Annotated in this window: 46 protein-coding genes and 1 tRNA gene (1 of these 47 running past the window's edge); 26 read left to right on the top strand and 21 right to left on the bottom strand. The window is 62.3% G+C overall.

Going from position 1 to position 57,671, the window contains the following annotated elements:
* A protein-coding gene (gene porU2, locus ABD833_RS13670; protein WP_345073726.1) for a putative type IX secretion system sortase PorU2 crosses the window boundary here: on the top strand, positions 1-107 show its end. Its footprint begins 5,095 nt before the window's first position; only the last 107 of its 5,202 coding nucleotides appear in the window; its start codon lies beyond the left edge, outside the window; its stop codon occupies positions 105-107.
* A 154-nt stretch (positions 108-261) separates the two neighbouring features.
* On the opposite strand, the gene ABD833_RS13665 is transcribed toward porU2, so the two are convergent.
* From ABD833_RS13665 to ABD833_RS13655, 3 genes are all read right to left on the bottom strand, one after another.
* Entirely contained in the window at positions 262-747 is a 486-nt protein-coding gene (locus ABD833_RS13665) for a dihydrofolate reductase (protein ID WP_345073724.1), read from the bottom strand.
* A 406-nt stretch (positions 748-1,153) separates the two neighbouring features.
* A complete protein-coding gene (gene fmt, locus ABD833_RS13660) occupies positions 1,154-2,095 on the bottom strand; it encodes a methionyl-tRNA formyltransferase (protein WP_345073722.1) in 942 nt (313 codons plus the stop codon).
* 105 nt (positions 2,096-2,200) lie between these two features.
* Entirely contained in the window at positions 2,201-3,454 is a 1,254-nt protein-coding gene (locus ABD833_RS13655; RefSeq protein ID WP_345073720.1) for an exo-beta-N-acetylmuramidase NamZ family protein, read from the bottom strand.
* Between the two features lie 51 nt (positions 3,455-3,505).
* Between ABD833_RS13655 and ABD833_RS13650 the strand changes: the two genes are divergently transcribed.
* A complete protein-coding gene (locus tag ABD833_RS13650; protein ID WP_345073719.1) occupies positions 3,506-4,720 on the top strand; it encodes an ABC transporter permease in 1,215 nt (404 codons plus the stop codon).
* A 180-nt stretch (positions 4,721-4,900) separates the two neighbouring features.
* Here the strand turns inward: ABD833_RS13650 and ABD833_RS13645 are convergent, their stop codons facing one another.
* On the bottom strand, positions 4,901-5,596 hold the full coding sequence (locus ABD833_RS13645; RefSeq protein ID WP_345073718.1) for a peptidoglycan DD-metalloendopeptidase family protein: 696 nt from the start codon (positions 5,594-5,596) through the stop codon (positions 4,901-4,903).
* Positions 5,597-5,880: 284 nt separating this feature from the next.
* Here ABD833_RS13645 and ABD833_RS13640 point away from each other — a divergent pair, with 284 nt between their 5' ends.
* Together ABD833_RS13640 and ABD833_RS13635 are read left to right on the top strand one after the other, a co-directional pair.
* A complete protein-coding gene (locus tag ABD833_RS13640) occupies positions 5,881-6,987 on the top strand; it encodes a 2Fe-2S iron-sulfur cluster-binding protein (protein WP_345073717.1) in 1,107 nt (368 codons plus the stop codon).
* A 139-nt stretch (positions 6,988-7,126) separates the two neighbouring features.
* Entirely contained in the window at positions 7,127-8,872 is a 1,746-nt protein-coding gene (locus tag ABD833_RS13635) for a M3 family oligoendopeptidase (protein WP_345073716.1), read from the top strand.
* Between the two features lie 202 nt (positions 8,873-9,074).
* On the opposite strand, the gene ABD833_RS13630 is transcribed toward ABD833_RS13635, so the two are convergent.
* Positions 9,075-9,662, bottom strand: a complete 588-nt coding sequence (locus ABD833_RS13630; RefSeq protein ID WP_345073715.1) for a hypothetical protein — start codon at positions 9,660-9,662, stop codon at positions 9,075-9,077.
* A 284-nt stretch (positions 9,663-9,946) separates the two neighbouring features.
* On the opposite strand from ABD833_RS13630, the gene ABD833_RS13625 reads away from it, so the two are divergent.
* Positions 9,947-11,032, top strand: a complete 1,086-nt coding sequence (locus ABD833_RS13625; RefSeq protein ID WP_345073714.1) for a T9SS type A sorting domain-containing protein — start codon at positions 9,947-9,949, stop codon at positions 11,030-11,032.
* 112 nt (positions 11,033-11,144) lie between these two features.
* Positions 11,145-12,173 (top strand): thiamine-phosphate kinase, encoded by a 1,029-nt coding sequence (gene thiL, locus ABD833_RS13620; protein WP_345073713.1) that lies wholly within the window; start codon positions 11,145-11,147, stop codon positions 12,171-12,173.
* A gap of 177 nt (positions 12,174-12,350) precedes the next feature.
* On the opposite strand, the gene ABD833_RS13615 is transcribed toward thiL, so the two are convergent.
* From ABD833_RS13615 to ABD833_RS13595, 5 genes are all read right to left on the bottom strand, one after another.
* Positions 12,351-12,725 carry a hypothetical protein gene (locus tag ABD833_RS13615; RefSeq protein WP_345073712.1) on the bottom strand — a complete coding sequence of 125 codons (375 nt, stop codon included), beginning with the start codon at positions 12,723-12,725 and terminating at the stop codon, positions 12,351-12,353.
* A 69-nt stretch (positions 12,726-12,794) separates the two neighbouring features.
* Positions 12,795-13,064, bottom strand: a complete 270-nt coding sequence (locus tag ABD833_RS13610; RefSeq protein ID WP_345073711.1) for a GIY-YIG nuclease family protein — start codon at positions 13,062-13,064, stop codon at positions 12,795-12,797.
* Between the two features lie 146 nt (positions 13,065-13,210).
* Positions 13,211-14,620, bottom strand: coding sequence for a 23S rRNA (uracil(1939)-C(5))-methyltransferase RlmD (rlmD, locus tag ABD833_RS13605; protein WP_345073709.1), 1,410 nt, complete (start codon positions 14,618-14,620; stop codon positions 13,211-13,213).
* A 276-nt stretch (positions 14,621-14,896) separates the two neighbouring features.
* Complete coding sequence (locus tag ABD833_RS13600) at positions 14,897-21,052, bottom strand: T9SS type B sorting domain-containing protein (RefSeq protein WP_345073708.1); 6,156 nt, start codon at positions 21,050-21,052, stop codon at positions 14,897-14,899.
* 75 nt (positions 21,053-21,127) lie between these two features.
* On the bottom strand, positions 21,128-23,350 hold the full coding sequence (locus tag ABD833_RS13595; protein WP_345073706.1) for a GEVED domain-containing protein: 2,223 nt from the start codon (positions 23,348-23,350) through the stop codon (positions 21,128-21,130).
* 193 nt (positions 23,351-23,543) lie between these two features.
* Between ABD833_RS13595 and ABD833_RS13590 the strand changes: the two genes are divergently transcribed.
* Positions 23,544-24,347, top strand: a complete 804-nt coding sequence (locus ABD833_RS13590; RefSeq protein WP_345073704.1) for an SDR family oxidoreductase — start codon at positions 23,544-23,546, stop codon at positions 24,345-24,347.
* Between the two features lie 134 nt (positions 24,348-24,481).
* Here ABD833_RS13590 and ABD833_RS13585 read toward each other — a convergent pair whose 3' ends face one another.
* Positions 24,482-25,114, bottom strand: a complete 633-nt coding sequence (locus ABD833_RS13585; RefSeq protein ID WP_345073702.1) for an SH3 domain-containing protein — start codon at positions 25,112-25,114, stop codon at positions 24,482-24,484.
* 158 nt (positions 25,115-25,272) lie between these two features.
* Between ABD833_RS13585 and ABD833_RS13580 the strand changes: the two genes are divergently transcribed.
* The 9 genes from ABD833_RS13580 (at position 25,273) to ABD833_RS13540 (ending at position 32,749) form a co-directional block, all read left to right on the top strand.
* A tRNA-Lys gene (locus ABD833_RS13580) sits at positions 25,273-25,348 on the top strand.
* A gap of 212 nt (positions 25,349-25,560) precedes the next feature.
* On the top strand, positions 25,561-26,370 hold the full coding sequence (locus tag ABD833_RS13575; protein WP_345073700.1) for a hypothetical protein: 810 nt from the start codon (positions 25,561-25,563) through the stop codon (positions 26,368-26,370).
* A gap of 140 nt (positions 26,371-26,510) precedes the next feature.
* Entirely contained in the window at positions 26,511-26,807 is a 297-nt protein-coding gene (locus ABD833_RS13570; RefSeq protein ID WP_345073698.1) for a helix-turn-helix domain-containing protein, read from the top strand.
* Complete coding sequence (locus ABD833_RS13565) at positions 26,794-27,180, top strand: hypothetical protein (protein WP_345073697.1); 387 nt, start codon at positions 26,794-26,796, stop codon at positions 27,178-27,180. Before ABD833_RS13570 ends, ABD833_RS13565 begins: the two co-directional genes overlap by 14 nt.
* A gap of 56 nt (positions 27,181-27,236) precedes the next feature.
* The gene (locus tag ABD833_RS13560) at positions 27,237-28,400 is read left to right on the top strand and encodes a VapE domain-containing protein (protein WP_345073695.1); all 1,164 of its coding nucleotides are present in this window, start codon (positions 27,237-27,239) and stop codon (positions 28,398-28,400) included.
* 231 nt (positions 28,401-28,631) lie between these two features.
* Positions 28,632-29,267, top strand: coding sequence for a hypothetical protein (locus ABD833_RS13555; RefSeq protein WP_345073694.1), 636 nt, complete (start codon positions 28,632-28,634; stop codon positions 29,265-29,267).
* Positions 29,268-30,121: 854 nt separating this feature from the next.
* Positions 30,122-30,457, top strand: a complete 336-nt coding sequence (locus ABD833_RS13550) for a hypothetical protein (RefSeq protein ID WP_345073692.1) — start codon at positions 30,122-30,124, stop codon at positions 30,455-30,457.
* Between the two features lie 1,138 nt (positions 30,458-31,595).
* Positions 31,596-31,883: a transposase gene (locus tag ABD833_RS13545; protein ID WP_345073691.1), complete on the top strand. Its 288-nt coding sequence runs from the start codon at positions 31,596-31,598 to the stop codon at positions 31,881-31,883.
* On the top strand, positions 31,877-32,749 hold the full coding sequence (locus ABD833_RS13540; protein ID WP_345073689.1) for an IS3 family transposase: 873 nt from the start codon (positions 31,877-31,879) through the stop codon (positions 32,747-32,749). The genes ABD833_RS13545 and ABD833_RS13540 overlap by 7 nt, the downstream gene beginning before the upstream one ends.
* Before the next feature lie 41 nt (positions 32,750-32,790).
* Here ABD833_RS13540 and ABD833_RS13535 read toward each other — a convergent pair whose 3' ends face one another.
* The 3 genes from ABD833_RS13535 to ABD833_RS13525 all read right to left on the bottom strand — a co-directional run bounded on the left by ABD833_RS13535 (position 32,791) and on the right by ABD833_RS13525 (position 37,140).
* Positions 32,791-34,029: a site-specific integrase gene (locus ABD833_RS13535; RefSeq protein ID WP_345073688.1), complete on the bottom strand. Its 1,239-nt coding sequence runs from the start codon at positions 34,027-34,029 to the stop codon at positions 32,791-32,793.
* A 285-nt stretch (positions 34,030-34,314) separates the two neighbouring features.
* A complete protein-coding gene (locus tag ABD833_RS13530; RefSeq protein ID WP_345073687.1) occupies positions 34,315-36,342 on the bottom strand; it encodes an OmpA family protein in 2,028 nt (675 codons plus the stop codon).
* An 87-nt stretch (positions 36,343-36,429) separates the two neighbouring features.
* Positions 36,430-37,140, bottom strand: a complete 711-nt coding sequence (locus ABD833_RS13525; protein ID WP_345073685.1) for a M48 family metallopeptidase — start codon at positions 37,138-37,140, stop codon at positions 36,430-36,432.
* A gap of 208 nt (positions 37,141-37,348) precedes the next feature.
* Between ABD833_RS13525 and ABD833_RS13520 the strand changes: the two genes are divergently transcribed.
* The 4 genes from ABD833_RS13520 (at position 37,349) to ABD833_RS13505 (ending at position 40,677) form a co-directional block, all read left to right on the top strand.
* Positions 37,349-38,059, top strand: a complete 711-nt coding sequence (locus ABD833_RS13520; protein WP_345073683.1) for a PD-(D/E)XK nuclease-like domain-containing protein — start codon at positions 37,349-37,351, stop codon at positions 38,057-38,059.
* Between the two features lie 462 nt (positions 38,060-38,521).
* Positions 38,522-39,529, top strand: a complete 1,008-nt coding sequence (gene asnA, locus ABD833_RS13515) for an aspartate--ammonia ligase (RefSeq protein ID WP_345073682.1) — start codon at positions 38,522-38,524, stop codon at positions 39,527-39,529.
* Positions 39,530-39,828: 299 nt separating this feature from the next.
* A complete protein-coding gene (locus ABD833_RS13510; RefSeq protein WP_345073680.1) occupies positions 39,829-40,146 on the top strand; it encodes a hypothetical protein in 318 nt (105 codons plus the stop codon).
* 153 nt (positions 40,147-40,299) lie between these two features.
* Entirely contained in the window at positions 40,300-40,677 is a 378-nt protein-coding gene (locus ABD833_RS13505) for a cupin domain-containing protein (protein ID WP_345073678.1), read from the top strand.
* A gap of 78 nt (positions 40,678-40,755) precedes the next feature.
* Here the strand turns inward: ABD833_RS13505 and ABD833_RS13500 are convergent, their stop codons facing one another.
* The gene (locus ABD833_RS13500; RefSeq protein WP_345073677.1) at positions 40,756-44,094 is read right to left on the bottom strand and encodes an AsmA-like C-terminal region-containing protein; all 3,339 of its coding nucleotides are present in this window, start codon (positions 44,092-44,094) and stop codon (positions 40,756-40,758) included.
* 481 nt (positions 44,095-44,575) lie between these two features.
* Between ABD833_RS13500 and ABD833_RS13495 the strand changes: the two genes are divergently transcribed.
* Both ABD833_RS13495 and ABD833_RS13490 read left to right on the top strand, forming a co-directional pair.
* Positions 44,576-45,163, top strand: a complete 588-nt coding sequence (locus ABD833_RS13495) for a hypothetical protein (RefSeq protein WP_345073676.1) — start codon at positions 44,576-44,578, stop codon at positions 45,161-45,163.
* A 245-nt stretch (positions 45,164-45,408) separates the two neighbouring features.
* Positions 45,409-47,010 (top strand): protein adenylyltransferase SelO, encoded by a 1,602-nt coding sequence (locus ABD833_RS13490; RefSeq protein ID WP_345073674.1) that lies wholly within the window; start codon positions 45,409-45,411, stop codon positions 47,008-47,010.
* A 274-nt stretch (positions 47,011-47,284) separates the two neighbouring features.
* On the opposite strand, the gene ABD833_RS13485 is transcribed toward ABD833_RS13490, so the two are convergent.
* A complete protein-coding gene (locus ABD833_RS13485; RefSeq protein WP_345073672.1) occupies positions 47,285-48,148 on the bottom strand; it encodes a universal stress protein in 864 nt (287 codons plus the stop codon).
* Between the two features lie 232 nt (positions 48,149-48,380).
* On the bottom strand, positions 48,381-49,175 hold the full coding sequence (locus ABD833_RS13480) for an oxygenase MpaB family protein (RefSeq protein WP_345073671.1): 795 nt from the start codon (positions 49,173-49,175) through the stop codon (positions 48,381-48,383).
* 779 nt (positions 49,176-49,954) lie between these two features.
* On the opposite strand from ABD833_RS13480, the gene ABD833_RS13475 reads away from it, so the two are divergent.
* A complete protein-coding gene (locus ABD833_RS13475) occupies positions 49,955-50,224 on the top strand; it encodes a hypothetical protein (protein WP_345073670.1) in 270 nt (89 codons plus the stop codon).
* Positions 50,225-50,466: 242 nt separating this feature from the next.
* Here ABD833_RS13475 and ABD833_RS13470 read toward each other — a convergent pair whose 3' ends face one another.
* Together ABD833_RS13470 and ABD833_RS13465 are read right to left on the bottom strand one after the other, a co-directional pair.
* On the bottom strand, positions 50,467-51,120 hold the full coding sequence (locus tag ABD833_RS13470) for a beta/alpha barrel domain-containing protein (protein ID WP_345073669.1): 654 nt from the start codon (positions 51,118-51,120) through the stop codon (positions 50,467-50,469).
* Positions 51,121-51,351: 231 nt separating this feature from the next.
* Positions 51,352-52,980: an OmpA family protein gene (locus ABD833_RS13465; protein ID WP_345073666.1), complete on the bottom strand. Its 1,629-nt coding sequence runs from the start codon at positions 52,978-52,980 to the stop codon at positions 51,352-51,354.
* Between the two features lie 364 nt (positions 52,981-53,344).
* On the opposite strand from ABD833_RS13465, the gene ABD833_RS13460 reads away from it, so the two are divergent.
* The 3 genes from ABD833_RS13460 to ABD833_RS13450 all read left to right on the top strand — a co-directional run bounded on the left by ABD833_RS13460 (position 53,345) and on the right by ABD833_RS13450 (position 55,338).
* Complete coding sequence (locus ABD833_RS13460) at positions 53,345-53,923, top strand: TetR/AcrR family transcriptional regulator (RefSeq protein WP_345073665.1); 579 nt, start codon at positions 53,345-53,347, stop codon at positions 53,921-53,923.
* 90 nt (positions 53,924-54,013) lie between these two features.
* Positions 54,014-54,946 carry an alpha/beta hydrolase gene (locus ABD833_RS13455; RefSeq protein ID WP_345073663.1) on the top strand — a complete coding sequence of 311 codons (933 nt, stop codon included), beginning with the start codon at positions 54,014-54,016 and terminating at the stop codon, positions 54,944-54,946.
* Between the two features lie 92 nt (positions 54,947-55,038).
* Positions 55,039-55,338: a putative quinol monooxygenase gene (locus tag ABD833_RS13450; protein WP_345073662.1), complete on the top strand. Its 300-nt coding sequence runs from the start codon at positions 55,039-55,041 to the stop codon at positions 55,336-55,338.
* Between the two features lie 123 nt (positions 55,339-55,461).
* On the opposite strand, the gene ABD833_RS13445 is transcribed toward ABD833_RS13450, so the two are convergent.
* Both ABD833_RS13445 and ABD833_RS13440 read right to left on the bottom strand, forming a co-directional pair.
* Positions 55,462-56,448: a hypothetical protein gene (locus ABD833_RS13445; protein ID WP_345073660.1), complete on the bottom strand. Its 987-nt coding sequence runs from the start codon at positions 56,446-56,448 to the stop codon at positions 55,462-55,464.
* Between the two features lie 39 nt (positions 56,449-56,487).
* A complete protein-coding gene (locus ABD833_RS13440) occupies positions 56,488-57,390 on the bottom strand; it encodes a histone deacetylase family protein (protein ID WP_345073658.1) in 903 nt (300 codons plus the stop codon).
* Positions 57,391-57,671 lie beyond the last annotated feature (281 nt).

Below are 57,671 nucleotides of genomic sequence, written 5' to 3'. Positions count from 1 at the left end.
TCTACCGCGTGGTGATGGATGACCCTACCAACCAGTTTGAGCGCCGCAAGACCGATGGCGACAAGTCCTTCAAGAAAGAATGGGGCAAGCTGGTGCTGCTGCGCTAAGCTTGCTGCTTGTTTATATCCGGGTAAAGAAAAAGAGGCAGCCTGGTCCGGGTGCCTCTTTTTCTTTACCCGGATACTTATCTGACCGGGGAGGATGAACAGGGCTTCCCCGAAGCGCTGACTCCCCGGAATTACGAATCTCCCCGTCCCTCAACTACCGGCGGCGCAGCGTCACGAAGCTGAAGGCGTAAGCGTGTTTGGCGTCGGGCTCGTGCCGCTCCCGGTTTTCCTCGCGCCATTCCACCGGCGAGAGTTCCGGAAACGTGGCGTCGCCCTCGAAATCGTGGTGAACTTCGGTCAGGTAGACTACGTCGGCGGCGGGCAGGGCCTGGCGGTAGATTTCGCCCCCGCCAATCACGAAGACGTCTTCGCCGAAGGTGTGGGCCATTTCCAGGGCTACCGGTACCGAATAGGCTACTGCGCACCCCGGCATCTGCCAGTCCGCCTGCCGCGTCACCACGATGTTGGTCCGGTTGGGCAGGGGCTTGCCGATGGCATCAAACGTGCGCCGGCCCATCACGATGGGGTGACCGGTGGTGAGCTGTTTGAAGTGCTTTAAGTCGGCGGGCAGGTGCCAGATCAGCTGGTTGTCGCGGCCGATAACCCCGTTCTGCGCGGCGGCTACTACGAGTGCAATCATGTTTTCAATTAACAATTAACAATGAGCAATGAGTAATTACAGCGGATCCATGATCGGGATACGCTCCGGTCCGGCGGCTTTTTCAGCCGTCGGGCCGGTCGCCGCCAGAACAACCCGCCAGGATGAACCAATATCCGCGACCTTCGACCGGCCCGACGGCTGAAAAAGCCGCCGGACCGGAGCCAATGACCGGTACCCCGATTCCGAAACCGCTATAACAATGATCAATTATACTCCTGGCGCAGTGGTTCGCGAAAAGGAAGCAGGGGGCAAGCCCCGCCCCTACCTCGCCACGGGTATAACCCCGGGCAAGGAATACCGGGCAGGCATCCGCTGATGACAAGTACTCCTTGGGCCTTATGGTTCTTGCAGCAGGCCCCGCCGGTAGGGTTGAGTGTAGAATTGCTCATTGCTCATTGCTCATTGCTAATTGACCAGCGTTGAAGCCGCGCAGGAAGTCGGCCAGCGGCATGCGCTTTTTGCCTTCGAGCTGCACGTCGAGCAGGTCGAGCTGGCCGGTGGCGGTCTGCAGATGCAAGTACGTTTTACCGTCGGTGTGCCAGGTGCCGGCGGGGCCGGCGTTTTCGGCCAGGGGACGGGCGCGAAACACTTTCAGCGTCCGGCCGTCGGGCAGTTGGGTGAAGGCCGTGGGAATGGGGGAGAGGCCCCGCACCCGGTTGGCCAGGGCCGTAGCCGGCTGGTGCACGTCGAGGCGGCCGGTTTCCTTCTGAATCTTGGGGGCTGACTGCAGCTCCCGGCTCTGGACCTGGGGGATGCTGGGCGCGGTGCCGGCCGCAATGGCCTGCACGCTGCGCAGGGCCAGGGCCGCGCCGGCCGCTTTCATTTTCTCGTAGAGCGAGCCAAAATCATCGTCTTCGGCAATAGCCACCACGTCCTGAAAAATCAAGTTGCCGGTATCGATTTCGTGCTGCAGGAAAAAGGAGGTGACGCCGGTCTGGGTTTCGCCCTGAATCAGCGCCCAGTTGATGGGCGCGGCCCCGCGGTACTGGGGCAGCAGGGAGGCGTGCACGTTGATGGAACCCAGGCGCGGCATGGCCCACACCGCCTCGGGCAGCATCCGGAACGCCACCACCACCTGCAGGTCGGCCGCGTAGCTCCGCAGCTCCGCCTGAAACTCCGGCGACTTTAGGTTGGTGGGCTGCAATACGGGTACGCCATGGGCCACGGCCGCCTTTTTCACCGCCGATTCAGCCAGCTGCTGCCCCCGGCCCGCGGGCTTATCCGGGGCCGTGATGACGGCCACCACCTCGCAGCCGGACCAGCTGAGCAGGGATTCGAGGGTGGGCACCGCGAATTCGGGGGTACCCATGAAGATGATGTTTAGCATATATTTTACGCAGTGGTTCGCGGTGTAAAACCGCAGGGTTTCGCAGTGGCCCGTTGAACGACACTGCGAGACACCGCGCCATCCACTGCGAACCACTGCGCGAAATTACTTTTCCGGATACAGCAGGTATTTCTTCCGCAAGGCCTTGAACCTGCTCAGCCCCGGCTCCCACGACTGCCGGATTTCGGCCTCCGACCGGCCCGCTATAATCTGCTGCCGCAAGGAGGCCGTGCCGCTGAGCTGCTCGAAATACTTGCCGAAGAAATGCGCCTTGTCGGTGCTTTGCTGGTAGAAATCGAGCAGGTAGCGCACCGTGAAGCCGGTAGGTCCGTCCAGCTGCGTCTGGTGCAGGTCGAGGCCGTGGCACACTTTGCCGTTCTGGGGCGGGGTGGGGGAACCGGCGTTGGGTTGCGGGGTGAAGCGGTACGGCCGGGTGGCCGGCTGGGTCGGGCTGCCCACGACTTCAAACGGTGAATCGGTGCCGCGGCCCACGCTCACGTCGGTGCCTTCGAACATGCAAACCGTGGGGTACAGCGCTACCGCGTGCGCATTGGGCAGGTTTGGCGACGGCCGCACCGGCAGCACGTAGCGCGTGGCGTGGGTGTAGCCCTGCACGGGCACTACCGTCAGCGGGCACTGCCGGCCGCCGGCCAGCCATTTCTCGCCGTTCAGCATCAGGGCCAGCTCGCCCACCGTCAGGCCGTGCACGATCGGCAGCGGGTCCATGCCCACGAACGATTTGAAGGCCGGCTCCAGCACCGGGCCGTCCACGTACCAGCCATTGGGGTTGGGGCGGTCCAGCACTACCACGGCCTTGTTCTGCTCGGCGGCGGCTTCCATCACGTAGTGCATGGTGCTGATGAAGGTGTAAAACCGGACGCCCACGTCCTGAATATCGAAAACCAGCACGTCGAGGTCCCGGAGCATTTCGGCAGTAGGCTTCTTGGTGGCGCCGTACAGGGACCGGACCGGCAGCCCGCTGCGGGCGTCGCGCCCGTCCTTAATGGTGGCGCCATCGGCGGCCTCGCCGCGGAAGCCGTGCTCGGGGGCAAAAATCATCTGCACCTGCACGCCCTGGGCCAGCAGGGTATCGACGAGGTGGGTCGGGCCTACCAGGGAAGTCTGGTTCACGACCACGCCTACGCGCTTGCCCCGCAGCAGCGGCAGGTAGCGGTCGGCCTGGTCGGCGCCCACGCGCAGGGGGAGCTGCCGGAGCGCGGGCTTTTCAGGGTCGGCAACCGGGCGGGCTGCCGGGCCGTTTGACGAAACCGGCGCGGTAGCGGCGGGGGCAGTAGCCCGGGAACAGTCGCTCAAAGCCAGTATCAGGCTCAACAGGCCACAAAACAAGGAAAATGGCATCAGCAGAAATGGGAAGTAGAAAACTGGCCGCAGAGGTGTAGCTTTACGGCAGTGAATATCTCGCGGTATATATCCAACAAGATTGACGGGGCCGACTCCGGTTCTTTTACCTCGTCGGTGACAAAAATAGCCATTATCAGTATTGCACTGGGCGTGGCGGTCATGATTGTGTCGTTTGCCATTCTGGAAGGCTTCCGCAACGAGATCCAAAGTAAGATCTTCTCGTTCGGCTCCCACCTGACCATCAGCAAGTACGACACCAACAATTCGCTGGAGGTGGAGCCCATCGGCGGTCCGCGGCTGGTGAAGGATCTGCGCCGCTTCGCGCAGGTGCAGAACATCCAGCCTTTCGCCCGCAAAACGGCCATCATCAAAACCCGCGAGGAAGTGATGGGCGTGGCCCTGAAAGGCATCGACGAGAAATACGGCATGTCCACCATGCGCCAGAACCTGGTGGCGGGCAAGTTTCTCTCCTTTCCCGACTCGGCCGCCAGCAACGACATTCTGCTCAGCCGCAAGATTGCCGACAAGCTGCGCCTTAAAGTGGGCGACGACGCGCTGTTCTACTTCATTCAGAATCCGCCCCGGGTGCGCAAATTCGTCGTCAGCGGCATCTACCAGACCGGCCTCGACGAGTTCGACGAAGCCTACGTTATCGGCGACCTGCGCCAGGTGCAGGAGCTGAACTCGTGGCCCGATTCGCTGGTGGGTGGCGTCGAAGTCATCCTCAAGGATTTCAAACAGCTCGATCCGTCGTCGGACAACATGTACGAAAACCTGCGCTACGACCTCAAGCTGGACAAAATTACCGACCAGTACGCCCAGCTCTTCGACTGGCTCCAGCTGTTGAACCGCAACGTGGTTATCTTCCTGATCCTGATCATCTTCGTGGCCACGTTCAACATGGTGGCCACCATCTTCATCATGATTCTGGAGCGCACCAACATGATCGGGGTGCTCAAGGCCATCGGGGCCACCGACAACCAGATCCGGAGCATGTTCTTCTTCCGGGGCCTGAGTCTGACCATCCGGGGCATGCTGTTCGGCAACCTCGCCGGCCTGGGCCTGTGCGCCATCCAGTATTATTTCCACCCCATTCCGCTCGATCCGCAGAACTACTACATGGACCGCGTGCCCATCTTCTGGGACCCGAAGATGATTATTATCCTCAACATCGCCACCTTCCTCACGTCGCTGCTCGCAGTGCTGGTGCCGACCTACCTGATTTCGCGCATCCGCCCCGTCACGGCCATCAAGTTCGACTGAACCACGGATTTTTCGGATTAGACGGATTCATCGGATTTTGTGGACGGCGCAAACGTCAGCATTTCCATTCTGCCATCAGCAACTGTCAACCAAAAAGGCCACCCGCAGAGGTGGCCTTTTTGGTTGGAATAATCGTCCACAAAATCCGATGAATCCGAAAAATCCGGACGAATCCGTGGTTCAGAAATAGAGATACTTGCTCTGCAGCACCAGGTTCGGATCGGGGCATAGTTCTGCCCACTTCGCCCGCTCTTCGGGGAGGGCTACGCCGGGAAAGTCGCCGGTGCGGCCTTCCAGGTCGGCAATGATCTGGAAGTGGAGGTGGGGCGGCCAGTCGCCGTTTTCGGGGGCGGGTCCTACTTCGGCTACCTGGGCGCCTTTTTCCAGGGTCATGCCGGGGCGCAGCAGGGCCGTTTCAGCCCGGTCGAGGTGGCCGTAGAGCGTGTAGAACGTGGTGCCATCCAGCGCGTGCTCCAGGATAACGGTGGGGCCGTAGTCGCCGAAGCTGGCGTTGTCCTGTACGCTGTGCACCACGGCGGGCAGCGGCGTCAGCACCGGCGTACCGGCCCGCAGCCACACGTCGACGCCCAGGTGCAGGGAACGGGCCGGAATGGCCGGGTCGCCGAACAGGCCGGGGCTGCGGCGGTAGATAACGCGGTTTTCGAGGTAGCCGCCCACGCCAATCAGGGCGTTCTGGTCGGCCAGCAGCTCGGTTACCAGGGCTTCGAAGGCGGCCGTGTCGCGCAGGTCGGCCCCGGCCAGCACGGGGTTTTGGGCCGAGAAATCGAGGCGGCAGACTTCGGGTGAATTCAGGTCGACGGGCAGCACCGGACCGAAGGCGGCGCGGTGCTGGTGCAGAAGCGTAGTTAAAGACATGAGGAAAGCGTGGTGAGCGGTGAGGAACTGGCAGGGCGGGCAAAGCGCGGCAATCCGTCCCAGCCAACAAAGAAAGCCTGGTTTTCGCACAAGCCCCTGGGGCCGGAGCTTTGTGGATCAACTGACCTGGGCTCATTGTCCGGGACGGATGGCTTCGTCCTTCGTCCTCGCAAGGACAGGACGCGTTACCAAAACTCCCCATTTGCCGTACTTTGCGAAGCCGTTGCGAAACATGTCACGGCTGTTTCTGATTACCTGTACCAACCTTCGACGTTTCTCAGTCAATGAGTAGCCCTTACCTTACGCTTAACGTGGTGGAAATCACCCACGAAACCGCGGATGCCGCCACCATCCACCTCGAACGCGCCGACCGCCAGCCCATTGCCTGCGACCCCGGCCAGTTCCTGACCCTGATACTCCCCTGCGGCCCCGGCGGCAAAAAAGAGCGCCGGGCCTATTCCCTCAGCAGCACCCCGCACGAAGCGCCGCGCCTGTCCGTCACGGTGAAGCGCGTGACCGGCGGCCTGGTCAGCAACTACCTGCTCGACACCATACGCGTGGGTCAGCAAATTGAAACCATGGCCCCGCTGGGCAACTTCACCCTGAAACCCAGCCCCAAGTCGGCCCGTTCCCTGGTGCTGATCGGGGCCGGCAGCGGTATTACGCCACTGATGTCGATTCTGAAAGCCGTGCTGCGCGAGGAACCGCTTAGCCACGTGCTGCTGGTGTATGGCAACCGCACCGAGGAATCGGTGATTTTCCGCACCCAGCTCCAGCAGCTTCAGGCCCAGTCCGGCGGCCGCCTGCAGGTAGAGCACGTATACAGCCAGCCCGCCAACCCGGCCGCCAGCGCCCACACCGGCCGGCTGAACCGCACCATGCTGCTGCGCATTCTGGAGCAGCGCCACCAGTTTCCGGCCGAGCAGGCCGAATACTTCATGTGCGGCCCCGATGGCATGATGACCGAAGCCCGCGCCGCCCTCGACTTACTGGGCGTACCCGCGGCCCGCATCCGTCGCGAGAGTTTCGTGGCGGCCGCCGACACCCTGGAAGCGGCCGCCGCTCAGCCCAATGGCCACGGCGACGTGCTGGCAACTGACCACGACGGCAAAGTGGAAGGCCACGTGGTGACGATTCAGTACGAAGGGTCCGAATACAAGGTAACCGTGAGCCCCAAGCAGACCATCTTGGAAGCGGCCCTCGATCAGGATATCGACCTGCCCTACAGCTGCCAGGCCGGGTTGTGCACGGCCTGCCGGGGCAAGTGCCTGTCGGGCAAGGTTCACCTGGATGAGCGCGAAGGGCTGTCGGATTCGGAGATGAAGCAGGGCTACGTGCTGGTGTGCGTGGGTCATCCGCTCACCGAAGACGTGGTTATCGAAATCGACTGACCAGTAGCAATTATCAATGATCAATGAGCAATGATCAATTATCAATGAACAGGCCGGCTGTTACTATTCATTGATAATTGCTCATTGATAATTGATCATTAATAATTGCTGCTGGTGTTTTCCCGTATTTTTTTTCAGTATGATGGATTCTGCTCCCGAAATTCTGGCCGCCACGGCTACCGATACCCAGCGTCCGCCGCGCCAATATCTGCCCGAATCGTTCCTGGTTACCGACTGGGCGGCCCTGGAACCGTATTTTCTGGAGCTGCGCGACCGGGCCATTACTTCGGCCGCGGCGCTGGAACGCTGGCTGCTGGACCGCAGTGAGCTGGAAAGCGTGCTGAGTGAGGATCTGGCCTGGCGCTACATCCGCATGACCTGCGACACCCAGGACCAGGGGCGGGTCGAGGCGTTTCAGTATTTCGTGAGCGAGATTGAACCCACGGTAGCACCCTACGACCACGCGCTGAACGAGAAGATGATCGGTTCGGAATTTCTGGCCGGGCTCGACCCCCAGCGCTACCGCATCTTCACCCGCTCGGTGCGGCAGGCGCTGGAGCTGTACCGGGCCGAGAACATTCCGCTCAAAACCGAAATCAGCACCAGGCAGCAGCAGTATGCCGCGACGGTGGGAGCCATGACGGTGACCCTGGACGGGGAGGAAATGACGCTGCCCCGGGCCGCGGACCGTCTGAAAAATCCGGACCGCAGCGTGCGTGAGCAGGCCTACCGCGCCATTCAGGCCCGGCGGCTGCAGGACAGCCAGCCGCTGGATCAGCTGTTCACCGAGCTGGTGGGCCTGCGTCATCAGATGGCCCTGAACGCGGGCTTTGCTAACTTCCGCGACTATATGTTCGCGGCCCTGGGCCGTTTCGACTACACGGCGCAGGAGTGCTTCGCGTTTCATCGGGCTATTCGCGAAACCGTGGTGCCCCTCATCGACGACCTCAACCTGGAGCGGCGCCAGGACCTGAACCTGCCCGAGCTGCGGCCCTGGGACCTCGACGTGGATGTGAGCGGCAAAGCCCCGCTGCGCCCCTTCGGCACCGGCGCGGAGCTGCTCGACAAGACCATTACCGTTTTCCAGCGCCTCGATCCGTATCTGGGCGACTGCCTGCGCACCATGCGGACCATGGGGCATCTCGACCTGGAGTCGCGGAAGGGCAAGGCTCCCGGCGGCTATAACTACCCGCTAGACGAAACCGGGGTGCCATTCATTTTCATGAATGCCACGTCCTCCCTGCGCGACGTAATCACGATGCTGCACGAAGGCGGCCACGCCGTGCATTCGTTCCTGACCCGCACCCTGCCGCTGTCGGCTGACAAGCACCCGCCGTCCGAAGTAGCCGAGCTGGCTTCGATGAGCATGGAGCTGATTTCGATGGATCAGTGGGACCTGTTCTTTCCCGACGCCGACGAGCTGCGGCGGGCCAGGAAAACCCACCTCGAAAGCGTGCTCGAAACCTTCCCCTGGGTGGCTACTATCGACAAGTTTCAGCACTGGATCTACGAGAATCCTGAGCATACTGAAGCGCAGCGCCACGCCCGCTGGGTGGAAGTGTTCGACGAGTTCAACCAGCGCACCGTGGGCTGGCAGGGGCTGGAGCAATTCAAGCCCTACCTGTGGCAGAAGCAGCTGCACCTCTACGAAGTGCCGTTCTACTATATCGAGTACGCCATGGCCCAGCTCGGGGCCATTGCCGTATGGCGCAACTTTCGCCTGAACCCAACCCAAGGGCTGGCCGCCTACAAGCGGGCCCTGGCGCTGGGCTACACCGCGCCCATCGGCGACATTTACGCCGCGGCCGGCATCCGCTTCGATTTCAGCACCGCCTACCTGCGCACCCTGGCCGACTTCGTGCGCGAGGAAATGGCCAAACTGTAGCTCAGGCCGAAGTCTGGACAGGCAAAAAGGCCCGCGGAACAATCCGGGGGCCTTTTTCTACAACCAACTCAACCAATAGGTGATACCTGGAAGAGGCTTTAAACGGCGGGTAGGTTGCATGGGCAGTCGATAATACTACCAGCTGGTTGACTGAGCGCCAGAAAATATGAGCGGCCGGCTAGCGGGCCCCCGGAGCGGGAGGCTATTGCTGCAACTCAAACAGCGGCAAGGGCTGGAGCTTGCGGTACTTGCCGCCGAGCGAGGCCAGTGCCACCTGGTGCAGGGCCAGGTAGTTGTTGAACTGCTTAGCGGCCCGGTCGTAGCGCAGCCGGAACCCCACCACTTCACTGTCGGCCGCCTGAATGTCGCTGGTCAACTGCTGAGCCGGGGCGCTGACCGGGCCCGCGGCCGGTTGGGCAATGCCATACACCAGATGCAGCACCGAGTCCTGGGCCGCATCATAGGCATCAATAGCGGCGGAGCTGGCCATCGTTTGCTGGTCGTAGCGCCGGGCCGGCAGCTTGGTGTTGGCGCGGGTCAGCTGCTGGAGTTGGGGGCGGTTGGTGCCCGGCTGCCGCTCCAGTTCCTGGAGCAGGCGGGTAGTGGCCTGCACCTTATCGTCGTCGCTGGCTATCATCTGTTCCCACCGGGCCGTCACGGAGTCGCGCAGGATGCCGAGCTGGACTTTGGCGGCGGCCGGGGAGGTGGGGTCGATAGGCTTGGGCGTGCGGTTGCAGGCGTCGAGGCCGGCCAGGAGCAGGAGCAAAGCCAGCGGCAGAAGTTTTCTCATGGGCAGGTAACGCCGGGTAGGGTAAATATTCCGTTGATCGGGGGCCGCCCAAATCCGGATCAGCAGGGCCCCTGCAGCAGGCGTTTGGCAAAGATAGAACCTCCCCGGCCAGCAGGCAACCCGGAGCGGCAGGGGCGGAACCGTGGGCAGCGCGAAGGCGGATTGATAGTCAAGGGGTTTGCCCGACGGGTGGCCCGGTATTTCATGATTTCGTAACGCCGGGGACAGGGTAAATCCTGTATCTTTGCACCCAGTTTCGTCTTTTCTCAATTTCTTCTACTCTCATGAAAAAAAGCTACTTCCTGGTTTCCGCATTGCTGCTGACCGCCGCCGCTTCTTATGGCCAGGGCACTGAACTGTTTCTGTCGGAATACGACGAAGGAGCGCACATGGCGGGCGTAAGCTACAACGGCGGCGTTTCGAACTCCACGGGGAATGAGCGCGCCGTTGAAATTTTCAACCCGACCATAGCGGCCGTCAACCTGAACGCGTATTCTATCCGGCGCTACTCCAACGGCAGCGCGACGCCTTCGGAAGATGAAAAGCTGGTCCGCCGCACTGGCGCAAATGTGTTGAACTCGACGGCCGCTTTCGTTTTGGCCAATGCGGAAGCTACCATTACGGCTATTACCAGCAAAGTCGACCAACTGAGCGCTCCGTACCAGACTATGACGCCAAACGTTCTGGTGGTGGGGGGAATTACCTATTTCAATGGCGACGACGCCCTGGCCCTGGTGCGCTGGACGAGCGGTACGGCTGGTGTCGGCACTCCGGTTCTGATTGATATTTTCGGTAGCATCGGCTTCCGGCCCCTGCCCGGCGGTGGTGGCACCGGCACCGGCAACTGGAGCGGTACCAACCCCGCTGATGGCACGCCGCCCGTATATGTTGCTTCCGCTAACCAGTCGCTGATACGCCGCGCCAGTGTTTCTGCCGGCACCCGCGTGAATCCGCCGAGCACCTGGAACCCCGCTATGGAATGGACGGCCTACAGCTACGCCTTCCCCGCCGGCACCACCGGCAACGCCGAAGTAGGCAACCAGAGCTACGCCCGCCTGGGGGAGCACAACGACTACGCCGGTCCCTTCGGCAGCTATCTGCCGCTGAAGACCCTGGACAAGTTCAACACCGGCATCAGCATCTATCCTAACCCGGCCAGCGGCTCGGCTACGATAGAGATCAGGAACGTGAAAGTGGGCAGCGTTATCGTGCTCAACAACCTCGGGCAGACGATTTCGGCCCAGCCCCGCGGTCTGGAATCGGAGAAAATCACGCTCGATATTTCGGCCCTGAAACCCGGTCTGTACTTTGTGCAGTGCGTGAGTGCCGATGGTCAGATCAAAGTCTACAAGGAGCTGGTGGTTAAATAACCCGCCGGTTTTTCTGCCGCGTCTGCAAACGCCCGGTCCGCTGACCGGGCGTTTTTGTTGTTGGGCCCATTGGGCCGCGGGCACATCAGCCGGTTCCTCGTACTTTTGCGCCATGAGTGACATCACCCCTTTGGAAACTATCGGCGAGTTCGGGCTGATCCGCCGGATTCAGCAAACCGTAACCCTGCGCCAGCCCAGCACCATCCTCGGCATCGGCGACGACGCGGCCATTCTGGCGCCGCCGGCCGGGCAGGACCTGGTCATCAGCACCGACCTGCTGATTGAAGGCGTCCACTTCGACCTCACCTTCTGCCCGCTCAAGCACGTGGGCTACAAGGCCGTGGCCGTGAACGTATCGGACGTGGCCGCCATGAATGCCGTGCCCACCCAGATTGTGGTCGGCATTGCCCTCGGCAGCCGCTACTCGGTGGAGGCTGTGGAGGAGCTGTACGACGGCATGCGCGTGGCCTGCGAAAACTACCACGTCGACCTGGTGGGCGGCGACACCACCGCCAGCCGCGGCGGGCTCACCATCAGCATCACCGTGCTGGGCCAGGTACCGACGGGGCAGGCCGTGCGCCGCAGCGGAGCCCAGCCCAACGACCTGCTCTGCGTAACCGGCGACCTGGGTGGCGCTTTCCTGGGCTTGCAGGTGCTGGAGCGCGAAAAAGCCGCCTGGTCGGCCGACCCGGACATGCAGCCCGAGCTGGAAAAATACCCCTACGTGCTCCAGCGCCAGCTGCGCCCCGAAGCCCGCATGGACATCATCCACGAGCTGCGCGACCTGGGCGTGCAGCCCACCAGCATGATTGACATTTCCGACGGCCTGGCTTCCGAAGTGCTGCACATCTGCCAGCAGTCGGGCACCGGGGCGCGGGTATTCTCCGAGAACCTGCCCGCCGCCAACCCCACGCTGGAGGTGGCCGCCGAGTTCAACCTCGACCCCATCATGTGCATGCTCAACGGCGGCGAAGACTACGAGCTGCTCTTCACGCTGCCCCTCACCGACCACGACAAAATCAAAAACCACCCCGACATCACCATCATCGGCCACATCACCGAGAAGAGCGACGGGGTGAACCTGGTCACCAAAGCCGGGCAGGCCATTCCCCTCCAGGCCCAGGGCTGGCAGCATTTCTAGACCACGGATTCGTCCGGATTTTTCGGATTGGTCGGATTTTGTGGACGGCGCGAACGTCAGTATTTCCATCCGTGACGAAGAACAATGAGAAAGGCCACCCCAGCGGGGTGGCCTTTCTCATGACGATAATCGTCCACAAAATCCGATTAATCCGAAAAATCCGGACGAATCCGTGGTTCAGTCCTCCGGGTAGGGTACGAAGACGAAGTTGGTGAACTCCTCGTCGAGCACGAACAGGCAGCAGAACTCGTTGGGGTCCTTGTAGGTGTGCTGGAAGGCCTCGATGCCCTCGGCCCCGATGATGCCCTGCTGCACGAACAGCTCCAGGAAGGAAGCAAATACGTGCCACTCCAGCCCCGCGTCGTCGGCATTCACCAGCAGGCTGCCCAGCGGCACTTCCTGACGGGCAAACACGAAAATCGGATACTTAGAGATGTCCATCTTCCGCACCTGGGACGAGGCTTCCATGATGGTATCGGACACGGCGGCGAAGTCCTTGGTGATGGTGCCGAGATATTTGCCGTTCAGCTCGGGGTCGTTGGCGTAGTCCATGGTAGTGCTTGTGTTATTGGTTAACCTGTCATCCTGAGCTTGCGAAGGACCTTATCAGGTTGGGAGCCGTCAGGGCTGCAAAAACGTCCATTCAGGATTATCGGTGGCAATCAACGCTTCCTTTTTCGCCCGCGTCCAGCCCTTTAACTCTTTCTCGCGGGCAATGGCGGCTTTGCTGTCAGTATATTCCTCGAAGTACACGAGGTTATAGCAGAAGTAGCGGCCGGCGAAGGTTTGGGCAGTGCCCCGGTTGGCGTAGTGCTGGGCCATTCGGTCAGCCAGGCTATTGGTGATACCGATGTACAAGACCGCCTTGGCCGGGTTGGTGGTGATGTACACGTACTAGGGCATAGACGAGCAGGTTTCTGAATGAAGTTATTGTCATCCTGAGCTTGCGAAGGACCTTATCACGTCTGAGTTAGCGTAGCCGACGACTCGTTCTGACGTGATAAGGTCCTTCGCAAGCTCAGGATGACAGGCGCATCCTACTTCAGCTCCAGCAGCACCACATTCTCCACGTGATGCGTGTGCGGGAACATATCCACCGGCCGCACGCGGGTTACTTTGTAGGCCTCGTCGAGCATCTCCAGATCCCGCGCTTGCGTGGCGGGGTTGCAGCTGACGTAGACGATGCGCGGGGCGCGCATTTCGAGCAGGCGGGCTACTACGTCGGGGTGCATACCGGCGCGGGGCGGGTCGGTGATGACTACGTCGGGGCGGCCGTGCTTCTGGATGAACTCGGCGTTGAGCACGTCCTTCATGTCGCCGGCGTAGAACTCGGTGTTGGTGACGTTGTTGATTTCCGAGTTCAGGTAAGCATCCTGTACGGCCGACTCCACGTACTCCACGCCGACCACGTGCCGGGCCTGCCGGGCCACGAAGTTGGCAATGGTGCCGGCCCCGGTATAGAGGTCGTAGACCAGCTCGGTGCCGGTGAGGCCGGCGAAGTCGCGGGTCAGCTTATAGAGGTTGTAGGCACCCTCGGAGTTGGTCTGGTAGAACGACTTGGGCCCCACGCGGAAGCGCAGGCCTTCCATTTCCTCGTGGATGTAGGGCTCGCCTTTATAGCACACCACGTCCAGGTCGTGGAAGGTTTCGTTGCCCTTGTTGTTGAGCACGTAGTTCAACGAGGTGATTTGCGGGAACTTCGCCTGCAGAAAATCCAGCAGCGGAATCAGCGCGTCGTGGGCGTAGTAGCACTGCAGGATCACCATCAGGTCGCCGGTGTTGGCGGTCCGGATGATGAGGTTGCGCAGGAAGCCTTCCTGGGTAACGAGGTTGTTGAAGGGCAGCTCGTGCTCGTGGGCGTAGTTGCGCACGGCCAGCCGGATTTCGTTGCTGGGCTCGGGCTGCAGCCAGCAGTGCTGCACGTCGATGATCTTGTCGAACCGGTTCGGGGTGTGGAAGCCCAGCACCCGCCGCTCGATTTCCTCCCCGGCCTGAATCTGCTCGTTGGTCAGCCAGCCGTTGTGGCTGAAGGTATATTCGAGCTTGTTGCGGTAGTAGGTGCGGGTGGGGGAGTGCTGAATCGGCTCGATTTCGGGCAGGGCCACCTTGCCGATGCGCTCCAGGCTGTCCTGCACCTGCTGCTGCTTGAACTTCAGCTGGGTGTCGTAGCCCAGGTGCTGCCACTTGCAGCCCCCGCAGGTGCCGAAGTGCTGACAGAACGGCTCCACCCGCAGGTCGGAGAACTTGTGGAAGTGCGTAGGCACGGCCTCCAGGAAGTTCTTCTTGGCCTTGGTCACCCGCAGGTCCACCACGTCGCCGGGGGCGGCCCCGGTTACGAAGATGACCAGGTTGTCGCGGCGCACCAGGCACTTGCCCTCGGCTACCATGTCGGTAATTTCGACTTCGCGGAGCAGCTCCGCGGGAATGTTTTTAACGGATTTCCTCACGACGGCAAAGGTAAGCCTGAACCACGGATTCCGCCGGATTTTGGACCACGGATTCGCCCGGATTTTTCGGATTAGTCGGATTTTGGACCACGGATTCGTCCGGATTTTTCGGATTAATCGGATTTTGTGGACGATTGCTTCAAAGCAAAAGGCCACCCCTACGGGCGGCCTTTTGCTTTGGTAGTTGCTAAAAGTGGAAATGCTGACGTCCAGGCCGTCCACAAAATCCGACCAATCCGAAAAATCCGGAGGAATCCGTGGTCCGCAATCCGTGGTCTACTTTACAATCTCAAACCAGCCTTTGTACGACTTGCCGTTGGGCAGCTTGAGGAGGTAGTAGTACACGCCCGCGCTTTGCTCGTCGCCGGTCCAGGTGTTGCCGTAGTTCGAGGTGGCGTACACTTCCTTGCCCCAGCGGTTGAGGATGGTGAGCGAGTTGCCGGCATACAGCCCCACGTTCTTGATTTCAAATTTGTCGTTGAGGCCGTCGCCGTTCGGGGTGATGACGTTGTAGAAAACCAGGTCGTTGGCGAAGTTCACGCAGGCATCGTTGGAGGCCGCCGTGAGGCTGGCATTGGCGCTGCTCACGGCCACCACCCGCAGGCACTGGTCGAAGCCGGCGGTGCCGCTGGCAAATTCGGTTTGCAGCTCCGTGCCCGGTACCGTTTTCACCAGCTGGGAAGTGCCGTTGTCGGCGGTGCGGAAGATGCGGTATTCCTTCACCTCGAAGCCGCGGTAGGCATTCCAGGTCGCCTTCACCTTGCCTTCATCCCGGCCCGCCTGCCCTTCGGTGGCCGTAGCCACGGCCCGGATGGTGGTGTGGTCCTGGGTTTGCAGCACGGTGCCGCAGCTGTTTTGCAGCTCCAAGCGGTAGTCGTAGGCCCGGGCATCGGCATCCACGCTCGTATCGGTGAAGGAGGTAGCGGTGTTGGCCACCGTGCCCACCCCGACGAAAGTGCCGGTGCCGGCATCACGCCGCAGGATCCGGACCCGGTTGCCGTTGCCCGTATTGTTGGGCACGTTCAGCTGGAGCGTCACGCTCCGGTCGCCGGGTGCCACGGAGGCCACCTGCAGGGCTACGCTGGCGTTGTCGGGGCTGATGGTGAAGGTGGCGGCGCAACCGGCGCTGTTTACGTCGCTTACCCGCAGGGTGGCGGCGGCGGTACCGGCCGGAAAATCAAGCGTAATCGTGCCCGTTCCCTGGCCGCTCACAACGGTGCCGCCCGTTACCGACCACTGGTAGTTGGCATTCGGCAACGCCGCCGCCGTGGCTCCTACGGTGTAGGTGAGGCCGGTGCGGGTTTCGGGACAGTAGCTGGCCGGGCCGCTCACAGCCAATGCCGGCACTACCGTGAACTGGGTGGAATATACCGGCCCGGAGCAGAGACTGGCGTTTTTCTCCACCGCCGTCAGGGTGTAGGTGCCCGGCGCGGCGGGCGTCGGCAGCGTCACGGTGCCGGTGGTGCCGGCAATGGCCGTACCGTTCAGGGTGTAGGCGTAGGTCGAATTGGTCAGGCCGGGCAGGGAGAAGCTGAGGCTGCCGGCATTCACGCAGGCCCGGTTCGGCCCGGCAATAGCCAGGCTGGCCGACGGCGACGGCAGCACGTTCACGTAGAGCGTGTCGAGCGGGGTCTGGCTGATGCAGCGGCCCCCGCTGGGGGCGGTAGTTTCAAACACGGCAATCTTGCCGATGCCGGGCCGGGTCCACTGCACCGTCACGGTGTTGGCGCTGCTGGCTACCTGGGTGCCGCCAATTACGTTCCAGGCGTAGGACGAGCCGGCCGTCAGCACCGTCTGGTAGGTGTAGGGGCCGTCGGCCTGGCAGATGCCCGTCGGGCCGGTGGGCCGGGCGGTTTGCAGCAGCTGGTTGATGCGCACCGGCAGAGACACGGGGGCCGACTGACACAGCGTCGCATTCTCGGCATAAGCCTGCACCCTGGCATTGGCGTTGGCGCCGTTCCAGTTCACCGTAATGGTCGGCGTACCCTGGCCGCTGGCAATAGTGCCCCCGACTACCGTCCAGCGGTAAGCAGGGCTGCGCGGGTCCTTGATGGAATAGGCTACGCCCTGCACGGTCGGGCACACCGACTGGGTTCCCTGAATGTTGTCCGTTAGTGGCGTCGGGTTTACCGTCACGCTGACTTCGTCGGTGCTGACGCAGCCCTGGGCCGTGGTAGCCGTCACGGTGTAGATGGTCGTGATGGGCGCCTGAGTCAGATTCAGCGCGGTAACTACCGGGCTGGCCGTCGTGCTGCTGCTCAGGCTGGTAGCCGGGCTCCACGAATACGTGTAGCCCGCCAGGGCCGTAGTGCCCAGCGTAGTTGTGCCACCGGCGCACAAGGCCGCGTCCGTACCCGCGTTGGCTACGGCGGCTGGATTCACCGTGATACGCACGGTTGAGGTAGCCGGGCAGCCTTCAGCGGTGGTAGCCGTGACGACGAACGTATACCGCTGGGGCGTGGTGCCGGTGTTGGTCAGCGAGAACGTGGGGTTGGCTACCGCGGCACTGCTCAGGCCGGTGGCCGGGCTCCAGGAGTAGGAGTAGCCGGCTAATGATGCGGAACCCAGCGTGGTGGTTTCGCCCGAGCAAATGGCCCGGTCAGCACCCGCTACGGCAATTGACGCCGGATTCACCGTGATGCGTACCGTGGAGGTAGCCGTGCAGCCTTCAGCGGTGGTAGCGGTGACGACGAACGTATACCGCTGGGGCGTGGTGCCGGTGTTGGTTAGTGAGAACGTGGGGTTGGCTACCGCGGCACTGCTCAGGCCGGTGGCCGGGCTCCAGGAGTAGGAGTAGCCGGCTAATGATGCGGAACCCAGCGTGGTGGTTTCGCCCGAGCAGATGGCCCGGTCGGTACCGGCTATGGCCACGGCGGCTGGATTCACCGTGATACGCACGGTTGAGGTAGCCGGGCAGCCTTCGGCCGTGGTAGCGGTGACGACGAACGTATACCGCTGGGGCGTGGTACCGGTGTTGGTTAGCGAGAACGTGGGGTTGGCTACCGTGGCACTGCTCAGGCCGGTGGCCGGGCTCCAGGAGTAGGAGTAGCCGGCTAATGATGCGGAACCCAGCGTGGTGGTTTCACCCGAGCAAATGGCCCGATCAGTACCGGCTACGGCAATTGACGCCGGATTAACGGTTACGCGCACGGTCGAGGTGGCCGGGCAGCCCAGGCTGGTCGTCACGCGCAACGTGTAGTTGACGACGAGGGGCGTGGTGCCGGTATTGGTCAGCGTGACGGTCGGATTGAGGATATTCGGGTTGCTCAGGCCCGTGGCCGGACTCCAGAGGTAGGTGCTGCCGGCTACGGCGCTGGCCGCATTGCCCAGGCTGGCCGTGCCGCCGGAGCAGAACACTCCGTCGGTACCGGCATCGGCTACCGCCGCCGGATTTACGGTAATGCGCACCGTGGACGTAGCCGTGCAGCCCTGGGCCGTAGTGGCAGTAACGATGAAGGTATAGATCTGGGGCGTGGTGCCGGTATTGGTCAGCGAGAAGGTCGGGTTGGCTGCCGTCGTGCTGCTCAGGCCCGGGCTGGGGCTCCAGGAGTAGGAGTAGCCGGCCAGGGCCGCGGAACCGAGCTGGGTGGTTTCGCCCGAGCAGATAGCCCGGTCGGTACCGGCTACGGCCACGGCGGCCGGATTTACCGTTACCCGCACGGTTGAGGTGGCCGGGCAATTCTGCGCCGTAGTGGCAGTAACGATGAAGGTATAGATCTGGGGCGTGGTGCCGGTGTTGGTCAGCGTGAAGGTCGGGTTGGCTACCGTGGCACTGCTCAGGCCGGTGGCCGGGCTCCAGGAGTAGGAGTAGCCGGTCAGGGCCGCGGAACCCAGCGTGGTGGTTTCGCCCGAGCAGATAGCCCGGTCGGTACCGGCTACGGCCACGGCGGCCGGGTTTACCGTCACGTTCACTACGTCGGTGGCCGTGCAGCCTTCGGGCGTGGTAGCCGTCACCGTGTAGGTGGTCGTGATGGGGTTTGGGGTAAGGTTCAGCGCGGAAAATACCGGACTACCCGTCGTGGCGCTGCTCAGGTTGGTGGCCGGGCTCCACGAATAGGCATAGCCCGGCGTTACTGAAGTACCCAGCTGCGTGGCCGTGCCGGAACATACGGCCCGGTCGTTGCCGGCATTGACTACGGCGGCCGGGTTTACCGTCACGCGCACCGGGGAGGTGGCCGTGCAGCCCTGGGCGGTAGTAGCGCGCAGGATGTAGGCGGTGACGATGGGCGTGGTACCCGGGTTGGTGAGGGTAACGGTGGTGGCGGCGGCAGTGGGGTCACTCAGGCCCGCGGCCGGCGTCCAGAGGTAAGTAACGCCGGCCACGGCCGAGTTGGGGATGCCCAAAGAAGCAGTGCCGCCCGAGCAGAAGACCTGATCCGGGCCGGCCTGGGCCACCACGGCCTGGTTCAGAATTACCGTCACCTCGTCGGTGGCCACGCAGCCCTGGGCCGTGGTAGCCGTAACCGTGTAGGTGAACTGCTGGGGAGCCGTTGTAGTATTAGTCTGCACGAAAACGGGGTTGGCCACGGTCGGATTGCTCAGGCCGGTAGCCGGGCTCCAGGAGTAGGAGTAGCCGGCCAGGGCCGCGGAACCCAACTGGGTGGTTTCGCCCGAGCAGAGGGCTTTATCAGTACCGGCCTGGGCTACCGCCCGCGGGTTCACGACCACCGTCACCTGCCGGGTAGTGGTACACGTGCCGTCGGTGGACGTCACCGTGTAAGTAGTCGTCTGCGTGGGCGAAACGGTGATGGTAGCCCCGGTGAAGGTCTGGCCCCCGCCGGTCCAGGCGTAGCTCTGCGCGCCGCTGGCCGTGAGCGTGGTGCTGGTCCCTTCGCAGATGGTGGCACTGGTAGGCGTTACGGCCAGGCCGCTGACGGGCCGCACGTCCACGGTCCGCGAAACGGAGTCGGACAGGCAGCCCAGGGCTGAGACGCCTTTGACCGTGATGCGTCCGGCCCCCGTCGTAGTCCAGCGCACTTGTACTGTAAGGGTGGAGTTAGCCCCCTGAATTACGCCGCCCTGCACCGTCCAGCGGTAGCTGGTGGCAGCGGGTCCGGTGGCGGTGTAGGCGTACGTTGGCGTCCGGTCGCAGATGACGGCCGGGCCGGCCAGGCTGGTGGGGCCGGCGGCTTTGGTCACCTGGATCTGCAAAATATCGGCAACGCTTTTCGCGCCGCAGGTCACGTCCGTTGCCGTCACTACCAAGTCGTAGGGCGTGCTGCGGGCCGTGCCGCAGCTGGAGTTGAAGATGAACTGCCCGTTTACGCTGCCGCCCGTCCCGTTGATGGTAACCGTACCGGTTGGATTACCCGATTGAACGGTGCCCTGGTTGCCGGCGAAGGTCGCGTTGAACGGCCCACTGCCGTCGAGCAGCACGCTGTTTACTTTCAGGTTGATGGGGTTGCCGTCAGGATCGGTGGCACCCAGGTTGAAGCTCACGGTCTGGCCTTCCTCCACCGTGTAGAGACGGGTGGCCAGGGTGGCCGCCGTAAACTGCGGCGGCTTGTTCGGGACGCAGGTTCGGGACACGAGCTGAATCTCCCGGCGGGTGGAGCCAATCAGTACCTCATTACCATTGATAGTGCGGTACTCCTTTACCTCCACCGCCACTACGTAGGAGCCCAGCAGCGCCGTAGCGTAGGCGCTCAGGCCATTGCTGGCGTTCAGAAAAGCATACCGGCCCGGGCCGGTCCCGAAGGGCGCCGTCTGGCTGTAGCCATTAGCGTAGGCCACGGCCGTGGGAGGCGGAGTGAAGGTGCCCGGCAACTGGGGCGGAATCTGCGGATTCTGCACCCCATAAGGGCGGCTGAAGGAGTAGATCAGCCGGTCGCCGTCGGCATCCACGGCATTGTTGACGATAATGCTGGTATCGCCCTGGCAGACCACCACCACGGCCGTATCGGAGAACGTGGGCGAAGAGTTGGGCAGCAGGGGGGGGGCCATTTCCACGTAAATCAGCTGGCTCCACGAAGCGGACTGGGCCAGGTTCAGAATGCCGGCGTTGCGGGTGCCGTCGGTATACACGGCGTAGTAGCCCTCGAAGGCCAGCGGCAGGTTCACCACGGTTTCGTAGCGCACCAGCCGCACCGAGACGGGGTTGCCGGGCGTGCTGCAGCCGCCGGGCTGCGGCGGGGTGATGATGGGGTTGGAAGTCCGCTGAAACGAGACCGTCTGCAGGCGGGCCCCGGTGGTTTTGTTGTAGAACGCGACGTCGATGAAAGGCCGGCCATCAGGTACCTGAGAATCACTGCCGGCATTCACGTAGACCAGCACCGTGACGCGGTAGCGGTAAGGCGTGGCCCCGGGACCATTGGCGTTCAGATAGCTGTAGCTGATTTCGCCGCCCAGCAGGTGCGACGCGGCGGCGGGCACTGTCCGCAGCCCCAGGAGGAGCAGGATAAGCAGCAGGCTACGCTGTAAAAATGGGTGCATAGAATTCAGGCAGAAGAGGAGAGAAAAAGCGGGAAGCTTTCGGCGGAAAAGGAATGCAGGAGCGGGGGCCGCGGCTTACTGCCGCTCCACGCGCCGTACGGCTAGCTGGCCATCGGCCCCGCGCAGGCGCAGCACGTACAGGCCCCGGGGCAGGGCCGTCAGATCCAGCGTGGCCGCGTGGGTTGGGCCGAGGCGGAGCGTGGTGCTGATAAGTTCCGCGCCCAGCACGTTGTGCACCGTCACGGCATAAGCGCCCGCCGCGGCAGCCTCGGGCAGCCGCAGCTGCACGGGGCCGTCCGGGGTGGGGTTGGGGAAAATACTCAGCGTGGGCAGGTGGCGGGCCGCCGTGGTAGCCGTGTTGAAATCGATGCGCACCGAGTAGTCTTCCGTTTCGGAGTTGGGCTGGTTCTGCACGCAGGCGTTGGGCTGGTTGTTGTTCAGCCGCGTCACCACGCGCATGCGGGTAAAGCCCACCACGTTGGCCCGGTTCGGAATAGTGATGGTCGCGCTGGAGGTGAGAAGTGAGCTCAGGTTGGCCAGCAGCTCGGTGGCGGCGAAAACACCGTCCCGGTTCAGGTCAATCCACACCGAGGTCAGCCGTTGGAAATTCTGGTTGGCCGTAGTGGTCAGCGTGTACGAGGCGTTGGGCTGCAACAGAATGGTGCTGCCCAGGTAGTTGCCGTAGCCGCCGGGGTCTGCCCCCGAGGCGTTGGCGAAATTCACCGTCGTGCCGGTAACGGCTACATTGGTCAGCCACACGTTCGAATTGAGCCCGTTAGAGGCACAATACTGGAGGCAGGGCACGGTCACGGTCAGATAGTTCGGGCGGGTGCTGGTAGCGCTGCCGAAAGCGTTGGTAGCTGTCAGGGCGACGGTGTAGATGCCGGAGGCGGCGTATAGGTGCGCCGGGTTTTGCTGGGTGCTGGTGGTGCCGTCGCCGAAGGTCCAGCGCCAGGAGGTGGGTGCGTTCTGGCTCTGATCCGTGAACTGCACGGGGTTCACGCAGGTACCAGGAACGTAGTCGGAGGTAAAGCCCGCTACGGGCGGACTTGTACTGGTGCGTACCGTCACGGTGTAGTCTTCTACCTGCCCGAGCTGAGGACTGGCACAGGGCTGGCTGGCTCCCCCCACGAAATCCGACAGCACCCGCAGCCGCAACGGCTTATCCTTAACCGCCCCGGCGGGAATGCTGAGGGTGCCGCTGGGGCTGGTACGGTTCAGGGCCTGGTAGAGCAGCTCCGCCGGGCTGAACACCCCGTCGTTGTTGAGGTCCAGCCACACCCGCGTATCCTGGGCATTGGCCGTGCCCGTGGTCAGGCTGATCGGATACTGATTGCCTTCCGTGAGCTCAACCCGGGCGGTGCAGCTGAAATCTTCGTAGCTGCCGACGGCCGACGCCTGGCTGAGCGGACCCAGCGTGAACCGGGTGATGCCGTAGCCGCAGCACTGGGCCAGCGTGGCCGGCGCGCAGCTGGCCGCCAGGGGTATGATGTTGTTGTAGGTGATGTAGTTGGGGCGGGTGCGGGTGGTGCTGCCCGCCGTGTTGGTAGCCGTCAGGGCTACGGTGTAGGTGCCCGCCGTAGCATAGCAGTGATTGGGGTTTTGCTGGGTGCTGGTAGTGCCGTCGCCGAAGGTCCAGCGCCAGGAGGTGGGCGCGTTCTGGCTCTGATCCCTGAACTGCACGCAGCCCGAGCAGGTCAGGGGCTGATCGGCCACGAATTCCGCCGCGGGCGGGGCCGCGTTAGCCAGCGCCGTAATGGCGTAGTCTTCGGTCTGCGAAAACTGCGGCGTGGTGCAGGGTCCCGGCACCGGCGAGCCGAAATAGTCGGCCGCTACCCGCAGTCGCAGCCGGGCGTTCAGCGGGGCCGAGAGGGGCAGCCGGATAATGCCGGTGTGCAGGCGTTTCGAGTCGGACGAGAAGACCAGCTCCGTAGTGGCATTGAAGGCGCCGTCGTTGTTGAGGTCCAGCCAGACCCGCACGTTCTCGTCCGCATTGGCATTGGTGCGGATACTGACCGGATAGTCGACCCCGACCAGGAGCGTGGTGCCGCCGGTGCAGGAGTAGTCCCGGTAACCGTCGATTACGCCCGCCGTCGTGTTGTCAATCGTGTTGAGCTTCACGTTCAGAATGCCCATGCCAATGCTGACGGCCCCCGGATTGGAGGCGGCCCCCGGGGTGCAGTTGGCCGCGACCGGACATTGTGCCCGCGCCCCGGCGCTGGTCAGCACCAGCAAAGCCAGGAGGGAAACACGGTAAAATACTGACGGCTTGCCCCCAAAAGGTAGAAGTGGCACCATAAAGAAAGAGCTGCTGGCGAAGATGGATTTTGTCTCTAAATGTAGCGACTAAATCCTGTTCGTGCCGTAGCCGGACTGCTTTACCCGGGCTTTAATTTGGGGCCGGGGCCGCCGCGTTCAGCGTCGGCAAAAGCTGTAGTTTTGCCGGCCTGACTACGGCCCTCGTGGTTGGCTCACGTGAATCGCAGTTATTATGAAGGGAAAAGTCGTTCTCATCACCGGCGGCACGTCCGGTATTGGCCGGGCCTGTGCCGTGGTCTTCGGCCAGGCCGGGGCCCAGATCGTCGTTACCGGCCGCGACGAGGCCCGGCTGGCCGACACGGCGCAGGAGCTGAGCCGCCTGGGCATTGCGCACCTCGCCGTGCGGGCCGACGTGGGCCGGGAGGAAGATTCGCAACGGGCCGTAGCCGAAGCGGTGGCGGCCTTTGGCCGGCTGGACGTGCTGATCAACAACGCGGGCATCTCGATGCGGGCCCTGTTTCAGGATGCGGACCTCGACGTAATCCGGCAGCTGATGCAGACCAACTTCTTCGGCACCGTGTACGCCACCAAGTTTGCGCTACCGCATATTGTGGCGACGAAGGGGTCGGTCGTGGGTATTTCCAGCATCGCCGGCTACCGCGGACTACCGGGGCGCACGGGCTATTCGGCTTCCAAGTTTGCCATGCAGGGTTTCCTGGAGGCGCTGCGCACCGAGCTGCTGCCGCAGGGGGTGCACGTACTGGTGGCCTGCCCCGGGTTTACGGCCTCTAATATTCGCCAGACGGCGCTGGCGGCCGACGGCTCCGCCCAGGGTGAGTCGCCCCGTAACGAAGGACAGATGATGAGCAGCGAAGCGGTAGCGCACCACTTGCTGCAGGCCGTGCGCCGGCGCCGCCGCGACCTGGTGCTCACGGGCCAGGGGAAGCTTACCGTCTTTCTGAACAAGTGGCTGCCCGGCCTGACGGACCGGCTGGTGCTCAACCATTTTCGCAAGGAGGAAGGCTCCCCGGTGTAGCCCGCGGTTGGCTACAGAATGAAGGCAGGTTAACCGATTGATGCTTAGCGGAGCCGGCTGCCAGGCCGTCAGGCAGTCAGGCATTGCCGAATCAAAAACGTCAGCGCCGACAATATCAGGCCACCGCGGAGAGACTACTGGACCAGCAGCAGGTCGTGGCGGCGGATATAGGCGACCCGGCCCCGCCATTGCACCCGATACCAGATATCCTGCCGTCCCCGGACTACCAGCCGGTCGCCGGCGGTGGCGGTGGTAAGCCAGGCGGCCCCGGCGCTGGGGCCAGCCATCAGCGGGGCGTGGGAGCGGGCCACCATACCTGCCTGGCCCGGCTGCAGCAGGTTCAGATAGCTCCCCACCAGCCCCAGGTACACGCTGTAGGGGAGGGCCCACTGCCGGCCCAGCCGGCGCCGGACCACCAGTAGCATTGCCCCCACTACCGCTCCGATCAGGAGCAGCTGCAGCCCCTGGTAATAATGACGCCGGAAGGTAATAATCAGCCCCTGGCGCCAGGAACTGGAGTAGCCAGTGAGGCGGTGATTTTGCGCCAGCTCAGTGATTTTGCGCCAAGTGGCCTGTCGGGGCTGGCGCGTGTGTGCCAGCCCCAGGTAGTACAAGGCGGCCGGGTAGTGCCCCAGGCCTTCCTGCACGAAGGCCATGCGCAGGAGCAGCCGCCCGGAAACCTGCTCACCCTGCCGGAGGGCCTGCCGGTAGAAAGGATACGAAGCCTCGTAAGCACCCCGGGTAAACAAGGAATCGCCCTGGCGCACGGCCGGGCTAATATTTTGACTGCCAACTTTTTGAGTTAGCAGCAGAAAGGATAAGCAAAAAAAGAGGGAGTATTTCGGCAAAACATTTGGTGGTTTAAGCGTACGCGGCTACTTTTGCATCCGCAATAAAGGAGCACGATTCCTGTACGCAAGTAAATGATTCTGTAGCTCAGCTGGTAGAGCAGTACACTTTTAATGTACGGGTCCTGGGTTCGAATCCCAGCGGGATCACCAAAAACCGCCATTGCAGGCTGCAATGGCGGTTTTTTTGTTACTGGGGCCGTGAGTGGGACCGTACTTGGTTTGCTATTGCTCACAAAATCATTGCCTCCGTGGCAGCTTGTGGCAAATACGGTAAACCAAACCGGTAAAATGCGTGTAAAGGCTGAATCTGGGCTGTATAATACCCATCAGTCAGTTGCATTTTCCCCTTTACGCTCAGTACCATGCCTAATCACCGTATCCATAAATTCCTGCACATTGACCGATCTTGCCGCATTTACGACTATAGTGGTCGTAAAATGGTTATCCGGGAAGGAGATTACATTCCCGAGGCAGGAGAGTATGTGGTTCTTCCAAAGAATATTCTGCCAAAAAATAATGTTACTCTCTCCTTGCGAGTCTGGGTAAGCGATGCGGGAAAGCAGAAGTTAGTTAAAGAAGAGGCTGTGTATGATGAAGAGTTTCTACACCGTTTTTTCAACCCGGCCTATACGGTGGAAGATCGGGTAGCGCTCCTAGACGAGCACTATGGCCGTTATACTCGTGACAATACTGCAGAAGCCTTTCTGGATTATTTAGAAGAGAGCATTGTAGCTAGGGCTCAAGTCCTGTTAGGCGGTAAAGTCGACCTAGAAGCACTCTGGCAGGGGGAGAATGGACGATTGCTACTCGACTGGATACGGCTGCAAAGAGGGCACGTGCAAAACCCGATTGCTGCCCGCAAAGGAAAAAGCCAGTCCCAGAGCTTAAATACGTATTCTCAACTCGTGGTGGTGTATTACATGCATCGCGGTGGGGTGTGGCCTGGGACTCTGAAGTACAGCGACGAACTAGTACATTTTCTGGCTGGTTTGCTGGCGCGTACGGCCAATAGCATTGCCCCACTGGTACACTACTTGACCGAAGCGCCAAATCAGGAAAACAACCGGGTGCTGAACGAAAAATATATGGCCCAGGCTCAGCAGTTCTTTCTGGCCTCAGGGAAACAGGATCTGGCGAAGTTGGTTGAGGAAGATCTGATGCACTTAAAATGAGCCTGTTAACGCTGTTTTAGGATCAGTGTAGTAAACTATTTGAAAATCGCCCCAAATAATCACAAGTAGTCGCGGTAAGGAATGAAGAACATTGTGACAGCTTCCTGCAGGAGCCGTTTCAACCTTCTTCTTTCTTACTCATGAAAATTGTAACCTTAGCCCTGGACCAATTCCAGGATGAACTCGATACCCGTTTTGCGCTGATGCTGCAGATGCTGCGCCAGACGCTGCCAGCGGCTGCGGAGGCTGAATACCTCACCACGAAGCAGGCGCTAGACTTTCTGCATCTCTCCAAGCCCACGCTGAACAAGCTGCGCGGTGCAGGGCGCATCGCAGCCTATAATTCGTCCGATAAGCGCGTACTCTACAAGCGTAGCGACCTAGCTGCGTATTTGGATGCCGCTAAACAGAAAACAGGAAAGCATGATGCTCGCTAAAATCGAAGCCTTGCTCCTCGTTGTATTCCGCCTCAGCCAGCAAGTCGATGCTTGGACAAGCGAAAAAACCGCTAGTGCGGTCACCGTTCAGGCAAAAGAGCGACAAACTACGCTCCGGAAGGGGCTGCGTTGGATTTATCTTCAGCTTAAGGAACTGCAAGAGTCGATACCAGCGAGCGTAGTAGAAACTGCCCAACAAGATCCTAAGCTCTGGTTGGCAGTGGAAAATGAAATGGACCGTCTGCTGACGTCGGACCCATCGCTTGCCGGGATGCAGGTTATGTTCTTTAAGCCGTGTGCAACGGAGAAAGAACATCCTCAGTATGGCTATATCACTAGCCCGATGCCCGCACTAGAGGAGCCGATTATATGAAGTCGTCCTCTTCTTCAGCGATACCACCGGCAAAAGGAGCCGATGGCAATCATAAGTTGCAAGCCACCGAAACCTACCTGCGCGAGCACTACGAGGTACGGTTCAATGTCGTGAAGGAAGTAGTAGAATGGCGCCCGGCGGGCAGCGCCATTCCCTACGAATCCCTGGACGACTACCAGCTGAATAGCCTGTATCGGGAGCTAATCCACCAGCAGTGCCCATTGGGCACCGATGCCTTGTACCGGTTGCTGGCTTCGGACTTTACGCCCCGGGTAAACCCCTTGGTTGAGTACTTCACCGGGTTGGACCTGATGCCCCCAGCCACGGGGTACCTGGCCCAGCTGGCAGCGACCGTCACGGTGGCCGATCCGAACGTCTTTCAGCTATTTCTGACCAAATGGATGGTGGCGGTCGTGGCTAATGCATTGACACCCGATGGGTGCCAGAATCACACGTGCCTGGTGCTGACGGGCGGTCAGGGCCAGTTCAAAACGACGTGGTTGGAGTTACTCTGCCCACCAGCGCTGGCCAAGCAGTACCTGTTCACGGGCAAAGTGCACGTGGAGAGCAAGGATACGCAACTGCTACTGGCGGAATACTTGTTCATCAACATTGACGATCAGTTGCGCACGCTCAACAAGCAGGACGAAAACTCGCTTAAGACGCTCATTACCCAGCCTTCAGTGAAGATTCGTCGTCCTTATGGGCGCATCATTGCCGAACTGCCCCGGCGGGCCTCGTTTATGGGCAGCGTTAACGGAGCGGACTTTCTCACCGATCCGACCGGTTCGCGGCGGTTTCTGCCCTTCGAGGTGGAGGCCATCGACATTCATGCTGCCCGGCAGGTGGAGATCGATGCCGTATGGCGCGAAGCGTACCAGCTCTGGAAGACCGAGTATCCGTACTGGTTTGGCGAAGTGGAGTTGCAGACGGTGCACGAGCGCAACCAGCAGTTCCAGCACGATACGCCGGAATATGATCTGGTGGCAGCGCATTTCGAGTCGGGTGATATGTTCCTGACCTTGGCCGAGATTAAGGAGCGCCTACAGGTGGGCTCGACGACGCGTAATCTGCGGGATAAAGCGGTGGGCGAAGCCTTGACCCGTCTGGGAATGCCCCGCAAGACGCGGCGCATTGGTGATAACCATCGAGTCGGCGGCTATTGGGTACGCGAACTGCTGCAAGCGGAGTGGGCTCGTCCCACCGCTAGCACGACCTAAGCCGGTACATGTTTCTATTTCTTCTCGTGCCACCCGTGCCACCCGCTCACGTGCCCCGCCGTGGGGTTTGGGCAGGGTAGCCGTGCTAGGCCGTCACGTGACATCCCATGCCACAAACCGGCTGGAGGGCCGATAAGGGGCGTGGCACGGGTGGCACGGGAAGAAAGGAGCAAATCCCACATCAGGGGCTTGACCGCCTCTGACCACCTCTACTTTGTAACTCTTGCTTATATGAATTCCTTTGAAAAAGAATGCACCAGCTGCGGTGAGCCAATTGCCGGGCGTATGGATAAAACTTTTTGCAGCGTCGCCTGCCGTGTACGCGCCCATCGGCAGCGCCAGGACGCGCTGGACATAGATTTTGAAGACCTGAGCACTCCTGCGCTCGCAAAGACAGCGTACCCACTGCTGCCGTGGCAGCAGCCGGAACCTCCGGCCGCCACCGCGTACGAGCCAGTCACTACGTGCGGAAAGCCTGCCAACGAATACCTGGCACGTTATCAGGCAGAAGAGGCCGCAAAAGCAACCGAGCAAAAGCGGCACAATGAAGAAACACGCTGCCGGGAGGTACACGAGTACTATGTGGAGGGAATAGAACCGTTTTTGCAGTATGAAGGCCTGCGCCTGCCGGTGAAGCAGTTGCAGCAACTTTTGGATCTTGTCGTAGATGCGCGGGAAGATTACAAGCAGCATCCGCATCTGGCTCAGACGGAGAGCGCGGCCCGTCAGCGCCTGAATGATTTGTGGGAGGCGGCACGGGTGCTGCGCGATGCTCAGGCAAAGGCTACTTTCTTCACGGGGTATAAAGAGTGTTATGACTTGTCGAAAAAGTGGCGGAAGCAGCTCCGCGACCGGTTGCAAGCGTAGCCTGCTTAGTCGTTGCGTAAGGCTATGGCACTGCGTATTCGCTCTTTTCGTAACGCTTGTAACCGCTCGTAACGTCTCGATACAGTTATAACCATTTCTGCTGAAGGCTCCTTGGTAACTGACCAAGGAGCCTTTTTTGTTTGTGGCCTCTCGCTGCCAAAAGCAGGAGTAATCAGTGATTTCTTTTAGCAGTCCTGGACTGGCTGAGGAAGTGCACAACGAAAACCAGGCAGGCCATGCCAAGGGATTCTTCACCGAGGGGCAGATTGCCGTGCTCGACTCTATTAAAGACCATCTTTGCTGATGCGGCTCAGGTCACGGTGCAGCTTTTTGAATTGGTGGGGCCGGGGAGCTGAAAATCATCGGCTGGCGCGAGAAAGGCGAAGTAAAGAAGGATATGGGAAACAAGATCCGACGCTTACTTAAAGACGGGATGGAACCAGCTAACGCCCGACAAAAAGCTAAGAAGCTGGTGGAAGTGCTGCGTAAAAGCTACTCAGGTCCAGCGTTCAGCGCAGTACTCATACCATTAACTATGTCATTGAGGAGGCACCTCACCTGAAGACACACCACCTCAGCGTCGACCGGGAGTAGAGCGTGGTGCTCAAAGGCCATGCCCTAGCCATTGCCTAGGCCGATGGAAGTTCTGGTGATGTGGCAGAGCATTATATAGCGGTTTCGCAACTGGCGCGCACTTTTTAACTCTTAAGCTACTGTTTAACAGTAGGTTACTGCCAAAAATTGGATGCACCGTTCACGAAACCGCTATAAGAGTGAAGGGCTTTTTGATATTCGATGATTGCTTTTTTGGACAAACACCTTAAGTTGCGGCACACAATATAGATTGATTAATCATGAGAGTAAAGGCTGTGCTACTAGCAATCCTAAGTGTTTGCATCCTTAATAGTTGTGACTCCAGAAACTATATAGAACGCAATCCAGATGCATGGAAGGAGTGGGACTATTCGGTAAGAGGAGAAAATTCCCGTAGATTAAAAGTCACGGGGGACGTGACTATGGATTCAACAGGGGCTTTAACTGGCTCTGGTACTTTTATGGACGAAAGAGGGATAGAGTCTGAAGTTAAGGTCACTAGAATAGGAGAAAAGGAGATGCAAGGGGTAGATGAAGATGGATATACCTATCAATTAACTATTGATTCGCTAAGATTTGGGGAACCGCCTCATTAGGTTTATTTTTCGTGACCCACAAAAAGCCCCGCGCCTCAACTGAGGCCACGGGGCTTTTGCCGTAGGCAGAGATGGCAACTACAAACTTGTTGGCAGCTACAAAGTTAATCAACTTATGTGCCTGTTTGCTCTGATTTACGCTTGTATTACTCCCCAAAATCTGGACAGATTGGGAGGTGCTTATTAAGCAAGTGGGTTGCGGGTTGAAGGTGTGTTTTGGGGCGAAGATTTGAGCGGGTGTTTGGCCCTTTAGGCCTTGGTGGGGACGCTGGTGGGTGTAATGGGTGATGTAAGCCTGAAGCTGTTCGTAGAGGGGGCCGGGTTGAGGTACACGCATTCCTACTTGACGGAGCGCCAGAGCTGCTCGATAAACGCATTACCAGTCGCCCGGCTGCGCCTATCTCGGCTGATGCGGCAGCCTGCCCTCAGCAGGGCCTGCTCAAAAAGTTGGCTGGTAAAGTGGCTGCCCTGGTCGGAATAAAAGATGAACGGGGCGGCCAGTTCAGCTAGCGGCCGCCGCTCACTCAGGGCGGTTAAGGCCACCTCTGCCTTAAACTTGGCAGTGAAGCGGCGACGGGTGCATTTGGGGTTGATAACGTTGGCTAAGGTAGTCCGCCTAATGTGTCCAAACTTTGGGGATTACTACAAGCATTGCGGCTACCACCTAAAGCCCGCCTAAAAATTGGTGCATCGTTGTGTAACTTACTGTATATATTGTTTTTACAGAAAGAAGGGCCAAAAAATGCCTTTGAGTTCTCCTACAATTGGGCCAATGAACAATGTGCTGATAAAACCATGACTCTGTGACCACAAATACCAGAAGTACATAGCAGATATCTGGCTGCCAATTGCGTAAATCCATGCAACGAAGATCAATATGTTTCCCATCTCTAGTTAAGTTTTATCTAAATTAGATACTTATGCAATAGTACTGTACCCTGATCGATAAATCTAATTTTCCAGTGAAATGATTGCTACTAGCTCTGGCTGATTGTAACAGCCCCAAAATTGGAGCAGTAAAAAGTATTGGGGTGGGTAAATTTTTATCTTAGCGGCCATGAAAACACTAACTACTATACTATTACTGTAGTACTCCCCAAAGTTTGGACAGTTTGTGGTGGCTATCTTAGTCAACGCCATGAACCCAAAACGTACCCGTCGCCGCTTCACTGCCGAGTTTAAGGCGGAGGTGGCCCTAGCCGCCCTGACGGAGCGGCAGCCGCTGGCCGAACTAGCTGCCCGCTACCAGTTGTCAGTGCCCCAGATTAGTCGCTGGAAGCTGCATTTGCGCCAGCAGGCGGTGCACGTGTTCACCGACGCCGTGGCCAGCGCGCCGGCCCCACCCGACGTCGAGCCCTTATATGCCGCCATCGGTCGGCTAGAAATGGAAAACCAGCTGCTAAAAAAAACGCTGCCCACATGGTAGTCGCTCAACAACGCGCCTTGGTGCAGGCCAGTGACGAGGGCACGGTGCAGGCCCGCTGCCAGGCCCTGGGCCTGGCCCGCAGCAGCTATTACTACCAGCCGCGGGGCGAAACAGACCTGAACCTGACGCTGATGCGCTTGCTCGATGAGGAGTTTACGCGCCACAACTTCAAGGGCGTACTCGGTTTGCGCGACCACCTGCGCCTGCTGGGCCACCAGGTCAACGAAAAACGGGTGCGCCGCCTCGTGCGGCTCATGGGCCAGGAGCCGGTCTATCCTAAACCCCGCCTGAGTGTGCCCGGACAGGGCGTTACGCGCTATCCGTATCTGTTGCGCGAACGAGTGCTGAGCGCCCCTAACGAGGTGTGGAGCACCGACATTACCTACATTCCCATGGCTAAAGGGTTCCTGTATCTGGTGGCCGTGCTTGACTGGCACTCGCGCTACGTGCTGAGTTGGGAGCTGAGCAACACGCTCGACGTGGGCTTCTGTTTAACGGCGCTGGGCGCGGCGTTAGCGCTCCAGCCGGCTCCCTACATCTTCAATTCCGACCAGGGCAGCCAGTTCACCAGTCAGCTCTTCGAGCAGGCCTTGCTGGCGGCCGGCTGCCTGATCAGCCGCGACGGGCGCGGCCGGGCCACCGATAATGCGTTCATCGAGCGGCTCTGGCGCTCGGTCAAGTGGGAATGCGTCTACCTCAACCCGGCCACCGATGGCCGCCACCTCTACGAGCAGCTCCAGGCCTACTTCACCTACTACAACCACCAGCGTCCCCACCAGGGCCTGAAGGGCCAAACGCCCGCCCAAGTCTTCGCCAAAACACCTACCTTCCACCACCCATCCATTTGCTTAACAACCGCCTCCTAAACTGTCCAGTTTTTGGGGAGTAGTACAATCAGGCCCTTAAATTACCCCCATGCTTTCCCCATCTGCAACTTCTTTTGCTCATCAGCAACCTTAGCGTAACGCATCAAGGTTTTGATATCTTTATGTGTTGTGAACTTCTGGACTACCTCTATCGCCATACCGCGCTCCAAACTTTGGGTTACAAACGTACGCCGGCCGGTATGAGACGACAGTAGAGTGTATTTCGGTACTCGCTTCTCAACCCGTTTGCTACCCTGGTAGTGTACTACAAGCGTGGATTTATCGATGCCGCAGAGCTGGCCGAGTTCTTTCACATACTCATTAAGCTTCTGCTGGGACAACTTCGGTAATCCAGTAGGGTAACGTTCCAAGATGGTGCGGGAGTATTGGTTTAAATCCACTCGGAGCCAGTCTCCGGTTTTGACGGTACGCAATACGAGTTGATCGTTCTCAACGCTCTCGGGGTGGATGTTGCTGAAGTCGGAATGGCGAAGGCCAGTGGTGCACCCTAAGACGAATAGGTCTCGCACTTTGGCCAGCCGTGGCTCAGTGGACAAGTCGGCCTCAAAAAGCGTTTGCAGTTCATTTTGGGTTAAATACGTAATATCCGCTTCCGTATGCTTTAAGAGCTTGAATTTCCGGAAAGCCATATTGTCTGTCAGTCCCTTGTCAACGGCATAGCTCATAACCACTTTGACTCGCTTGATCTGGTTGTTAGCGGTGCCATTAGTTAGTGCAAGCTCCTTGGTCAGAAACTTTACCCAATCGTGGTAAAAGTTAGTGTCCAGCTGGGGTAAAGTCAGTTTGAGGCTTCGCGCCGCTGCGTATGCTTTGAGATGATTTAGCGTGCTCTTGTAATGTTTGACTGTTCCATGCGCTTTGGAAGCACTGGTAGCGTCAATGTATTCCGCGAACAATTGGAGGAAGTCTTTCTTGTTGGCCGGTTCCGGCCTTGTCAAGTCGGTTGTCTGAGCAGCAGAAGTAGGGAGTTTTTTCAGTCGCTCCTCTACAAGGGCAAAGCAGGGATCCTCCCCAGCGAGAATAGCCGCTTGGACAATTTGGTCAATACGCCCTTTGACGACTAGCAGCCTAGTGTAGAAATCCTGTATTTCCTTGGTGTTGCCTATCGGTTTGCCCGCTTCGCTATTCCAGCGTTCAGGTTCAATACTAAAGCCAGTGCTAAACTTCTTCTTCGCGCTCCTATGCGTGTATTGGACGTAGATCGTCGTCTTGCCGAAGTTCTTCCGGTCACTGCGGATAACCAGTTTGGTAGAGGCCATATATATATGATAAAGAGAAGGACAATTGTGCTTTTCGCTGGGCTAACCAAAGGTAGGTAAAGTTTTGAGTGGGGCCGCAAGTGGGGCCGTAAAATATAAAATAGGCAGGTAAGTTCTGATAAAACGATTCTAATTATAGTGTGCTGAAGCCTGTATGAGGGTATTTTATTGATAAGTCAACGTAATGCGGTGTGATCCCAGCGGGATCACCAAAACCTTCATTGCGTAATGCAGTGAAGGTTTTTTTATTCCGGGAGGGTACTGCTTGGCCGAGTTACCGCCGAATCATTCCTCCCCGGACTTAGGGCCGGGCCGGCTTCGTCCGTTTTCTGCCGGTTCCTGCCGTACCCCCGTCACCCGGAACTCTACCCGGCGGTTAAGCTGGCGGGTGGCTTCGCGGTCGTTGCTGGCCCGGGGCTCGGTGCCGCCCAGGCCGCGGCCGGTGATGCGCGCCTCGCCAATGCCGTGCCCAACGAGGTAGGTCTTCACTGCGGCCACGCGTTGCTCGCTGAGGACTACATTTTTCCGCAAGTCCCCTACGTTGTCGGTGTGGCCACGCAGCTCAATGGTGAGCGGAGTGTTTTGCTGGAGCAGAGCAAGGAGCTGGTCGAGGGCGGCGAAGGAGGAGGGCAAAAGCACGGCCTGGCCCTGCTCAAACCGCACCTTATCCAGCCGGAGCGTGGTGCCTACCGTCAGGGGGCGGAGCAGAATATCCTGGGCGGAAGGCTTTGCCAACGTCCGGTAGGTGCTGTCGGTGGTGAGGTAGCCGGCTAACCGGGCCTGCGCGCTAAAGGTCGCCGGACCGGGGGGGAGCGGGATGGCGAAGCTACTCCGGGGCGTCAGCGGGACTACGGTTTCCTGACCCTTGACGCTCAGCTGCAGCCGGGCCTGGGGCAGGGGCCGGCGCGTGCCGGCTTCAAGCACGCGACCACGCCAGGTGGCCGTGGCCGGTGCGGGAGGCGGGAGGCGGAACAGATTGCAGCCGGCTAAGTCGGTGTATACGCCGCGGCGGACCCGCGTAGCCCGGTGGCTTATCATATCCACCTCATACAGGGCCTTGGGACCCGCCAGATACAGGCGTCGCCGGCCGGCGGCATCATTTTGCAGCAGCAGGTCGCTGTAGCCGCCCTGTTCGGGCAAACCATCGAGCGCCAGCAGGTCGGGCGCGGGCTGGTGGGTGGTCAGGTCAGTCTGCAGCAGGGCCCCGTCGGTACTGTATACCTGATAGAGCGTGTTGGCATCGTCGAGGCAGAAGTTGGCGTGCGTGCCCGCGCCCGCAAAACCGAGAGCCGGGAAGTAAGGGGCCTGCCGCACCGGGTCGGTAGTCCAGACCACCGTCACGGTATCGTCGGTGGGGCTGACCCTGACCAGCCGGGCCGCATCGGAGGTAATAAAATACAGGTCGCCGCGGGCATCGGTGGCCGCGGCAATCCAGACGTTTTCGGGGCCCTGGGCCGGCAGCTGCCAGTGGGTATAGCGGCCCTGGCGGATGGCCGGGTCGTAGCGGTACACGTATTCGGGCGCGTCGGTGGGGGCTTTGGTAGCCGAATACAGGCAGTTGTCGAACCCCTTGGCCAGGGCGTAGGACTGAAAGGGCAGGGCGCGCCGGTGGATGGTGGGTGGCGCGCTGGGGTCGGCGGTCGAGAACTCGTGAATGGTCCGGCAGTCGTCCTGCCACTGGTCGTCTTCGTAGCGCAGGGCGGCAATGCCGTACATCTTGTCGTCGCAGGCCTGGTCGGCGTAGCGGCGGCTGGGCAGGCCTTTCCCCAGCAGCGTCAGCGACTCGACCAGCTGCCGGCCCTCGGTCAGATAGCGGACATCCTGGGTGGCGGGAGCCCGGTATTCGAGGCGGTACTCGTAGCCATTACGCCACAGCCGCCGCCCCAGCACCCGGGTGCGGATGCCGGTTGCGGCCGGAACGTAGGTATAGTCGTAGTTTATCTCCTGGTAGGGGCCGGCCTCACGCCCTTCGAGGCGCAGCACCCGGGCCTCGGGCAGCGCCGCCAGGGCCCGCCGCATTGAGTCGGGCTGGCCGTGAGCGAGCAGGTTCAGGTCTTTGCGGTCGTCGGGCAGGGGGCGGATGGTGAGGGTCGCTACGGCCAGCGCGGCCCGCCAGGAGGGGCCAACGTAGAAGGTGGCGTCGGCGGGATTCTCGGTTTGCTGCACCCACCAGCCGGGGGGATACGTGAGCCGGTAGCCGGCCCGGGTGCTGGTGTAGGTCTGCCCGGCTGCCGGGTTCTGCGCAAGTACCTTCCCCCAGCTCATGACCAGAGTCAGCACCAGCAAAACCTTCACCTTCATAAAACGAGACATTCTTCAAAAGTAGTCACCCTGGCGCCACTTCCCACCCGGGGCCGGGCCGGCGGGCCGAACCCCGCCGCAACGTGACCGGGCGCCTGGCTACGCGCAGGGCTTCAGATGCGTAGTGGTCAGGGCCTGCCGGGCCGGGCGCCAGGCGGGCATGAACTGATCCATCAGGCCCCAGAAGCGCGGATTATGCAGCCGCTCGTGCAGGTGTACCAGCTCGTGCACCACCACGTATTCCAGGCAAACGGTCGGGTGCTTGATCAGCTCCAGGTTCAGCCAGATGCGCTGGGCGCGGATGTTGCAGGTGCCCCAGCGGGTGCGCATCTGCTTCACGGCCCAGGCCTGCACCCGGACCCCCACAACTGCTTCCCAGTGCGCCACCAGCGCGGGCAGCTGCTCCTTCAGCCGCGCCCGGTACCACGTGGTCAGGGCTTTTTCGCGCTGCTCCCGCGTGCTGCCGGCCGGGGCGTAGAGGTTCAGCACGTCTGCTTCGTCCGACCGGACTACGCGGGCCGCGCCGGGGGCCGGGTGTAGCTGCAGCAGGTGGGGGCGACCCTGGTAGAAGTGGGTTTCGCCCGCTTCGTAGTTCAGCGCTGCGGGCCTGGTCCGGGCCCCGAACTGCTGCTGGTGTTTCTGAATCCAGGCCCGGCGCGCGGTAATAAATTCGTGGATAGTGGCCTCGGGGGTGCGCAGCGGGGCGGCCACCCGGAGGCGGCCGTCGGGGGCGTACACGGTTAGGCGCAGGCTGCGGATATTCTTGCGCACTAACTCGATGTGCAGGTCGTCGATCTGGAGGTGGGGCATGGGGTGGAAGCAGAAGCACAAAGGTAAGCGGGAACAGCAGGGGCTGCTGCGCTGCCCCGCCCGCGCGGCGCGCAAAAAATCTGCCGCCGACTAGTCGTTTCGCCCGTACATTGGGGACTATAGGTGCTTCGCCGGGCCCTGGCACGGGGCCGTTGGTGTTGCTAAGTGCCGCTCTGCGTTGCCCGTTTTTCATTCTGACCTCCATCCTGTGACCCTTTCTGCCCTCGAAGCCCACCCCCGTCCCGATCTGCTGCGGCTGCCCTACGACGATTACCGGGCGCTGCCGGCCATTGCCAACTCCGACCTCTCGCGCCTGCGCGATGCCCTGAACGGCCGCTACGAAAAACCCGCTTCCATGGCCGGGGCCCTGGGGCTGGGCACGGCTTTTCATACGGCGCTGCTGGAACCCGACCTCTATGAGGGCGGCCAGCCCGGCATCAACGATTCCCTGATCTGGTGGATGGTGGAGGGCGTACGGCTGAAGCCCGAGCTGGTGGAGCTGCTCGATACCGGCACGCCCGAGCCCAGCTGCGTGTTCACCGAACCCGGCACGGGTACCCTCTGCAAGCTGCGCGCCGACCTGGTGGTGCCCACTGCCGACCAGGGCTACACCATCATCGACTTCAAAACCACCGCCGCCCGCGACTACGACCATTTTCTGGCCCAGTGCAGCGGCTACGACTACGACCGCCAGGCCGCCTTTTACCTCGACGCCCTGCGCGCCGACCGCTTCCTGCTGGTAGGCGTGCAGAAGGTCGAGCCGTTCAGCGTGTTCACGGTGGAGGTCTCACCGCACCTGCTGGAGGAGGGCCGGGCCAAGTACCTGAAGCTGCTCCGGTTTCTGCAGCCTTCGGCGCAGGTGCCGGCCTCTTTGTCGGAGGCCGTGCGGGATATTACCGGCGGGATTAATGGCGGGTAAAAGGGCGGAACGCGGATTGCCAAGGCGGGTTTTGCCCGGGCGCTCGGCCCGCCTGGAATACGATGGGTCGCAAAATTCCAAAAGATTAATTTGGATGTAATTATTTGTTCCTTTATACTTGTTCTATACCGCTCAAAAAGCACCCGAAAAATGACGCTTTTCTTCAGCAATACTCTCCGGAATAATAACTCGAATAATAATTTATTCCGAGATAAGGAGGCTATTGTTCCAAAGGGAAAACGAAAGAACAATAAATAACAAAAAAGCCTTCCTGATATCGGGGAGGCTTTTTTTGCGCCCGCCGCGTCCGCCGGGTATTTTCCGGGAGCGGTATCGTCCGTGATTTTTTTAACGCGGCATTTATTGATTTTCAAAAAAAGCTACCCATTCGGGGAACGGTAATTCTTTGCGCCGGAATCAAGCCAAACATTAGTTTAAATAATTCACCAAATCCCCACTGCCATGACTGCTCAGGACCTCCTGAAGACCGAAGAAGCCATTGGTTTCGTGAAAGAAACCTTTGCCCGCGAGCTGGCCCGCCAGCTCCACCTCAGTAAGGTGTCGTCGCCCATTGCCGTGCTCGATGGCACCGGCATCAACGACGACCTGAACGGGGTAGAGCGGGCCGTGCATTTCCCCATCAAGGCTATGGGCGAGCAGCGCGCTGTGGTGGTGCATTCCCTGGCCAAATGGAAGCGGGTGCGCCTGCAGGAGCTGGGCATCGAGCCCGGCCGGGGCCTGCTCACCGACATGCGGGCCCTGCGCCCCGACGAGGACTACAGCCCTATTCACTCCATCTACGTGGACCAATGGGACTGGGAGCAGCACATGGCGCCTGAGCAGCGGACCAGCGCCTTTCTGCGGGCTACGGTGGAGAAAATCTACGCCGCCCTGCTGCTGACCGAAGCCCAGGTAGCCGCCGGGTACCCGGAAATCACGCCGGTGCTGCCCGCCGCCATCACTTTTCTGCACGCCGAAGACCTGCTGCGCCGCTACCCCGACCTCACGCCCAAGCAGCGGGAGCACGAGGCCAGCAAAGAGTTCGGGGCCGTATTCCTGATGGGCATCGGCGGGGAGCTGACCCACGGCGAAGCCCACGACGGCCGCGCACCCGACTATGACGACTGGAGCACCCACAACGAAGAAGGCTACCAGGGGCTGAACGGCGACATTCTGCTCTGGCATCCGGTGCTCAAAACGTCGTTCGAAGTGTCTTCCATGGGCATCCGGGTCGATAAAGCCGCCCTGACCCGCCAGCTGGCGCTGCGCGGCTGCTCCGAGCGCCGCACTCTGTACTTCCACGATATGCTGCTAACGGATCAGCTGCCGCAGAGCATTGGCGGCGGAATTGGCCAGTCGCGGGTGTGCATGTTTATGCTGCGCAAGGCCCACATCGGGGAGGTGCAGGTGAGCATCTGGTCCGATGCCGTCCGGCGCAAACTGGCAGGCACGGGCGTGGAGCTGCTGTAGCCTTACGCCGGCCTCACCCCCAACTCCTCTCCACGGAAGAGGTGGGGGTTTCGTGGTAGCTGGCGGCGTAGGGCAGGGAAGTCCCCTGGTACCAACCCTGGCCCGACTGCCTGCGTTGGTACACGAACCCGGTGGCAGGGGAGTGGTGCCACGACTCAAAGTCGTGGTACCACTATCGTTGCTGACATCCGTCCGAGGCTCGTTCAACGATAGTGGTACCACGACCAAAAAAGTCGTGGCACCACTCTGGAGCCGACCACCACTATCATTTACGTTCTCCTCTCTTAGTTCCGGTACTCATGGACCCTCGCCCAAAACCAGCCGCCCACCCCACCCCAACCGGCCCCGCCACGAAAAGCACGGTCGACGACCAGCCGGCCCCCAGCCCTGCCCCCCGGCCCACCGACCAGCCCGCGCAGGTGCCTTCCGGCGATGCCCCGACGCCGTCTGCTTCGCCGGCTGACCCTGGTTCCCCGCCCGTGTCCCCAGCGCCCAGCCAGCAGGAAGCGGCCGACGGCGAAGAAGCCCTGACTGATCCGGCGGTTACGATTCAGCCCGACACCAGCGGCGACACCGACCCCGGGGCCAGCTCTACCAACGACGCCCATCCGCTGTAACGGGAGCGGGGCAAACCTCCAGGATATCCTGGCTACATCCGCGCCGTAAGGACCGGGCGGCGGCGCGAACGTTAGGGTTTGGCCGGAGGAACGGTTATCTTGAACCTGAGGCGGAGCGGAGGGAATGGATCCATAGGGTTAGCGCAGAAAAACATGAGCCAGAACGATTTCCTCCTGAGCCCGATGCCAGGGGCCCAGCACCGCGAAATGGGCGGGGTACAGATTGACATGGTGCGCACCGGCGACGCCCGGGTGAAGCGGGTGGTATACCCGGTAGACTTCCGCTGGTCGACGCACCTGAAGCCCCTGGTCGGTACCGCGCTGTGCATGCACGCGCACGTGGGCTTTCTGGCCCAGGGGCAGATCAACATCCAGTACGCCGATGGGGAAACGGTGGAGTTCATTGCTCCCCAGGTGGTGTCCATTGCCCCGGGCCACGACGGCTGGGTGGTGGGCCAGATCCCCGCCGTACTGATTGAATTCGACTTTGAAGGCGAAACCGTGCAGCGACTGGGCCTGACCAGCCGGTGAAACGGTGAGTTTTTCGTTCAGTCTATGCCAATGGCACAAGCAGGACGATAACTCCCCATTTCACCACTCCCCATCTGCCTATCGTATCGGCTCACTGGTTCGAAGCAGGCTCAGGGTGGTATCCAGCTTTTGGGCCCGCAGCAGCTGGCGGTACTGCTGCCGTAGCATAGCCTGCTGATGGCGCTGCTCGGTGCGCTGAAACGGCCGCACTTTGTACTTGTCCCCGGGAGCGGTCCGGCTCAGGCTCAGGTAGGTGAGGCCCCGGCCGGCGCGGCGTACGGGCTCGTTGTTCTGGATGCGTTCCACTCGCTTGTCGTTGTTGCCGAACAGCGCCTGCATAGGGTTCAGGCCCACATACAGGTCGGCGCGGCCGTCGAGAGCATAGCGGCCGCTGATCTGCAGGTTCGTCAGGTTGCTGTTCAGGTCCAGGTTGGGGATGAGCAGCTCGCCCCGGTTGAGGACGAACTCGCTGCTGACGGGCTCAAAGAACAGATGGCTGGTGCGCTCCTGCTTCATAAACCGCAGGGCCTGAGTGAAGGCGTCCACGTCGAGTAGCTCCAGGTCGCGGATATCGGTTTTGAGGTAGCCCAGGGTTCGGTCGAAAACCGGCAGAAAGGTGGCGTCGAGGTCGGTGCGCAGGTCGGCGGCGCAACGCAGGGTGCCGCGGATGTTGTCGGGCCCCAGTACGTTGAGGTGCATGGCCGTGGTGGCCCCGAAAAGCTCGGCCAGCTGCACGTCCTGGAGCAGCATCTGCACGTGCAGCGGGTGGTGGTAGCGGCCGGCATCGGTTATCATCCGCCCACGCAACGACAGGCGCCCCTGCAGGGCTTCGAGCGAGCAGTCATCCAGGCGGGCTTCCCCCTGGCTCAGGTGGGAAATCAGGCGGAACCGCCGGCCCGCCAAAGCGGCGTACCGGACGCTGTCGGCCTGCACGCGCAGCACGGCGGTGAGAATGCCGTTGGAGATGATGGTGCCGTCGGGCTTGCGGGTGGGCAGGCTGTTGAGCTGCGCGCGCCGGGCCAGCCGCGCCGCCCGGCGCGTGGCCCGGTCCAGGGGCAGCAGTGGCACCAGCGCCGTGCTGTCGGCGGCTTCACTCCCGTTTGCGTCCTCATCGTCCGGGTCGGTTTTGGGGTTGAAGCTGGCCAGCAGCAGCAGCAGTTTCTGCACGTCGAGGGTGCGGTAGCGCAGGTTGAGGCTGGCGTCGGCGGCTACCAGCCGATTATCCGCGACCCGGGCCGTAGCCGTAGCCTGCCCGATGCCGCCGCGGGTGGTGGTAAACCGCAGAAAAGGCAGGTGAACCGTGGTGCCCGTTTTATTGACCTGCAGCGTTAGCCCGCGCAGGTCTTCGCCGTCGGGCAGCTGTACGGTCGCCACGTCGCAGGTGAGGCGGCCATTGGCGGCGAGCAGCAGCTCCCGCAGGCCGGGGCTGGCCGGAGCCGTTGCCGGGCGCCGGGGCGAGCGGGAAACCTTGGCCAGAAAGTGCCGGTAGTTGATGGTGCCGAAGCGGACCCCCAGTTGAAAGTTGATGGGCGCGACCCGGGTGGCGGTATCGGTGGGCCAGGTAGCGGTGCCGCGCACCTGGCCGCCCCACAGCTCCCCGGCCAGGTGGGTGAGCTGCACCGTGCGGCCATCATGACGTACCGATACGGCCAGGTTGGTGAGCGTGTCGGCGGGCAGCAGCAGGCGGCGGCAGCGCAGGTCCACGTTCAGACGCATGCCCGGGGGAATCAGACTGCGGCCCAGATCAGCCATGGAAGCCGGCACCGGGCGGGGCTTGCGCCGCAGACCCTGGGCGGTCAGGGTTGGCCGGGGAATGGGCCGCAGCAGCGCCCGTAGCCGGGCCAGGTGCAGATCTTCCACGGCGAAGCGGCCGCTGATCTGGGTGGTCGGGTGCTGGTCGATGAGATAGTCGAACAGGTTGGTGGTGGTGGCCGCGGCCCGGAACCGCATCTGGTTCAGCACGCCGGACGCGTTGGAAAGCCGCCAGACGTTGTCCCGCAACCCTACCTGCACGTTAAGCGCCGTCATATCCGCGCCCCGCTCAGGAACCACGAAGGAAGCCTCGCGCAGCGTAACGGTGCCGCGCACCGACAGCTTTTTCTGGGCGGGCCCCGCAATGCGCTGGCCGGCGGCGGCCGGCAGCAGGCCGCGCAGGCGCACGTCCATTTCGGCGGTGCCCCGGCGGGCGCGCCACAGCCCCGGCGACACCACCGCGGCCAGCTGGCTCAGCTCCGTGCGGCCGCGCACCCGGGCGTTGATGAAGGGCCGGGTGAAATCGAGCAGCAGCAGCGCGACGTCGAGGCGGCCGGCGGAGGAGTTGATCCGGCAGTGGTTAAGGGTGAGCGAAGCAGTTTGGGGGCTGCGGCCGGGGCCGTTGTCGTAAGTGCCCCGCAAATCCCAGTGGTTGATGCGGCGCGTGGAATCGGGCCAGCGCAGGCGGGCCCCGCGCAGCCCGAACCGCAGCACGTTGCGGGGACTTACGGTAGGGCCGCTCACCCCCTGGATGGTGTAGCGGATGTGCGCTTTGCTGGGGCTGGTCGCGCCGGCCAGGTAAGGTTTGGAGGCTTCGGGCAGGGCCGCGCGCAACACCTCGGTCAGCGGCTGGTAGCCGACGAACTCCACGTTCAGCCGGGTTCCGGGCTGGTTCGCCACTCTGGTGTGGGTGCCCCGGATGCCGATGGTGTCGCCGTTGAGCGTAGCGTGAGTGTTGTAGACGGTGCCCTTTCGGGCTTTGAAAGCGTACTGATAGTGTACCTGAGCCCAGATAGGCTCTTTCTCAAACAGCGTCCCGCCGGGGTTGCGCAGGTAATCGAGGGTGCCCTGGAGCGTACCGGTGGCGTGCAGAATGCGGCGGCGCAGCTGCACCGTGAGGCGGGCCTGCCGCACCCGGGCCCGAAAAGCGCTGCGGGCATACTCGTTGCGGGAGGTGATGCGGAAGTTGTGGACGATAAGCGAATCCAGCGCCAGATTCAGCAGCGGCCCCGAGCCGGTACGGCCCCCGCGCTTCTTGCCGTGCAGGCCCCAGCTGCGGCCCTGGGCATCTACCCGCTCGCGGAAATCCACATCCCATACTACCAGGCGCGTGACGCGCACCTGGCCCCGCAGCAGCCCGGCCAGCTCCAGCCGCATATCGGCCCGGCCAATGCTGAACACGGGCTCCCGCTGGCGGAAGGCGGTATCGGTCAGGACCAGGTGGCGCAGCGAAGCGGTGAGGTGGGGGAAGTCGCGCCAGGGCGAAATTTCCACCTCGAAAGGGGCCAGGACCAGCTCCGAGCTCTGCGCCAGCTGCTGCCGCACCCGTTGGGTGAGCTGGCGGCGGCCGTAGTCGGAGCCCAGCAGCCCCAGCCCCAGGCCCAGCCCCAGCAAAACCAGCAGAAATCCGGCGAGCAGCAGCCGCCGGAAGGTTGACCATTTCATACGGGAATACTTCCGGGAGCGAGGCTTAGGGGCTCAAGATAAGCAGACGAAGCTGGTGGGTGTACACAGCCCTAAGCATTGGGGCTGAGGGGCGGAACCGGAGTGCTGAAGCAGGATTTGCCATAGCTACGCCCGGCCGGGTTAAATAGGCCGGCGCCTATATCTGGTCGAAGTTGCCGGCGGCTGTCACGGGTGCCACTACCTGGCCGCGGCAACGGACTATTGCGCTGAAAGAATGATTAGCTGATGTTACGCAGCCCTATGTAGCGCCTCACCCCCCCCAGCCCCCTCTCCGAAAAGGAGAGGGGGTGCCAATCGTCCGCTACTGGCGGATAAACAGCTTTTTAATTGTCCGTCTCCCCCTCTCCTTTTCGGAGAGGGGGCCGGGGGGTGAGGCGCTGCGTAACATCAGTGATTAGGCGGCCAAATATGCGTAATCTTGACCCCGCAACGCCACTGTCGTGTTCTACATTTTCCGCGTATGAAATCTGCTTCCCAGACTTTACTGGCCGCCGCTTTGTGCGTGCTCATGGCCGGCTGCAACCAGACGCCGCCCGCCACGGAGCAGGCCGCCCCCGCGGTGCCCGTCCCGGCGGCCCCCGCCCCGGTAGCGGCCGACTCCGTTATGGCGGCGCCGGCCGAAGTTGCCCCCGCTGCCGCGCCCGCCGCGCCCGTGGCCCAGACCGTAACGCTGGCGTTCAGCTTCAGGCCGGGCGCTGCTGCCGAGGGCCCCAGCGGCCCCAAAACCAGCGCCCACCTGCTGCTGAAAGGTGCCAAAACCCAGGACATCGACCTGGGCCAGTTCACCGGCAAGCCCGACGTGGTTGACAAGGAAAAAGCCAAGCTGGCGGGCTTCCCCAGCGGTATGCTCCTGGGCTTCCGCAGCTACGACCCCGGCTCCGGCACCAGCCAGGACGTGGCCGTGATGAACGTGGGCGGCCGTCAGCTGCGCATCCTGCAGCGCCGCATCGAGGAGCAGGCCGAGAAGATTCCCGAATTCCAGACTTCCCGCGAGCTGGACCTGCCCGCCAACGCCGTAGTGGAAGTAGCCCCCCCGCCGAAGAAGTAGGGTATACCGGGTCCGACCACCAAAGGCTCCGGCCCCAGAAACCCCGGCCGCCGCCGCCGCCGGGGTTCCTGGGGCCGGAGCCTTTGATGGTCGACTCGTTTACGCCCGGCGAGCCTCGGCGCGAGCTCAGCGTTCCGCGGCGGGAGCTGCCGTCGTGTAATCCGGAAAAGCCCCGCCGCGAAACTAATTGGCGCCGCGAATCGGTTTGCCGGCCTTAGCTTTGCCCAGCCCTTACACCTGCTTCCATGTCCCAGACGACCCCGCAACTCGACCAAGCTCCTTTCCACAACTCTTTCGTGGAGGAGCTGCGGGGGGAAGTGGCCGCCGACACCCAGCCGCGGCAGGTGCCGGGCTACTGCTACTCGCGGGTAGCGCCGACGCCCGTAGCCGACCCCCATCTGCTGGCGTGGTCGGCGGAGCTGGGGACGCTGCTGGGCGTGGCCCAGCCCCCGGAGCGCGGCCCGGCTGTCGCCGCCCTGGCCGGCAACCTGGTAACCGACACCATGAAGCCCTTCGCGGCCCGCTACGGCGGGCACCAGTTTGGCAGCTGGGCCGGCCAGCTCGGCGACGGCCGGGCCATGTCGCTGGGCGAGCTTACGGCGCGGGACGGGACGAGCTGGGAAGTTCAGCTGAAAGGCGCCGGCCCCACGCCCTACTCGCGCCGCGCCGACGGCCGGGCCGTGCTGCGCTCCTCGCTGCGGGAATTTCTCTGCTCCGAAGCCATGCACGCCCTGGGCGTGCCCACCACCCGGGCCCTGAGTCTGGTGGCTACCGGCGACGTAGTGGTGCGCGACATGTTCTACAGCGGCGACCCGAAGCCCGAGCCCGGGGCCATCGTGGCGCGGGTAGCTCCCACCTTCGTGCGCTTCGGCAACTTTCAGCTCCTGACGGCTACCGGCGAGTTGGACAATCTGCGCGCCCTGGCCGACTACGTTATCCGCCACCACCATCCCGGGCTGGGGGAGCCCTCGGAAGCGGTGTACCTGCGCTGGTTTGAGGAAATCAGCCGGCGCACGGCGGTGATGGTGGCGCACTGGATGACGGTAGGCTTCGTGCACGGCGTAATGAATACCGACAACATGTCCATCCTGGGCCTGACCATCGACTACGGCCCCTACGGCTGGCTGGAGCCCTACGACCCGGCATGGACGCCCAACACCACCGACTTCAGCCAGCACCGCTACGCCTTCGGGCAGCAGCCCCAGGTGGCGCTCTGGAATCTGGCCCAGCTGGGCCGCGCCCTCCTGCCCCTGGTGGCCGACGTGGCCGGGCTGAACCAGGCGCTGGAGGTTTACCGCACCACCTTCACCGCCACCCGGCACGAGCTGATGCGCCGCAAGCTGGGCTTCACCAGCCGCCAACCCGAGGATGCGGCCCTGCTGGAAGACCTGCAGGCGAGCCTGGTAGCTTCGGAGGTGGATATGACCCTGTTTTTCCGTCACCTGTCCCACCAGGCTCCGGCGCTGCTGGCCGGGGCGGAGGCGGAGGAAACGCAGTTTCAGCACCTGATTGCCCTGGTGTCCTACACGCCGGAGCCGGGCGCAGTACACGAAGCCCTGCTGGGCTGGCTGCGGCGCTACGCCCGGCGGCTGCGCCAGGAGTCCGGGTCCGCCGAAGCTATCCGGGCCGGCATGCTGGCCGCGAATCCGAAGTACGTGCTGCGCAACTACCTCGCCCAGCAGGCTATCGAAGCCGCCGAGGCCGGCGACCTGTCGGGGCTGAACCGCCTGATGCTGGTGCTGCAGACGCCCTACGCGGAGCACCCCGAACACGAGGAGCTGGCGGCGAAGCGGCCGGAGTGGGCCCGCGACAAGCCGGGTAGTGCCACGCTCTCGTGCAGCTCGTAGCGAAGACGTGAGTCACCTATATTAACTGCTGACCGACTCTCATCCTGAGCTGGCGCAGAACCTGCCGCAGCGACCGGCTGAAGTCCGTTAAAAAAGCAAAGCCCTTTCCACCCGCCGGGAAAGGGCTTTACTTATTGCAACAGGGTTTTTATCGGTGAAGACAAAGGTCCTGCGTAGCTCAGGATAACAGACGAGGGACGGCAAGGGTGGCCCGTAGCAAGCCGAAGGAGTTTTTGCCTGAGATACCGCCTGCCCGGCAAGATGAGCTGCCGGGCTAATGCTCCTGAGGATGGAAGGTGAGGACCGGCGCGGCGGCCTGCACCGCCACACTTTCGGCAATATTGTCCTGCAGCAGATGCCGGATGCCGGTATGGCCGTGGGTGAGCATCACCACCAGATCGGCGTGGGCCTGCTCGGCGTAGCGCGGGATGCCGGCCCGCACCTGCGGCGCGTCAAATATGTCGGCCTTGTAGGGCGTCAGCTGGTGACGTTCGGCAAATGCCTGCACCTGGTCGATAGCCGCCGCATAGCGGTCAAACTTGGTCACGATGTCGAGCAGGTGGAGAGTAGCTTCGGGGAAAGTGGTGCTGAGCTGCCGTAGGTAAGGAACCAGCAGATCGGCTTCGGGGGAGAAGTCGGAGGCGAATACGATAGACCGGACCTCGAATGCGGGAGCCGGGTGTTTCACGGTGAGCACCGGGCAGGGCGCCAGCCGCACGAGCCGCTCGGCGTGCGAGTCGGGGGTGAACAGGTGAAACGCCGGGGTATGCTCCTGCGTCCCGACCACGACCAGATCGATGCCCCGCTCGCGGATGACATCGAGCACGGCTTCTTCAACGGGACCAATGGCAATGGCGTCCTGCACGGGCACCCCGGGGCTGGTACGGCCCACTTCGGCCATGAGCTCGTGCATGCGGCGTTTGGTGCGTTGGAGCAGCTGCACCATAAACACGTTGTCACGGGACGCGTTGCCGGTCGTGCCGCCGCCGGCAGTGCTGATGCCGCTGGCGGCGCTGGGGGCATCCACGACGTGCAGCAAGGTGATGTGGCCGCCGGTACGGTGGGCCAGCTGCACGGCCAGCTCGAAGGCATTGTGCGCTTCGGGGGAAAAATCGGTGGGAACGAGGATGTTTTGCATGGCGGGGGCTAATGAGCGTGAGCCGTATCCAGGCAATGCGCCCGGGAAATGCCGGCTGCTTAATTTACAAAAAAACCTTTTATAAATCCTTTTGTAAATCCTCGGTCCGAAGTCCCGATAAAAGAGGCGGCGCGGGCCCGGCGGCAGGCCTGGGCCCAAGCCGGCCGGTGCCGGGTGACTCTGGGGCCCGGCGAACGGAAAACGGGCGGAAGAATTTTACCGGAAGCGTTGCTTACGGCGTGGTTGCTCCGTCTTGCGCTGGAAAAACGGGGGGCCTGTCCAGGGCCAGAATCCGGGCCTGGTAAGCCCGGGGCAGCAAGGCGGCTTTAACCCGGCGGCCCAGGGCCGATTGTTGGGTCTGGCGGTAGAGCGGCAGCACCGGGCGCAGCCAGGCGCGGCGGCCCAGCTGGAGCAGGTCGCCCACGACGACGGGGACCACCAGGCGCTGGGCGTGGAGCAGCAGCCCGTAGCGGAGGGAACCCAGGTGGCGGCGGTATTGGCGGTACAGGTCGGTGGTGAAGCGGCTGTGCTCCAGGTCGGCGGCCAGATGCTGCTGCCGCGGGTTCAGCCAGGCGGGGTAGGTGGCGGGCAGGTCAGGAATACCCATGCGCTGGCCCACGCGGGCAAATACGTCGAACACTTCCGCTTTTTCGGCCCCGGTGAGCGGGCGCTCCAGCACCTCGAAGGAGCGGATGGAATAGTCGATGAGCAGGAAGAGCACGTCGCGGTAGGCGCAGGCCGGAATGGCCTGACCCCGCCGGGCTTCCACGGCCCCGTGAATGGCGGCAATGGTGTCGATGGCCCGCTCGGCCCCAGCGCGGTCGGCGAAGACAATCCGGCGGGCGTACTCGACGGTAGAAAACAGGCGGGCCAGCGGGTCGGCGGGCAGGCGGCCGGTGAAGTAGAGCCAGTCCACGGCCTTGTTCAGGGCGAATTCCGCCGCCGCCCCCGCAAAGATGAACAGCACGGTGTCGGCCTTGCCCCAGATAAGGCGTACCACTGACGACGGCGCAACAAAATAGTCCATAGCAAGCTGTTGTAAGGTAGTAGACTTGTTGCCGAATAAGAAAACAGGTAAATAGAGCCCGTCATGCAGAGCGCAGCATGACGGGCAATTTTTTATTAAGGAGCAAGTCTAGTTACTAAACAGCTTCAGCTTGAAAGCTATACTCGTCCCGAAGTTAAAGGCGAAAATCGGCCGGTCGAGGTAGAGCCGCGACCCTTCGCGTCTTCGCGTGGAACGATGGTGGAACGGCGCGAACGCCGAGACGCGAAGGGTCGCGGCTCTACCTCGTTCTCGCAAACCACTTCGCGCCGGGTATAAGTCAGATTAAACCGGGGGCGAAAATGGTGGTTCCAGCCTGGCCTCGCCCCGGATACCTTTATTGCGCTCGGCCTGCGGGTAGCCGGCAAACATGTTTTCGCCCCGGATAACGATAGTACCGCTTTCGTTCGCCTCAGCCGGGCGCAGATAGTGGCCGGCTAGCCGGGCGGCGGAAGTTCCGGACTTCCGCCGGAAGGGGTTTTCGACTGGCCCTGCCAGGCGTCAGGGCAGGGTGGTCGGGTAATCCGAAACGCCCGTGGGTAGCGTGGATGCCGGTAGTATTATCGGCCCCCGCCGGCCTCGTTGCTGCGGGTGAAGAATATCCCCGGCAAATGCTGAACTTAACCGCCCCGGCAACTCCTGGCCTGATACCTGACTGCTCTGAGGTGGCAACCCTGCTGCCGGTCGCGCATCCGCCCTCTGCTGCTCGGTAGCCTACCGCGTGGCCTTCCGGCTGTGTGCCCCCTTACGGGTCTCTTATCATGCCGTCCTATTATCAGCCCCCCGACCAGCTCCTGCGGGCGTTTGGCTTCACCAAGTACTCCGCTCCACCCAAGCAGGCGCGGTATAGCCGCCCCAGCGCCTGCGGCCAGGAAACCGTGGTGCTCTACGACGACGGCGAGCTGACGCTGCTCGAAGCCGTCGAAAGCCAGCTGCTGTACAGCTTCCAGGGTCGGGTAGCATCCGAAGCCGAATTCCGCGTGCTGCTGCGCCAGGTGAACTGGCCGGCGGAAGTCGCGGCCCCTGGCTGACGCTTTGCTGCGTTTCCTGCCGGACGCAGGAACGAAGATCTACAGCTCAGCCTGGCCAACAACGCGAAAAAGTGGCTGGCGTTTTCGGTTTCCGTCTCGTCGGCGGAGAGAATACCGGATCAACCCCTGCCAGTGTGCTCGGTAGCCCCAGTGGTTATGGGCTTGGTTCGAACTCCAACAGGCTCCGGCAACCGCCGGGGCCTGTTGGGGTATGGGCACTGCCGGTGGGTTGGTAAAGCAGATCAGGGACGCAGGGCCTGAATACCGCGCAGCAGTTTCGCAACGTGAGCCGTCAGGGCTGCCGGGTCGTCAGATTTGAGCAGCCGGGAGCCAATGCCCACGCAGGTGGCCCCGGCGCGGAACCACTCCGCCAGGGCCGCCGGGGTGGGCTCGATGCCGCCGGTAACCATAAACGGCACGTGGGGCAGGGGCCCGCGCAGGGTGGTGATATAGCCGGGCCCCACGAAGCTGGCGGGGAAGATTTTGACCAGGGCCGCCCCGAGCTGAGTGGCCTGATAGACTTCGTTCAGCGTCATGGCCCCGGGCAGCCAGGCCAGGTCGTGGCGCTGGCAGACCGCCGCGACGTCGGCGCTGATAACAGGCTGCACGATAAAGTCAGCCCCGGCGGCAATAAACTGCTCGGCTTCCGCCGCCGTGAAAATAGTGCCGGCTCCCAGTAGCAGGTCCGGGTAGTCGGCTTCCACGTAGGCCTGCAGCTCCGAGAACACGTCGAAGGCGCGGGGGCCGCGGTTGGTGAACTCGAACATCCGCACCCCGCCCGCATAGCAGGCCTGCAGAATGCGTTTGGCGTACGGGGCCTCGGCGTGGTAGAAGACGGGAATCAGGGGCGTAAGCGGAGCCTGGGCAATGGCCTGGGCGCGGGTGAATCTGGCCATCGGGCAAACAGTAGGGAGTGAGCAAAACCAGTCAGCCCCATCCGGGGGAGTATTCTGAGCGGTGGCCTATGCTACGGGAACAAGCCAGTTAGGGTCGGGTAAACGCGCATTTACCGCATCAACGCCCCTGTCAGAACCTTACTGCGGGAAATAAGGGCAAACGTCAGCGGAGGCCGTATCCGTTGCGGAAACCCGCGGGCGGCTTAAACCGGTTTTGGGGGTCCGCCGCGGTTACCGCTGCCGTTGTTGGGGGGGCGTTTTGGGGGTAAGCCGCTTCTTTATCGGGGCTGGTTTGCCCGCCTTAGCCGGGGTGGGGACCAGGGGCTTAGTGGGCTCAGGACCATATTTCGCCTCGGCGAAGTTGGGTTCAGTAGTTACAAATAAGTCGAACTCCACGCGGCGGTTACGGGCCCGGCCCGCATCAGTGGTATTCTCGGCGATGGGGTGGCGGGCCCCATAGCCCCGCAGGTCAACGCGGCCTGCGGCCACGCCTTTACCGATCAGGTAGCGACGGGCCGCGGCGGCGCGTTCGCGCGAAAGAGCCAGATTGAAGGCGGCGGGACCCTTACTATCGGTGTGGCCGGCAATACTCAGGGAATAGTCCGGGTATTGGGTCAGAATCGGCACGATGGCGTCCAGCGTCGGGTAGGAGGAGGGCAGCAGGAGGGCTTTGTTGAGCTCAAAGCGGATGGACCGGGTAGCCTCCTGTAACCCGCGGCGGGTTTCTGCCTTGATTTCCGGACAGCCGCGGTTCCCCGCCGGGCCGACGCTGGTCGGGCAGCGGTCTTCCGCATCCGGCACGCCGTCGCCATCCGAATCGGCGGGCGTAGCGGCGGGGGTAGCGGCGGGGGTAGCGGCGGGAGTATCGGCGGGCACGGGGCAGCCCGTGAAGTCGACCGCGACACCGGCAGCCGTATCGGGGCATTTATCGTCCGGATCAGCAATGCCGTCGTTATCGGTGTCAGGACAGCCTTTCAGCTCCGCTGGGCCCGGCGCATCCGGGCAGGCGTCCTCGGCATCGGTGGTGCCGTCGCTGTCCTTATCCGGACAGCCGCGCAGCTCCACGGTTCCGGCTTCGGTAGGACAGGCATCCTGGTAGTCCGGAGTGCCGTCTTCGTCGCCGTCGAGGGGGCAGCCGGACGCATTCACGGCCACTCCCGCGGGCGTGTTGGGGCATGTATCCTGACGGTCGGGTACGTCATCCTCATCCAGATCGGCGGCCTGCCCCATATTGAACGTGAGCCCCGCCGTGTGCTGCAGAAACCGGTCGGACCACTGCGGCGTCTCCTTTTCCGGCGAGCCGTCGAGGTTGGCGTTGAGCGGCAGGTGCTGGCCGGTTTGCACAAACAGGCCTACCCCGTCGCTCAGGCGCAGATTGATGCCCGCCGCCCCGAACAGGTCGATATAGCCCTTGTCCAGCCCGATGCTGGTGCCGTTGAAACGGCCCTCCCGGCTGGCGTAGGTCCAGCCGGAGGCGGCCAGCAGGTAGGGCTGAATAAGCGCATTTTCCTTCAGGGCCCACCCGTTGTTCAGCTTGAGTTTAAAGCCCAGATTCAGGTTTATCAGCGTCGTGGTAAAGTCGGTGTCGGCGCGCGGGCTGCCCGTCAGAGTACCATAGAATGCCTGCGTATTCAGGTCCAGGCCGCGAAAGAGGTATTGGTTGATGGCCAGCCCCGGGGCCAGCCGGGTCCCGCTCCATTGCCAGTAGTCGGAGCCCAGGTCGCCCTGGTAGTGCAGACCGCTGATGAGCAGGCCGAGGCTGGTCCGGCGCTCCGCCGTTTGGGCCGCCACCGGATGCGGCAAGGTGAAGAGCAGCAGCACTGCGGCCAACAGGGGGCGCTGGAACAGGAATTTCTTCATCGGAGGGCAGGAAGACATCGGCACAGGCTGTCCGGTACGGCTATACGGGTTTGCCCGCCGGGCCACGAAACGGACTTAATGATAACACTTATTCTGCTGCAGCCCTACAAGGGGGTTATCGAAAACGGCTCCCTTCGCCCTGACTAGCGCGTCGGCCCCCGCAAGCCCGCAAGAGCCGGGCGGCCTGGTTCAGCCCGCCCGGAGTTGTTCCCAAAACCAGGAAGTGGGAACAGGACAGCTTCGGCCCCTACCAGTCTCCAAGGCACCAGCGCGCCTGGCCGAAGCGGATAATCTGACCCGGCGGGGGCTGAAATTATCGGGTATGGCTTGCTTACTAACTAGTAAGTAAGTATGTTTGGGCCTTATGCCAACCGCCGTCCCCGACACCCGCACCCGCATCCTCGACCTGGCCGAGCAGCTGCTGCTGACCCGCGGCTTCAATGCCTTCAGCTACCAGCATATTGCCCGGGAGCTGGGCGTGAAGCCGGCCGCCATTCACTATCACTACCCCACGAAAGAAGACCTCGGCACGGCTATCATCGGGCGGCAGCGGCGCCGGTTGGGTAAATGGCGCGGCCTGCCCCGCCTGACCGAGCTGTCGCCCGTGGCCCAGCTGGACGCGCTGCTGGAAGTGTATCTGACCCACCTGCGCCAGGAGCAGCGCGTGTGTCTGTTTGGCTCGCTGGCCGCCGACTTCCGGACCCTGCCCGAACCCATGCAGCGGGAGCTGCGCCTGTTCAACCGCGAGCTGACCGCATGGCTGGCCGAAGTGCTGACCGCGGGCCGGACGGCCGGCGCCCTGGTATTCCGGGGCGAGCCGGTGGCCAAGGCGGCGCAGGTGCTCACCACGCTGGCCGGAGCGCTGCAAGTGGCCCGCGTCCACGATGAGCACCAGTTCTATTTGATTTTCGACCAGCTCCGCAGTGAGCTGCTGCCGGAATAGCCCCGGCTGACCCCGGCGCTGCGGGCTTTCCCGCCTGGTCTTGCCGGCGCGCCCGCCCGACTTTTCCTTCCCCGCCAATCGTGCTGCCCCATGCTCAATACCTACTCGCCCGCTCTCGACCATTATCCCCTGGAATATCCGGAAACCGCTGCCCCGGTTAAAGTCCGGTATCCGGCCGTGCCGCCGGCGCTGAAATTTCTGCGCCTGCAACTCCGTCTGCAGGCCCTGGTATCGGCGGAATGGGCGTTCCGGTCGGCGTGGCGGCTGTTTTGCACCCCGCGTCGGCTTCCGCTGAAAGCCTGGGAACACCAGGCTCTGGCCGGCACGCAGCAACATTGGGTGACGGCCGACAGCGGGCGGGTGGCCTACTACGAGTGGAACCCGGCCGGCTCACGTACGGTGCTACTGGTGCACGGCTGGGAGCACCGGGCCAGCTTCTGGGGGGCTTTGGCTAAGGAGCTGGCCGCGGCCGGCTACCGGGTGGTGGCCCTGGATGGTCCGGCCCACGGCGCTTCCGCGGGCCGGCAGGCCTCGCTGGTGAGCTTCGCGGCGGCCGTGCAGGCCGTGGCCGACGCGGCGGGCCCCATGCACGCGGCCGTTACGCACTCGTTCGGGGCGGCCGCCACGGCGGGCGTACCCGTGCAGTTCAACCGGCCTGATGCCTCGTTACTGCCGCGTTTGGTACTGATGAGCGCGCCCGGCAGCACCCGCAAAGTGGCCGAGCGGTTTGCCGAGCTGCTGCACCTGCCCTACAGTGTAGTCGAGCGCATGGCCCGCTTCATTCAGGAACAGTACGGGCGCCAGGCCGAAAGCTTCAGTCTGCTCGAAACCGGCCGCCACCTGCCCGTGCAGCGCGCCCTGCTGCTGCATGATCGTCAGGATCGGAACGTGCCTTTCGCGGAGGCCGAAGCCATTGCCGCCCACTGGCCCGGTCTCGATTTCCGGCCGACCACCGGGCTGGGGCACAACCGCATCATGCGCGAGCCGGCCGTAATCCGGCAGGTGGTGGAGTTTCTGCGGTAGCTCCGGTCAGAAGCGCGGAAGCAATCCGGGGGCGGCGGTGCTTACGTAGCTGACGTATTAACGCCTTGCCCCACCTTTTAAACTCTGATATTATGGTAAAAGTAGGATTGCTGGTACGGCTGGAAGCCAAACCCGGAAAAGAACAGGCCGTGGCTGATTTTCTGCGCGCCGGGTTACCCGTTGTGCAGGATGAGCCCGCCACCATCACCTGGTACGGCATCCAGCTGGGGCCTTCCACTTTCGGCATCTTCGATACCTTTCCCGATGACGCCGGCCGCAAAGCCCACCTCGGCGGACAGGTAGCCGCTGCCCTCATGGCCAACGCCGCGGAGCTATTCGCTACGGCTCCCGTTATCGAGATGGTCGACATTCTTGCTGCCAAGGGCGCTTAACCAAGCCCTTTTAGTCGACTGCCCCGGCAACCCGGTCAGCTCAGCTGGCCGGGTTGCTTTTTTGATGTTCCGCTCAACCCCGCTCAACCCCGCTGATCCGGGCTGCTTCGTTCTGCTGTTTGCTCAGATTCCCGCCTGGCCGGCGGCGCTGAGCTGGCGCAGCAGGTCGCGCAGGTCTTCGGGCTCCTGGAGCAGGGGGGCAACGCGCTGGAGGTAATCCACTTCGCCCCGCAGGCCGCGCTTCACCTGGCGCAGCTCCGCTTCCTGCTTTTTGCCGGTGGCGGCAAAGGGACTGCTCGTGCCATATTTCAACTCGTTCATGCGCTGCTTCAGCTCCTCCTGCTGCTGGCACAGCGCTTTGGTGTAGCGGGCCAGCAAATCCTCCGACTCATTGTCGGTGCTGCCGGGCGCGTGTTCCGACAGCAGCTGGAGCAGCGTGTAGAGGTCGTCCGACTCGTAGGCCCGGATGATCTGCTGCATCCGGATTGTTTTTTCCCGGGCCCGGGCCGGGTCGCGCTCCAGGTCGGGATGGTTGGCGCGGGCCAGCTGGCGGTAAAGGGTTTTGGTGTTGCCCATCAGCTGCTGCTGTTCTTCCTGGGCGGCGGCTTCCCGGGCTTTCTGCTTCCTGGTTTTGCGCGCCCCGGCGGCTTCCCGGGGGCCAGCATCCTGCGGGTCGGCACCAGAACCAACGGGCGGCTTTGTCCCCGGATCGGAGGGTTGAGCGCGGGGAGCGTGGCGGTGGAGAATATCGGCTACGTCTTCGCCGAACCGGTCGCGCAGGGAATGGGCATTGCCGACGATAAGCTCCCCGATCTGCTGGTGCTCGGCCCGGTTGAAATAGGGCCGGAGCAGGGCTTCTTCGAGCGGCTCAAACAAACTCCGCCGGGCCGCCACTACCGTCTGGGCCAGGGGCCCGACCTGCTGCCAGTAGCGGCGGCGCGCTTCGGCCTGCCCGGCTTCCAGCTCCCGCAGCCGCTCGCGCAGGTTCTCCACATCGAGTATGGCCTGCCGGAAGGCCTGCTGGGCCGGGGTGCCCGGGGCGGCCGCCGGGGCCGGCACAGGCAGGGAGTTGGCGGCGGGCAGGTCGGTAGCGGGATTGTGCAGGTTCATGGGCACAAAGGTACCGCCAGAACCCGTTACGGGCCAGGCTCACCCAAACAGCTCGTAGGCCACCCGAAACGTATTGCAGTGGGCGTCCACGATATCCCCGATCCGCTCGGAGTAGCCGCCGCCCATGCTCACGGCCACCGGCAGGCCGTGCTGGCGGCACAGGCCGAGCACAAATTCGTCCCGCGCGCGGCAGCCGGCCTGGGTCAGCGCCAGCTTGCCCAGCTTGTCGGTCGCCAGCACGTCGACGCCGGCCTGGAAAAACACGAAATCGGGCTGCACCTGCGCCAGCAGCTCGGGGAGCGTGGCCATAAGTTGGCCCAGATACGCTTCATCCTCAGTGGCCAGCGGCAGGGCAATATCCCGGTCCGACTGCTCCTTGCGCAGCGGGTAATTCGCCCCGGCGTGCATGCTGAAGGTGAACACCCGGGGCTCGTGCTGAAAGATACTGGCCGTGCCGTCGCCCTGGTGCACGTCGAGGTCGACGACCAGCACCTGCCGGGCCAGGCCGTGGTGGAGCAGGTGGGCGGCGGCAATGGCTATGTCGTTGAGCACGCAAAACCCTTCGCCCCGGTCGGCAAAGGAATGGTGGGTGCCCCCGGCCAGGTTCAGCGCCACGCCATCGCGCAACGCCCGCCGCGCCGACTGCACCGTGCCCGCCGAGCTGCTCAACGACCGGAGCACCAGCCGCTCGCTCTGCGGCAACCCCAGGCGGCGCACCTCGGCGGCCGACAGGCGCAGGTCGCGCACTTTGTGCCAGTATTCCGCGGTATGCACGCGCAGCACGTCTTCTTCCGCGCACAGGCCGGGGTCGTAGAAATCGTGGGGCGGCGCGATGCCCTGCCAGAGCAGCTGCTCCCGGATCAGCTCGTATTTGGCGATGGGAAAGCGGTGGCCGGCGGGCAGGTCAAGCGTGTAGCGGTCGGAGGTGGCGAGGCAGGGCATAGCAAAGCAAAGAAACGGCGCGGAGGCTTAACAGCTGTTGGCATTAGGGTTCGGACGGTCCGAACAGTAGCGTAAAGCCCCGGCCCTGCGCGTGTCGTCGTCCGCGTCGTTTGGCGAACTACCGTCCAACGCGGCAGAAACGCGCAGGATTGTGTCTCTGCCGCGTTCTTGACAACCACTTGCCGGGCTTCCCATTGGATAGGTTTTTTGTAGCTATACTCATCGCGAAGAGCAAAGCGAATCTATGCTTAAGATTGTGCTATGAAGGTGATGCTTCCCGA

The organism is Hymenobacter fastidiosus (assembly GCF_039539565.1).
GTDB lineage: Bacteria > Bacteroidota > Bacteroidia > Cytophagales > Hymenobacteraceae > Hymenobacter > Hymenobacter fastidiosus.
Note: the sequence above shows the minus strand (reverse complement) of the source record. Positions and strands in the feature narration are given on the sequence as shown.

Coding starts and splice junctions, on each gene's coding strand:
- ABD833_RS13640 (WP_345073717.1), top strand. CDS start 5,881: ATGAGTAGCCCTTACCTTACGCTTAACGTGGTGGAAATCACCCACGAA.
- ABD833_RS13540 (WP_345073689.1), top strand. CDS start 31,877: ATGGTAGTCGCTCAACAACGCGCCTTGGTGCAGGCCAGTGACGAGGGC.
- ABD833_RS13470 (WP_345073669.1), bottom strand. CDS start 51,120: ATGGCCAGATTCACCCGCGCCCAGGCCATTGCCCAGGCTCCGCTTACG.
- ABD833_RS13575 (WP_345073700.1), top strand. CDS start 25,561: ATGCCTAATCACCGTATCCATAAATTCCTGCACATTGACCGATCTTGC.
- ABD833_RS13485 (WP_345073672.1), bottom strand. CDS start 48,148: ATGCAAAACATCCTCGTTCCCACCGATTTTTCCCCCGAAGCGCACAAT.
- ABD833_RS13615 (WP_345073712.1), bottom strand. CDS start 12,725: ATGGACTACGCCAACGACCCCGAGCTGAACGGCAAATATCTCGGCACC.
- ABD833_RS13510 (WP_345073680.1), top strand. CDS start 39,829: ATGGACCCTCGCCCAAAACCAGCCGCCCACCCCACCCCAACCGGCCCC.
- ABD833_RS13490 (WP_345073674.1), top strand. CDS start 45,409: ATGTCCCAGACGACCCCGCAACTCGACCAAGCTCCTTTCCACAACTCT.
- ABD833_RS13455 (WP_345073663.1), top strand. CDS start 54,014: ATGCTCAATACCTACTCGCCCGCTCTCGACCATTATCCCCTGGAATAT.
- ABD833_RS13545 (WP_345073691.1), top strand. CDS start 31,596: ATGAACCCAAAACGTACCCGTCGCCGCTTCACTGCCGAGTTTAAGGCG.
- ABD833_RS13630 (WP_345073715.1), bottom strand. CDS start 9,662: ATGAGAAAACTTCTGCCGCTGGCTTTGCTCCTGCTCCTGGCCGGCCTC.
- thiL (WP_345073713.1), top strand. CDS start 11,145: ATGAGTGACATCACCCCTTTGGAAACTATCGGCGAGTTCGGGCTGATC.
- ABD833_RS13535 (WP_345073688.1), bottom strand. CDS start 34,029: ATGGCCTCTACCAAACTGGTTATCCGCAGTGACCGGAAGAACTTCGGC.
- fmt (WP_345073722.1), bottom strand. CDS start 2,095: ATGCTAAACATCATCTTCATGGGTACCCCCGAATTCGCGGTGCCCACC.
- ABD833_RS13505 (WP_345073678.1), top strand. CDS start 40,300: ATGAGCCAGAACGATTTCCTCCTGAGCCCGATGCCAGGGGCCCAGCAC.
- ABD833_RS13570 (WP_345073698.1), top strand. CDS start 26,511: ATGAAAATTGTAACCTTAGCCCTGGACCAATTCCAGGATGAACTCGAT.
- ABD833_RS13635 (WP_345073716.1), top strand. CDS start 7,127: ATGATGGATTCTGCTCCCGAAATTCTGGCCGCCACGGCTACCGATACC.
- ABD833_RS13550 (WP_345073692.1), top strand. CDS start 30,122: ATGAGAGTAAAGGCTGTGCTACTAGCAATCCTAAGTGTTTGCATCCTT.
- ABD833_RS13495 (WP_345073676.1), top strand. CDS start 44,576: ATGAAATCTGCTTCCCAGACTTTACTGGCCGCCGCTTTGTGCGTGCTC.
- ABD833_RS13530 (WP_345073687.1), bottom strand. CDS start 36,342: ATGTCTCGTTTTATGAAGGTGAAGGTTTTGCTGGTGCTGACTCTGGTC.
- ABD833_RS13475 (WP_345073670.1), top strand. CDS start 49,955: ATGCCGTCCTATTATCAGCCCCCCGACCAGCTCCTGCGGGCGTTTGGC.
- ABD833_RS13625 (WP_345073714.1), top strand. CDS start 9,947: ATGAAAAAAAGCTACTTCCTGGTTTCCGCATTGCTGCTGACCGCCGCC.
- ABD833_RS13480 (WP_345073671.1), bottom strand. CDS start 49,175: ATGGACTATTTTGTTGCGCCGTCGTCAGTGGTACGCCTTATCTGGGGC.
- asnA (WP_345073682.1), top strand. CDS start 38,522: ATGACTGCTCAGGACCTCCTGAAGACCGAAGAAGCCATTGGTTTCGTG.
- ABD833_RS13445 (WP_345073660.1), bottom strand. CDS start 56,448: ATGAACCTGCACAATCCCGCTACCGACCTGCCCGCCGCCAACTCCCTG.
- ABD833_RS13500 (WP_345073677.1), bottom strand. CDS start 44,094: ATGAAATGGTCAACCTTCCGGCGGCTGCTGCTCGCCGGATTTCTGCTG.
- ABD833_RS13590 (WP_345073704.1), top strand. CDS start 23,544: ATGAAGGGAAAAGTCGTTCTCATCACCGGCGGCACGTCCGGTATTGGC.
- ABD833_RS13440 (WP_345073658.1), bottom strand. CDS start 57,390: ATGCCCTGCCTCGCCACCTCCGACCGCTACACGCTTGACCTGCCCGCC.
- ABD833_RS13450 (WP_345073662.1), top strand. CDS start 55,039: ATGGTAAAAGTAGGATTGCTGGTACGGCTGGAAGCCAAACCCGGAAAA.
- ABD833_RS13645 (WP_345073718.1), bottom strand. CDS start 5,596: ATGTCTTTAACTACGCTTCTGCACCAGCACCGCGCCGCCTTCGGTCCG.
- ABD833_RS13565 (WP_345073697.1), top strand. CDS start 26,794: ATGATGCTCGCTAAAATCGAAGCCTTGCTCCTCGTTGTATTCCGCCTC.
- ABD833_RS13655 (WP_345073720.1), bottom strand. CDS start 3,454: ATGCCATTTTCCTTGTTTTGTGGCCTGTTGAGCCTGATACTGGCTTTG.
- ABD833_RS13595 (WP_345073706.1), bottom strand. CDS start 23,350: ATGGTGCCACTTCTACCTTTTGGGGGCAAGCCGTCAGTATTTTACCGT.
- ABD833_RS13465 (WP_345073666.1), bottom strand. CDS start 52,980: ATGAAGAAATTCCTGTTCCAGCGCCCCCTGTTGGCCGCAGTGCTGCTG.
- ABD833_RS13525 (WP_345073685.1), bottom strand. CDS start 37,140: ATGCCCCACCTCCAGATCGACGACCTGCACATCGAGTTAGTGCGCAAG.
- ABD833_RS13460 (WP_345073665.1), top strand. CDS start 53,345: ATGCCAACCGCCGTCCCCGACACCCGCACCCGCATCCTCGACCTGGCC.
- ABD833_RS13665 (WP_345073724.1), bottom strand. CDS start 747: ATGATTGCACTCGTAGTAGCCGCCGCGCAGAACGGGGTTATCGGCCGC.
- ABD833_RS13600 (WP_345073708.1), bottom strand. CDS start 21,052: ATGCACCCATTTTTACAGCGTAGCCTGCTGCTTATCCTGCTCCTCCTG.
- ABD833_RS13555 (WP_345073694.1), top strand. CDS start 28,632: ATGAATTCCTTTGAAAAAGAATGCACCAGCTGCGGTGAGCCAATTGCC.